Source organism: Roseovarius sp. MS2, from assembly GCF_051447875.1.
In the GTDB taxonomy this organism is placed as follows: domain Bacteria; phylum Pseudomonadota; class Alphaproteobacteria; order Rhodobacterales; family Rhodobacteraceae; genus Roseovarius; species Roseovarius mucosus_A.
In genome coordinates this window covers 1-57,671 of record NZ_JBKHVF010000003.1, presented here as the reverse complement: position 1 = coordinate 57,671, position 57,671 = coordinate 1, and the positions used below count along the sequence as shown (strand labels likewise).

The window sequence follows — 57,671 nt, the reverse complement described above, 5'->3', positions numbered from 1 at the left end:
GACAGCATTTCGCCCACGCTCCCATCATGCGCAATGCTTCCGTGCTTCAGAACGACAGCGCGAGATGCCAGAGACAGAATGTCTTTTTTGTGCGTCGAAATAATCGCCGTCCGCCCTTTGAGCCATTCGCTCATAAAGCGAATCACATGCTGCTCATTGATGCTGTCAAAAGCCGAGGTGGGTTCATCCAGAATGACGACAGAGGGGTCTTGCAGGATGACGCGGGCAAGGCCGATTGCCTGCTTTTGCCCGCCAGAAACATTTCCCGAACTGTGGATCACCAGATCAAGCCCACGCACATGCTTGCGTACAAAGGGCCCGAGTCCAACTGCATCCAATGCCGCAAACATATCATCGTCGCTGTGAAGCCCATGATCAAGACAAAGGTTGTCGCGCAGTGTACCTTGGAACAGGGCCACGCTTTGCGGTAGATAGCCAATCTGGCGGCGACGATCGATCGGGTCAATCTGATTGATCGAAAGATTGTCGATGCGCACAGACCCAGATTTACTCTCGAGAAGGCCCGCGAGCAGACGGAGAAGCGTGGATTTTCCCGCCCCGTTGCTCCCTAACAGCGCAACATGCTCGCCGGCGTCGATTTTGAGCGATGCTATGGACAGGGTGTCACCTTGTTCGCGGTCGTGGCTGAAACCCACGCCCTCCAGCTCATATTCGCCACGCAGGACATCAGCACGAATGTAATGTCGGTCGTCATCACGCTCGATTGGCATTTTCATGATCTCGTCGAGGTTTTCCATGGACGATTTCACGTATTGCCACCGCGCCAACAGACCGCTTATCTGTCCGACAGGCGACAGCGTGCGGCCGCTCAGAATGGAGCAGGCGATAAGGCCTCCAACGGTCAGATTGCCAGCGTTTATCAAATATACACCCGTAACGATCAAAGCAACATAGGTAATCTGCTGCATACTCGAGGCACCTTGGGTCAAAAGCGCCGTTACCTGTCGGGTCCGAGTCGCCGACCCTGCCATTGCAGCGTTCAACTGGCCATATGCCTTCTCAAGCCGGAGTTCGGCCCGTGCCGCCTTGACGCTCTCGAGGCTCGAAACCGCTTCGAGCAAAAGCCCGTTCAGTGCGGAACTCTCCCTTGTGTTCTGCCGGGACATACGAGCCAAGTACTTTTGCAAGGCTGCCCCCGGCAGCAAGATCGCAACCGTCCCCAAAACAACAACAATCGCAATAGGCCCGCCGATGAACCATAATACGCCAATGAAAATCAGAACGAATGGCAAGTCACAGATCGCCGCGACGGTATTTGCGGTGAAAAACTCGCGCACAGAGGAAAAATCGCGGATCTGGTTTGCAAAAACCCCAACCGATTTTGGTTGATGTGACAGGCGCAAGTTAACGACGCGGTGAAACAATTGTTTGGACAGGCGCAGGTCGAGGTCGCGACCAGAAATGTCGATCAACCGGGCACGCATCACCCTTAGCACAAACTCCATAATTATGGCCAAGCCGACACCGCTCGCCAGAACCCATAGCGTGTCGACGGCCTGATTGGGTACGACCCGATCATAGACCTGCATGACGAAAATCACCGTCGCAAGCGCCAGCAAATTTGCCGTGAGAGAAGCTACGAGTACATCTTTGTAGATCGGCCAGTTGTCGAGAAGGGGCTTGAGGATCCAGTGATGCTCCTTAGCGTTGAGCAGATTGCCAACCCGGTTACTCACAACGTCAAGGGGCTTTGCAATCACCGCATGACCTTGGTACATAACCTCGAGTTTTTTCCTAGCAATCTTTGAGCGCCCACCGCCTGATTCTGGCAGTATCACGGTCGCTTCTTCTGCATCCAGATTTTCGAGTATAAGCGTACTGTCCCCGTCGAGCACCAGAAGGGCCGGCAGCGCATGATCGGAAATGGCATTAAGCGCAATTCGCACAACCTTTCCAGCCATATTGGCCCGCCGCAGCGCCTTGGGCGCACTGTGCAGCAGAAACCTGCCTTCGTCGCTCAACTCGATTCCGTTCGTTATGCGACTGATCGAGACCTCCTTGCCATGGCAGCGGCACAGCTCTACCAGCCCGACAACGAGAGGATCATGTTCACGTTCTGACGGCATTGTCGTCACCTCTATCTCACTGTAGACGCCAAACGTCATGCCGGATTATACCCATCACTGTGACCTCTTACTCTCCAAAAGAACTGGTCCAAGCATACCAATGGAGTGGAACGCTGCATACTCTTCGCGCAAAAGTTGGTCTGATACATCAATAACGGATGTTTGTGCCTCAAATAAGTCACGTCCGGTTAGAAGCAAATCATTCAAATCGCGTTGTCCGGCAACAAACTGTTCTTCATATGCGTCCAATACGATCTGCGATTGGTCTGCCTGAGTTGCCAATGACTGCTGAAGCGACTCAAGGGATGCCAATCGCTCCACGTAAAACCGCACTTCGCGTTGCAGTTTTCGTTCCACTGACTGCAGGGTTTGTTCTGATGCACGCAAATTTTGCTCTGCAGCAACTATGGCCGTCCCTCGAAAGCTGCTGGAATTGAGATCAACACCGGCGGTGATCCCCGCCGCGCTTGATCTCCCCCGACCTCCGGACAATTCCTCGCGTACCGTCGCCTCTAGGCGGATTGTTGGCTTTCGCGCAGCGCGCGCAGCATCCACTTCGCTCCGGGCAATGTCACGATCCGCCTTTGCGGACAAATAGTCCGGCGCCTGGACGGCTGCCGTGATTACCTCACTGCTTGATTGAAACCGCGCGGCAAAGTTCAATCGCGGTGGCGTTGGCGTATCAGCCAACGCTTGTTGAATAAGGAATTCCAATTCTGCTTTGGCGATGCTAACATCAGCTTTGCGCTGGAATACTTCGTCTTCGGCGCGCGAAATCTCAAGATGCGCTCGCGCCACATCGGAGTTATTGGCCAACCCGGCCTCCGCCCGTTCTTTCGACAAGTCCGCGAGCCGTATCGCAAACTTCTGATACTCCATGGCCCTGTCAAGCTTTCGTTGGGCTGTATGAATATCGAAATAGAGTTCCGCCACATCAAGCGTAAAGTTCTCCACTTCCATCTTAAGTTGGGCCACAACCTTGACGCGCTCAGACTCCGCAGCGTTCAACCTGCTTTTTGTCAAACCCCAGTCCGTCAAAAGCTGCGAAACCGTCACATTCAATCCGAGACTGGCGGATTCATCCCCCCCTGTATCCCCCGAGACACTGACCTGCGGGCGCCGGGCGCTCTTTATAATCTCAATGTTGGAGGACTCTCGTGCCACTTTTTGTCGAAGAGCTGCAATACCCGGATCCCGTGCTGTCCCGAGGATAACCGCCTGACGAATATCCTGCGCAAAGACCAAAGCCGGTGTCACAATGACCAGCATCGCGATGAACGACGGTAAGAGTGCGGCTCCGCGTGAGGGTTTCATCTCACGAACCTGACGTTGCGGCGTTCTTTCCGCTTTCGGCTACATGAGTCTGACCGTCCGAGGCACTCCTGTAAGACTGTTTCGTAAGAAGAAGGTGGCACTGCGTTCTCGCGCGCATCTCAGGTGTGCCCCAGATGCGCGTGCCAGGTCGCATTCGTACCATGGCCAACATCAAACCAGATTTCCGCCGAATAGATCGTCATTATCAAGCAATGAGCTGAGCGGGTCACCGTCACCGACAAGCAAACCACTGACAGAGTCCGTCTCGCCCAAAAGTGAATCAAAGAGCCCACTAAACGTAGCTGCAGCCTCGTCAGTAGAAGCTTGAAGCAGATTGTTATCACTCAGGTTGCCCGCGACGCCCTCCGCGCCCGTCAGATCAGAGGTCGCGGTGTCATCGCCAATTAGATTGCCCAAAAGGTTGTCTCTTCCGAGCAACGATTCAATCGCCCCCGATAGCCCCCCGAGCAAACCATCTTCGTTGATAATAGGGGCAAGAATACCGGCTTGCTGAGCGTCGAGCCCCCCTGGGATCGTCGGATCGTTCGGGTTGTCCGGATTTGCCGACTCTACCGGGCCGCTCGAATTTGCCGACTCCACCGGGCCGCTCGGATTTGCCGACTCCACCGGGTCGCTTGGATCTGTGGACTCTACCGGGTCGCCGGCACCTGTTGGTTCTGCCTGATCGCCCTGTACTTCCGTGCGCGGTGGGGCCTGCGGGTTAAGCGGGGGCGCTTCACGATTATCGCCGGACCCGCTAACATTATCACTCATCAAGGCAAGGGTGCCAATCCCTGCGCTACCGACGAATATCTTGTCGAGCGTGCTGGGGGCAATCCGCACGCCCTGATCCGCATCATCATCCCCGGGAGGCGAAGCGCCCGGAGTGGCCGCGTTGGTTTCCCCAGTATCTGCGCTTACGACAGCCTGATCCGCTTCAGAGCTACGAGCCTCCGTGACGGGCATGTCCTCAGGAATGGCTTCCTCTGAAGCCTCTGTTTCTTCGAGGCGCGGAACGGCGGAAACCGGCTCCGGCGCTAGCAGCCCAGTCACTTCCTCTTCACCGTTGGCCTCTTTCAGCAACCGGCTGAAATTGCCGCTCGGTTCCACGATAAAGAATCGTTTGATGGTAACCTCGCGCCCATCCATAAGGGTCACAATCAGGTTAGTGCCTGACTTTTCGTAAAATGCGATCCCGGGGGTGATGGAACTGAAATAAACATCCGATGCTCCGGTAAGGACAACTTCCGTGCCCACAGTTCTGGAAGCACCTCCGTCTCCTTCCCGAGAGTTTGTGAAAATTTCAATCATGGTTATCCCCTTGGTACGCTGCCTTCTGTGTCTCTTTAAGAAACGTGTAATCCGTGCGAGTCACCCGTTCCCTATCTTTGTTCATTCGATTAGCAAATAATGATAGGTATGACCATTAGTTGTCGTCAGATTCACAATCAATTATATGAAGAAAGAGCTACAGGCGGCCAAAGCCATCCTTTTGTATAGGGTCTCGACGTTTTCGAAATCTTGCAGTTTGGCTAATCCCCCTAAAAGAGAGGACCGGGGATTTCTCCCCGGTCCTCATGTCGCGTTGCGCAAGCTTAGCCCAGAAGGCCGCCGCCGCCGAGCAGACCGTCCTCACCCGTCACCGGATCGAGCAGGCTGCCAAGCAGACCGCCGCCGTCGCCACCGAGCAGGCCGCCGACAAGGCCATCCTCGCCAGTGATCGGATCCAGCAGACCGCCGCCGTCGCCACCGAGCAGGCCGCCGACAAGGCCATCCTCCCCAGTGATCGGATCCAGCAGACCGCCGCCGTCGCCACCGAGCAGGCCGCCGACAAGGCCATCCTCGCCAGTGATCGGATCCAGCAGACCGCCGCCGTCGCCACCGAGCAGGCCGCCGACAAGCCCATCCTCCCCAATGATCGGATCCAGCAGACCGCCGCCGTCGCCACCGAGCAGGCCGCCGACGAGGCCATCCTCGCCAGTGATCGGATCCAGCAGACCGCCGCCGTCGCCACCGAGCAGGCCGCCGACAAGGCCATCCTCCCCAGTGATCGGATCCAGCAGACCGCCGCCGTCGCCACCGAGCAGGCCGCCGACAAGGCCATCCTCCCCAATGATCGGATCCAGCAGACCGCCGCCGTCGCCACCGAGCAGGCCGCCGACAAGGCCATCCTCCCCAATGATCGGATCCAGCAGACCGCCGCCGTCGCCCGGGGTGCCACCGTCGGCCGGATCCCCGATCAGACCTTCGCCAAGCAGGCTGCCCACGAGACCATCCTCGCCAGTGAGGCCTCCCAGCGTTCCGTCGTTGCCGATCAGATTGCCAACCAAGCCCTCAGAGCCGGTCAGCGCACCCAGGACACCGTTGTCGCCGGTGATCGGACCAAGCAGGCCATCATCGGCCAGGATCGGGTCAAGCAAACCGTCACCCAGTTCGCTCTCGGCGCCGGGGTCGCCAATCAGCCCCTCTCCGGTCAGATCGCCAACCAACCCGTCCGAGCCGGTAATGGCGCCAAGCAGCCCGTCATTGCCGATCAGATCGCCAAGCAGCCCGTCCGAGCCAGTCACGTCGCCGAGAAGGCCATCGTTACCGGTGACATCCCCGAGCAGTCCGCCGTCGCCAATAACCGGATCAAGAATGCCAGTTTGATCATCGGTCGGGTCCGTGGGATCGGTCGGGTCCGTAGGATCGGTCGGGTCCGTGGGATCGGTCGGGTCCGTGGGATCGGTCGGGTCCGTGGGATCGGTCGGGTCCGTGGATCGGTCGGGTCGGTGGGATCGGTCGGGTCCGTGGGATCGGTCGGGTCCGTGGGATCGGTCGGGTCCGTGGGATCGGTCGGGTCCGTGGATCGGTCGGGTCCGTGGGATCGGTCGGGTCCGTGGGATCGGTCGGGTCCGTGGGATCGGTCGGGTCCGTGGGATCGGTCGGGTCCGTGGGATCGGTCGGGTCCGTGGGATCGGTCGGGTCCGTGGGATCGGTCGGGTCCGTGGGATCGGTCGGGTCCGTGGGATCGGTCGGTTGTGAACCGCTGCTGCTGCCGCCAGAAACTGCTATCAGCAAGAGCCCGCCAAGAGCGGCGATGCCACCCGCGATCGCAGCATCCGTGCCAGGTATTAGCGTCTCCTCGCCTTGAGTGCTTAGAACTTCCTGAGGCTTTCCCTGGCTTGCCGGCAAGACTTCGAACGGGCCGTCCAGAAGCACTAGCTGGTTACTATTTCCGTCTGCGGTCTCTAGGAAATAATCCGTGATAACAACCTCTTCCCCGTCGATCAAAACGAGTATAAGATCGTTGCCCACTTTCGACATTGATTTTATGTCTTCACTACGGACATCCACGTGATGCATGTTTCCGCTTTCTGTAGCGATTTGTTCGTGTCTCATTGTTTCAACCCTCAAATTTCAACTAGGCATTCGCCACAACCATGCGATTGAATAGATCAACCCAAGGATGAAGCGAGACGGCAGGGCACCTAATGATTTCCATGTTCAAGCACGCACCCCGCAATTTGCGCATTCACACCCCCTTTGGGCGTTCGATACATTCTTTAGTACCTGCCGGAAACTTTTGATTATGTTTACATACTTTCGCAATACCTAGCTGACAGAAAGGAGTGAAATAGGAGCAACTGATTGCTTTTTAAGCATTATATTTTTCACTGTTGAGACTTGAAGTGATCAATTTTGTACAAAATCATCCCAAAAGTTGCTTAATGTTCGTGTTTTGGCAATAATCACACTGAGATTGGGCCCGGACTCAAAGAAACGGCACGGCTAAACCCAACTCGAACCGGCAAGGAGACCCCTTGGGTTAGCGACGTAGACGGTTCGAGATTGGCTGGTGGAGTTTGCCTTGCGCTGAGGTTTCATGCCTGCGACAGCTAGCTTGCATTTGATTCTGGCCTTAATTAAGCGTTTCGATGGTGCTCCCGTTGGGGGCGCCATCGATGACTGGGTGACTTCAAGGCGTGCACTTTAGTTGCAGCGCTGTAGTTTGGCGTTGCTGTAGTTTGGCGTGAATGTTTCACGCTGGCGTAGCACTTGGGAATTTCGCCGCCGCCGCTGTTTGGCTGGCGCAAGGCCCTTCGGAAGGAGCAGGATGCGGACAGCCTACTGTCGCCGGTGCGCGATGTCTGGAGAGAGGCGTTCAGCGGCGCCCTGTACATGTACCGTCCGAAGTGGGTGGACTAGGTCAAGAAAGTCGGGTGGCATGGCAACGTCGTCCTTGAGTTACGAATTAGTTGGGGAAATCCTCGTTTTTCTAACCACTGACCAGAGCTGTCTGGGTGCAACTCAATCAGGCCGAGCCGGCGGTACTGGCCGAGGGTCTTGTCTGGAAGTCGGTGCAGGTCGCCGTGGAATAAGTCACTGTATTTTTATAGTTTAACAATGCCAAACCAATTCACCCTGGTCGAGAAAGTTGATCAGCTGAGGCATGCACCAGCGGGAGTGAATCCACCTCTGCTGTTAGCTCAAGCTGACACACAATTTTTGTTCTTTTAGCTCAGCCACTTCTGAATTCCCATCAGATTGGCTTCGAAGACTTCCGCGGGTGTGTTGTAACCTAGACACTTGCGCGGCGTTGAATTGAGGCGCTGACAAATCGACCTCAAATATCGATTTGTCAGCGCCGTCGGCTCAGTGGATCTGGGCAGGTACTTTCGGAGTCTGTTGTTCGTGTTCTCAACCGTACCTTTCTGTTAGGGGGCCCGCGATGGCCGCCCGGTCTACGGCGACGGCGATAGAATTGCTCGTCGCGGCCATCTTTCGAATAGGCGAAGCGTTATATCGTATCGTGGGTCACCCGGATCGGATGACGTTCGAGCCGCATCCGGCCTGCGATCTGCTCGCGTGACCGACCAGCCTTGAGCCGCTCTTCCACCGCAGCTTTCAACTCAGGATGCATAATCATCTTGCGATGGATCGCACGGCGACATTTGTACATGTCCTGCGCATTTAACGCGTGATAGCCATTCAGCTCCGGCAATTCTTTGTCGCGATAGTAATTGCGCTTCAGTGCGCGATAGATCGTGGACGGAGCACGACCCAGCCGATCCGCCATCTCTGGAACCGGCATTTTGGCTTCACGCCACTCGGCAAGCTTCCGGCGCTCTTCCAAACTCCGGTGAGGGTAGCAGCGTCCCATTCGACATCCTCCATGCAACATTATGTTTTGATACAGAATTTGCACTTCGTTTGTGAATCCACCCCTGACGGCTCAAGGGTCGTTGCGACGTTTTCCGCTATCTCACAGTTTCACCATGGGGTCTGATGCCGGAGAGTGCAGAATCCTAGGCTAAGGCGATTTAATCACTTTTTTGACCACCTGTATTCGCCGGTGAGAAGGATGTGGGCCCATCCGAGTGGCGAGATGTGCGCTAGCAGATCTGGTGAACAATCCAGACAGTCGCGTTGGCGCGCCGTGACAGCTTGGCCAAGGTGCTTGGTGTTCCAGTAAATGATGATAGCGGCGAGCAGGTTCAGCCCGGCCATTCGGAAGTGCTGGCCTTGGGCTGTTCGGTCACGGATTTCACCTTGGCGACCAATGCGCAGGGCGTTTTTCAGCGCATGATGCGCTTCGCCCTTATTCAGGCCGATTTGGGCGCGGCGCTGCATGTCGGCATCCAGCAGCCAATCGATGATGAACAGCGTCCGTTCGATCCGGCCGATTTCGCGCAATGCTACCGCAAGTTCATGCTGTCGGGGATATGCAGAGAATTTTCGCAAGAGTTGGCTTGGCGGCATCGCGCCCGCAACCATGGTGGCCGCTGCGCGTAGCAGGTCGGGCCAGTTCGAGCTGATGACAGGCTCCCTGACCTTGCCGCCTATCAAGCCCGTCAGCTCTTTCGGGCAGGATGCCGGATTGAAGAGGTAGAGGCGCTTGGATGGCAGATCCCGGATGCGGGGGATGAACTGAAAGCCCAGAAGGGCGGTGACGGCGAAGACGTGGTCGGTGAAGCCGCCCGTGTCGGCATACTGTTCGCGGATTTTCTGGCCTGCGTCTGTCATCAACAGGCCGTCCAGGATGTAAGGGGCCTCGTTCACCGTGGCCGGGATGGTCTGGGTGGCGAAAGGGCCGAACTGGTCGGAGACATGGGTATAGGCTTTCAGACCGGGTTCATGGCCGTATTTGGCGTTGATCAGGTTCATCGCCTCGCCCTGGCGCGTGGTCGGGAAGAATTGTCCGTCACTCGAAGCGGTCTGCCCTGCGCCCCAGAACCGGGCCATCGGCAAGGCAGATTGACCTTCGATCACCATGGCCAGGGCGCGTGCCATCGCCTCGCTTTCCACATGCCAGCGCGACAGGCGCGAGAGCTGGAAATAATCATGGGTGTTCGTGGCCCCAGCCATTTTGCTGAGGCCAAGGTTCAGCCCTTCAGCCAGCAGCACGTTCAACATGCCGACCCTGTCTTTGCATGGAACGCCGGTGCGCAGATGGGTGAAGGCCTCGGTAAAGCCGATCTCGTCATCCACTTCGAGCAGGAGGTCTGTGATCCTGTTCTCCGGCAGGCGGTTGTAAAGATCGAGCACCATGGCATCGGCCTCATCGGGGACAGCCGCCGTCAGACGGTCGATCTTGAGCACGCCACCTTCGATAGAACCTCCCGGAATGGCAACCGCCCTGGCGGCGCGGGCCAGTCGTTCCAAGCCATCGGCCAGGCGAGATTTTCGATCCGCGAGCCAGAGCTCCGGTTCAAACGGCATGGCCAGTTTTGGCGTGGCCGTGGCAACTTCTGTCGGAACCAGCGCGTCCTTGAGATCGCCATATCGGCGGGAATGTGTGAGCCAGATGTCGCCGGCACGGAATGCGTCGCGCAGGTGGCACAGGACCGCCACCTCCCAAAGCCGGTTCCCATCGTCGTGATTCAAGTGTCGATGCCATTTCGAAGCTCGGCGCAGAAAGGTCAGTGGCCGGGTAGTCGTCGTTTCCGTACCCGCGACGATGTCGGCGGCGGCAAGCAACGGTTCGGCCACCGGCGCCGCCTGAATATCGAGCGCCCGCAGCATGCGCGGCGCATAGCGTCGGAAGCGATGATACCCGTGAACAACATGTGCCAGTGGATCAGCCGCCAATGTGTCGGTCAGTTGGGCGGCGGTGGAAACAAGCCCCCTCAGCGATGACCAGCCTCCGGCGTTTTGAATGGCCTCGATCAGGGAGGCCTGATCTTCATGTGCTTCCAGCAGAGCTGATCCAAAATTTGAGCAGCCCTGCAAGGTGTCTTTCAAAGCAGCCTTGGCGTCATCTGCCCGAGCATCGCATACGCGTTTCGCCTCGCGCCACGTCTTCCCCACAATCCGGTCATGGCTTTCGACCACGGCATCGGCAATGGCACTGCGCCATTCCAGAGCGCAGACCGCGAGGATGGCAAGGCGGCGGTCGCCGGAGATATCCCGCAGATCTCCAGCGAAGTAACGTTCACCTTGCCGTCGGAGGCGCGCGATACGGTGGGGCGGCACATCCGACAGGACGGTTCGGTCCACGGCCATGGTCTGCAAGAATTCCAACCGGCCGAGCAGCCGGTTCATGTCGGCCGAGTTCTGGCCCACCTCAAACTGGCGCAGCCAGACAAAGCGGGTGACAGAACCGTCCGCCATTTCCGTCAGCAACGCGTCAAGTCGGCTGCACATCTCATCGTCCAGCCGGTCGGCAATCCGAGCGTCGATCCGTCGCTCTGCAGCAACGAGTGCATCCGCGCAAAGGCGTTCGATAACCGTGATCCCCGGTAGAATGGTCTGGGTCACCCGGCATTGTTCCACGAAACGCCGCGCCAAGTCCTCGTTCGACCGGGCAGTTTCGGCGGTTCTCTCCAGCCAGGCCTTCAGGTCGCGCGATCCTCGGCCAGTGAACATCTTGTAGCTATAGAGTTCCCGCAGGGCCGCCAGATGTTCATGACGCGTTTCTTCGCGGCTTGCATATCCAGCCAGATCGTCTGACTTCAGCCCAAGCTGCCCAGCCAGGAAGCGCGTGATCTCCATTGGAATGACCTCGCCCGGGGTCAACAACCGACCGGGATAGCGCAATGCGCAAAGCTGGAGAGCAAACCCAAAACGATTGTGGGGGCGGCGGCGGGCGCGGATGATTTCCAGATCGTCGTCCGCAAGGGTGTAGTGGCGCAACATCGCCGTTTCATCGGTCGGAAGATCAAAAAGTACTGAGCGCTGACGCTCGGTGAGGATAGTACGATGCGCCATGTTCCTTTTGCTTTCTGCATATGGTTTGCGTATTGATGATTAAGATACTGAATAAGAAATTGTTCGGATGGCTGAAAGCGCGTCGTTTTCCAGGTCGTCTCAAACGAACGTTTGTGAAACATGCTGATCGGCTATGCCCGCGTCTCAAAAGCCGACGGCAGCCAGTCCCTAGACCTGCAGCGGGATGCCCTGATCGGTGCAGCTGTAGAAGAAGAACAGATTTACTCAGACCTGGCGTCCGGCAAGAAGGATGACCGATCCGGTTTGCAGGCCTGCCTCAAAGCATTGCGTGACGGCGATGTGCTGGTTGTGTGGAAGCTCGACCGCTTGGGGCGCAGCCTCCACCACCTTGTCAAAACCGTCAACATGCTGTCCGAGCGCGGCGTCGGCCTCAAGGTTCTCACTGGGCAAGGGGCGCAAATCGACACGACAACTGCCGCAGGACGGCTTTCATTCGGCATCTTTGCCGCTCTCGCCGAATTTGAAAGCGAGTTGATACGCGAACGCACAATGGCGGGGTTACGAGCCGCCCGCGCCCGCGGCCGGAAAGGTGGAAGGAAATTTGCTCTGACAAAAGCGCAGGTGCGAATGGCGCAGGCCGCTATGGCCAGCCGCGACACATCGGTTTCAGAACTTTGTAAGGAATTGGGGGTCAAACCGGTCACACTCTACCGATATGTCGACCCGAACGGCAATCTGCGCGATCACGGGAAACGGGTTCTCACCGCTTAGCGTAGGAATCTGCACTCTCCGGCATCAGACCCCTTACAGGCCAAAGCATCCGGGCAGCCGCCGCTATATGACAAGCGCGGCCACCCGGATGCTGGCGCTTATCTATACGGTGAGTGTTCCAACCCCAAAGTGGCAACATTTTGCACTGCCCTTTGGCCCACTTTTACTCTGCCATTGACAGCCAAGGTCGAAGGTGATCGACTTGCGGGCTGGCTGGGGCAGGGGTTCCATCACGTCCATCAGTATGTTGATGAAGTGGGTCGAGCTGCGATCGTTGTTGCGAAACAGGACAGCGAACCGGGTCTTGCGTTCGACAAGCGAAGCGACGTTCATGGTGCCCTGCGCGCGTTCAAAGATCATCAAATCGCCTTCCCATCCGCTGAAAGTTTCGCGGGTCTTCACATAGTCCGGAAGTCCATGGATGGACCGACCCGGCGGGAAAACCTGGCCTGTGGGCCCTCTGGCGTAGCGTGGTTGCCGCTTCTTTCGACGGCTGGGGAGATGGCGAGCAAGTTGTTCGGACTGTCCTTCGGGGCTGTAGACGTAAGCATAGATCGTCTCATGGCTGACACGCACGGGCTAGCCATCAAAGCCAAGGCGTCCAGCCGATCTTCAACTGAGCGATGACATGGGAACGCAGATCCTCCAGCCGGATCAATTTGCGCCGCCGTGCGCGTCGATCTGATGCGTACTTCTGAGCATTCATTCCGTAGTAGCTGTTCAGATACGGTGCTCATTATCTGTGAAAAAGTTCCGCTTGATTTCGCGATAGACCGTTGAGCGATGCCTGCCGATCGTTGCCGCGATCTTGCTCACCGGCACTTTTGCATTAAACATGTCCTTGATCATGCGTCTCTCACGCAAATCCAGCTCTGTATGCGCCATATCTGTTCTCCTTGCTTTTTCAGCAAGATAGAGGAGGTGTCGCAACCCATTCTAGAATGTGCCCCCCCGTACAAAGCGATGACGCGTAATATAGGTTATGTTAAATGCGCCGAACTAACAATTGATATAACGTGCGTTACAATATTATACTACCGTATATCTACTCGCTGTGCTTTCTGGAGTGTCCCGACCATGCATTTCCCGACCAAAAAACATGTCCTTCTTTTTGCGGCGGCTCTGGCTTTTGCAAATAGTTCGGTGCCTTCAAGCACAAGAGCTCAAACCTACCCAATCGACTGCGCGATCCTTCTGTGTTTGTCTGGTGGCTGGCCCGCGGCGATCCCATGTGCCAGGGCGCGCGCCGAATTCATACGGCGGATCACACCCTGGCCGGTTGAGCCGCCTTTACAGATCTGGCGCTGCCCGATGCATGTGGGGTTTGAAACTCCAGCACCAAGTGAGCGCCTGCACAGGCTAGCGGGCTTTAATACTAGGCCAGCAGTCACCATAGCTCGCGAGATAGAAGCGCTTCGTCTCGCGCAAGCTGTAGGGCATGGGGCTGATATCGATGTCAGCGGGTCCGCTTTTGCGTTCATCCGCTCCATTGATGTCTTTGATGCCTATTTGTCCCAAGGAGCTGTCGGTGAAGGCGAACATTGCCGTCGCACGGCCCAGATCCGGCATGGTTCATACGACAGCACAGGACAGTTTCGGTGGCGTCTCGCATCACCGGACGAGCTGCCTCCGGCTTTTGAGGGGAACGAGGGTTTTGGGACCGTCTGCCCGCGTATTGGGACTCGTGCCGTCTTTGTTGATTGGAAGGATTCCGAGGGCACCTACGGATTCGAACAGGTGAACTATTGAGCCATTGCAATGCCGTTGGCTCGAGGTACTCAACGCATCAATTGTGAGTGGTGATGTTCGTAAATCGTGGTGTTCCATTCCAGGCTTGTGATCGAGGATCTTGCATTGCTCCAAGATACGGTATAATTTGACGGTATTATTTAGGAGTGCACTGGAATGGTAGTTGCAACAAAACGCAAAACTTCCCTGACACTTGATGCCAAGGCGCTTGAAGGCGCAAAGGAGCTTGGGATCAACGTCTCTGCAGTTGCTGAGACGGCACTTATAAAGGCCGTTGCCGAAACTCGGCGCAACAAGTGGCTTGCTGAGAACGCAGATGCATTTACAGCCCAATCAGATTGGCACGAACGTCACGGACACCCGCTCGCTGACATCATCACCGCGCCCGGCGGATCGTCATGGATTTCCTGACCCGCTTTGATGTCGCGGAGTACAATGGTGTTTTCATGGTTGTTGTCGAAAGCGAGCTTCTGCCTCCTGACACTTCGATCGTCGTCATCCCGCTTCTCTCCGACTACCCTGCGGTGCGGCACCTAAATCCTGAACTCCAACATGACGGCCGACGTCTTGTGCTTGCGACACGGCTAATTGCGTCTGTGCGACGGTCGGCGTTGCACCGAACAGGGAGCGTTGCAGACCAGGGCGATCTGATCACTCGGGCCGTAGATGTGCTCATGGCAGGCGTATAGCTCGAAAAACCAAGCCACAACCAACGATCACGGTGCCTTTTAGACCTAATCCGGTCCATCACCTTCTTCTCAGATATTTGTCAAACCATCGAAGTCGATTTCGCGCTTTTCCGCATCAGTCAGCTCAGGTTCCACTACCACAACCCGTTGCGGGCCGTCACTCCATTTCACCGCGAGCCCGCCCGAATACCAACGATACACCAATCCGACGACACTGCGGCCATCCGTGCCGATTAGCGCTGCAATCGCAACGGCTTCATCTTTTTCTTTGTTCACTCGTTACTAACCTTCTTTAATTTGCCGCTTCAAATCGGAGCACAGTTTGCCGGATCACTCTTTGTCGGTAAGCGCTTTGAGTCCTCGGCAGGTGGCACTTGGAATTTGTCAACTCTAAGCTGTTTCCACAGGCAACCTCGGATATGCTCCCGTTTTCGATCAATTAAATGCTTAAATCCTGTGGTCGGGCTCCGTGGCGGCTTCGACGATCGCCAAAACCTCGAAGGGGTCAAAGCCGATGGCGCGCGCCAGAACGACCAGTTCGACGACGTCGATCCGGCGTTCGCCGCTCTCAATGCGCGCCACGAGAGATTGATGGCACTTGAGCCTGTCCGCCAAGTCGTCCTGGCCCAAGCCTGCGCTTTTGCGCGCGTCGACCAACGCCTGGCAGAGTGCCACCTGCCCTTTGCTTCTGATTGTTTTTGCCACGCGTCACATACCTTTTGTGACGTCGCTAGCGGATGAAATCTGTTATCTAAAAAGTAGATATTTGAGGGTGTTATCGGCGTCTGGTTTCCACGGGCTGCTAGTCTGATGCTCCCAAGGCTGCCCATCAATCCCCTACCAATTGCAGAAATCGGCCGTAGTCCTCGCTGACTTCCCGCGCTTCTTCGAACGCGCGGGCGCGTTCGCTGTCGAGGCAACGGAAATAGCTCTGGATATCCCGGATGTAATTTTCGAAATCGCTGCGGATGATAGCCGCATAGTCCCGCGCGGCCTGCGAATCACTTGGCAGGAAGGGACGGGGTGGAGCGAAGCAGGATTCCGCCAAAACCGGCCCGGGAACGCAGATCAGAAGGGCCAGAGCTTGCAATGGGAGCAGGCATATCAACCTCGGGTTTCTCAAACCTGTTATCTCCTTGATCGCGGACACTGGCCGAGACTAGTGTTTGCGTGACCAAACTACAGCCAAAGCATGATATTACATCTTGCGGTTGATAATATACTATCGTAACTCTGGGCTTCAAGTGGGAATGCCTAGGGTCGCGCCATTGGAGAAAGCGTGAGCCGGGCCATGAACTGGGACATCGAAGCACCAAATGTGGTTACGGAAGCACGTTTCCGCGAACTCGTGGAAAGCGGCTATAGCGCAGAAATCCTGTGCCAAGAATCGGCACACAAGAAAGGCCCCAGCTATTACGGGGTCTGGATCATGCGTGTGGTCTCCAACGAAGGCGTGGAAAAGCTCCTCGTCACCGCCCGCACTCGGACGACCTACAACGATATCAAGATCCGCGAGTTCAAGACGATCTCCGGCGTGGTGTCTTTCTTCATTGGCCTTGGATTTGCGCATGTCGACCTGCCGCTTGAAGCGGGGACAAGCCGTACGCATAAACTTGCCCCGCCAGACAAAGCGCCATCAGACAAGGGCGCTGGCAGCTAACCTCGTCTGTCTCTGGCTGGTCGCAGCACCTGCGTCAGCGCAAATGGTCCTGGTCATGGAGAGCGACGGCTCTCTGACCCCATCCCGGTCTCAGAACAGTTTTGCCCGGAACTACAATGACGGCATTGGTCAGGGTTCGGCCTACGATGGGATCGCTATCTTCGGCGAGTTAGAGGCCGAGCAAGAGGGCGTCCAAGTCGCGGCCCTTGCCCGCCCGACTCCCCTGCCCCACGCAGATGTCCTCTCCGGGATTCAGACCACGGCTTTGCGCTATGCCGGCCATCCCGGCCTGCGTCGCGCGGGGCTTTCCGTGACGGATTGGCTGGCTCTCTATCGGGCCAATATCGAGGTTGAGAGCGCCTACCGGCAGGATGCGATTTCAAGTGCAGGTGCCATTGGCCTTGGCCAGCTGATGCCCGCCACTGCCCATGATCTCGGCGTTGACCCACGCGACCCGCTGCAGAACCTCGACGGGGCCGCCCGCTACCTCGCGATGATGTTGGACACGTTCGGCGATCCACGCCTTGCCCTTGCAGCCTACAACGCCGGACCCGATGCGGTCCGCCAGTACGGCGGCATTCCCCCCTACCGAGAAACCCAGAACCACGTGGCCCGCGTCATGACTGTCGTGGCCCGATTGGAAGGATCAAATTCATGAAACAGATTTCAAACCTCTTCGTCGCCGCGCTGGCGATCTTCCTGCTCATTGCAGAACCGGCCCTGGCGCAAAGCATCGACCTCTCCCCAATCCAGAGCCTGCTGCAAGGTATCGTCGATGCGTTGACCGGCCCGCTTGGCGTCGTCATCGCCACACTCGCGGTCCTCGGCGTTTTCTTGAGCTGGTTCTTCAATATCATCGACCTGCGCCAAGCGCTTTGGGTGCTTGTCGGCATCGCTGGTGTCGCCGCCGCCCCCACCATCGTTGCGGCGGTCTTTGCCGGTGGCTGAGCGCTCGCCTCTCTTTCTCGGCCTCGTGCGCCCGCCCAAGCTCCTGGGCCTGCCCATCATGTATGCGATGGTCTGGCTCTTCGGCTCCGTGCTTCTCTTCGTCTGGGTCCAGCATATCGCGGTGCTGGCTGTCGCGGCCCTGCTCTACCCGGTGCTTTGGAAGGCCGCAGACTGGGATCCGCGCTTCATCGACGTGATGATGACTGCGCTGCAGGAAACCCCGCCCACGCGGAACCGCAGCATTCACGGCGGGGACAGCTATGCCCCGTGATGCTGCGCTCGATCCCCGCACGATGACACCGGAGTGGTATTCACGCGAGACCCGCCTCGCGCACATGCTGCCCTATGTGAGCTTAGTTGATGACCAGACCGTGCGGACGCGGGTCAACGAGATTTTCCAGTGCATCCGGCTCGACGGGGTCAATAGCTACACGACCGATGACGCCTATCTCGACAAGGTGACCGCGCTCTTTGCTCGGATCATTGCGCAATTGGGGCCGGAGTTCAGCTATTACGTCCATAAGGTCTCGAAGGCGATCACGCTGGACCTCGAGCCGCTGCGCGAGGACAGTTTCGCGGGAGACGTCGACCGTCTCTGGCGCGAGAAACTCGAGACCAGCGGGTTGCGCGACAAGACCCTGACCCTCACGGTGATCCATCGCCCGCCTCCGAAAAGCGTCCTGCCGTTCCTGAACCGCAGCGCGCCGGATCGCCTCAAGGAAGCGACCGAAAAGCGCCTTCGCCGATTAGCCGAGGCCGTGAACGTGTTCCTGTCTGGCCTGACGGAGCTGAACCCACGTGTGCTTTCGGCCAAGTCCGGCGAGTTGATCGGCTTTCTGGGGGCCCTCAACACTGGCCAGGAACTGCCGCTCTATCCGGCGAACACCTATGGCTTCCTGTCCTGCAACGTCGCCAACACGCGAGTGACGTTTCAAGGCGATCACTTCGAGCTCTCCGAAGGCGTCGTGGGACACCGCTACGGCAAGAGTTTCACCATCGGGGAATACTCGGAAGGCACCTCCTGCACCATGTTCGACATGCTGAACCTGCCGGTCGACATGATCGTCACCCATTCCTTCACGCCGATCAATTCGAACCTCATGGCGGGCCGCATCAAGCGGCAAAAGCGTCAGATGCAGGCCAGCCAAGATGCGGCACTCTCGCTGATGGAAGCACTCGACATCGCCGCAGATGATCTCGAGGCCAAGCGCCAGAGCTTTGGCGAGCACCACATGGTCGTGACGATCTTCTGCGATACGATCGATGAGCTGCAGACGCTCAGCGCCGAAATTGTCAACGCCGCCGCCGCCGAAGGCGTGAAGATGATTGGCGAGCGGGTCGCGGCCAAGGCGCATTACCTCAGCCAGCATCCCGGCAACCAGCCAAAGCGCGTCCGCGCCAGCGCCGTCACCAATCGCAACTTCGCGGATTTCGCAGCCTTCCACCGGACACAGCTCGGCAAACCTGCAGCACTTACCCCCTGGGGCCGGGTCGTCACCTATTTGCCCACGCCGGAGCAGAGCGCCTACCGGTTTTCCTATCACGAGCAGGGATCGCCCGACAAAGAACCGACCAGCGGGCACACCCTGATCATGGGGCGGCCCGGGTCGGGCAAATCGGTGCTCTCGGCCTTCCTGATGACCCAAGCCCGTCGAGCAGGGGCGCGGATCTTCGTCTTCGATTACCGTCTTGGTATGGAGATGGCGGTCCGCGCCAATGGCGGGCGCTACGCCTCCCTGAACGCCGGCCAGCCCACGGGCCTCAACCCGCTCTGGACAGAGACCGATGCCCGCGGCACCGCCTGGCTCTCGGACTGGCTTGCCACCCTGCTCTACCGCGCCGACAAGCCGCTGACCCCGGCGCAGACCAACCGCATCCAGGAGGTCGTGCGCCAGAATGCCCAGGCCTCCAATCCGGCCCTGCGGAACTGGCGGGATTTCGCGTCGCTTTTTGTGTCCACCGATGATGGCGGCGATCTGCACCAGCGACTGCTCGAATGGTCTGAGGACGGCCGCTATGGCTGGATCTTCGGGCAGAGCCTCGAGGACACGTTCTCGCTCAAAGGCGATGTGGTGGGTTTCGATCTGACCGGCATTCTCGACAGCGAGGCCGACAAGGAACGGATGGCGGTTCTCTCCTATCTTTTCCGCCGGGTCGAGCGCGAGATCGAGGATCGCCGCCCCACCATCATCGTGATCGACGAGGCCTGGAAGGCGCTCGACAACGCGTATTTCGCCGAGCGGCTGTCGAACTGGCTGGTGACCGCGCGCAAGCAGAACACGGTCGCGGTGATGATGACGCAATATGCTAGCCAGCTTGAGCGCACCCGGACCGGCAAGACTATCATCGAGGCCGTGCCGACGCAGATCCTGCTGCCCAATATCCGCGCGCAGCCTGCGGATTACGCCATGTTGAACCTCACAGAGAAGGAGCTCGACTTCCTTCTCACCACGGGCAGCAACAGCCGCTTGGCGCTGATCCGCGACGACCAGGGCTCAATCGTCGTCGATGCCGATCTGAGCGCCCTCGGGCCCAATCTCACGATCCTTGGCGGCATGGAAAAGGGCGAAGCGCTCGTCGGCCCCGATTACCGCGACCGCCCAGACTTCTGGAGGCTTTCATGATCCGTATTCTTATCGCTTTGGCTGCGCTCGGCGCGCTGGCCTCCTGCACCCAGTATCGGGAGCCGCAGGCCAATTGCTTTTCCTTTCTCGCCTCGACGGCAGCGACAGCCCAGGATTGCCACTTCGCACCGCTCGGCGCGCCGGAGGGCGACATTGAAGTCTAGCCTGCCTCATATCCTCGCGTTTTGCCTGCTGCCCGGTCTCGTCTTGTCTCAAGGCGTGCCGACCAATGACAGTGGGCTGACCGCGCGTGACATCGTCGAGACCGGCGATCGCGAAGCAGACTTGGCCGTTCAGGCGGACAAGCTTGCCGTGCGCGAACTCATCGCCGAGATCGAACGGGAGCAGCTGGAAACCCTCCGACGCATCCTCGATGCCCAGACCAGCTTCGGCGGTCAGGGCCTGCCCGCCATGGTCTCGGGGCTGGAAAGCGGCAGCGGGGATCCCGACCGCTCGGTGGCGGCGGTCTATGGCACGGGCCAGATAGATCCCAATCCCGGCGGTGCGCAGATGTTCGGGGATGCGTCTGAGACCATCGAGCAGCTCATCATCCGCGTGGCTCAGGAGACCAGCGGCTTTGCGGGTGTTGGCCGCGCAGGGCTCTCCCCCGTCCAATGGCGCGCGCTGCTGCAAGCGCTGATCTGGCAGGAAAGCCGTTTCACCATCGGTGCACGCTCTCCCGTCGGCGCCTATGGCCTCACCCAGATCATGCCGGGCACGGCCAGCGATCTGGGCATAAACCCGGAATACTATGACAGCCCTTACCTGCAGGTGCATGGCGGCGCGCGCTATCTCGCGACCCAGCTCAACACATTCGATGGCAACATCATCAATGCGCTCGCGGCCTATAACGCGGGACCCGGCCGGGTGTTCGAATATGGTGGCGTGCCGCCCTTTGCCGAAACCCAGCATTACGTTCAGGTCATTCCCGAACGCTACAATCTCTACCTGAGCCGTATCGGCGGGATCGAAGCGCTCGGCACGATTGATCCGGCACTTCTCGCCAATGCGAACCTCTCAATCACCGGGCACGGCGCGGCCTTCTATGGCAACAATTCCCCTGCGGCGATTAGGCAGGCCGCCTTCCGTATTGCGGACATCGTCGAGCGGATTTCCGAAACGGAAGATGTTCAGGAAAGCATCGCGCTCAACACCTATGCCCGCGCCGAACTCGTACGCCTCGTCGCCGCCCGCATCCGGCTTCAGGCCGCGCGCACCCGCGTCCTTTCCGCCGAAGAGCTGGCTCAGGCCAGTGCGCGTATGGCCGAAGGCACGTTCATGGAATTCACGATCAGGGAGATAGACTGATGAGAGATTTGCTCGTGAGGACGGCATTGGCCACGACGCTTGGGATCGGTCTGCATCTCGGCACCCTGTCCGCTGCCGTGGCGCAAGGTGTGCCGGTCGTCGACACCCAGAATATCGCGCAAAACATCCAGCAGCTCCGGCAGATGATCGAAGACGAGATTCTGCAAAACGAGCAGCTGACGCAGCTCCGCGAACAGCTTGCCACACTCACGGATCAACTCGCGGAGCTGCAAAGAACTTATGAAGCACTCACCCGCCTTGCCGAGCTTCCCGAGATCATCCGCACGGAAATGGAAGACGAGTTGAACGGCCTGCTCGACCAAGAGTTCGGCGACATCCTCGCCACGATTGAGGCGATCAAGACTGGGGATTTCTCGGGCCTCTCGGGCTCCGGCGCAGGCGAGATCGAAACCCAGATGGACCGCGTTCTGGCCGACCTCGGCTTTGACGAGGACACCCTCTCGGAAATGGCCACGAGCGGCAATCCCGGGGCCAACCGCGTGGCGACGCAGGCCACGACCGGTGCGCTCGTCTCGGCGGCGGCCCAGAACAGCTATGAAGACGCAGGGCAATCGCTGGAGCGCGTCGACCGGCTCGTCGGACTCATCGACGACATGGACGAACTCAAGGAAAGCATCGATCTCAACACGCGCGTCACGGCGGAGCTCGCCATTGCGCTCGTCGCCATGTGGCAACTCGAAGCCGTGCAGACCGTGGGCGATGGCACCGGCGGCGTGATCGATGCCGCCACCATCGCCGAAGAACAGCGCTTCATGGATTTCACCTTGCCGGACCTCCGGGCTGATTAGGGCGTTTCGAAATTGATCCACAATATCAAATATCGGTTTTCGCGTTCGAGCGCAGCGAGAGGCAGCGAAGAACCGATTCAACTCATTTCGAAACGCCGAGCGGGGGCATGAATGGTGGCGACTGAACAAGAAATCATCGAGGAAGAACTGGTCTACGGTGCCCTGCGCCGCGAACGGCTCTGGCAACGCCTTGGTCTGGCAGGTCTTGTCTTCGGCATCATCGGCTGTCTGAGTGCCGCGGCTGTCTCGATCCTCGATGTCGATCCGCCCCCCGTCGTTGTCCCCTATGATCCCGCCACCGGCTTTGCACTCCCCGAGGCCTCGGTGGGCGCTTCCTCGGTGACCGCCAACCAGGCGATCATCGAGGCGGAGGTCTTCCGCTATGTGACCGACCGGGAGATCTACAATCAGCTCGATAACGATCTGCGCATCCGCAGCGTCCTGCGCCGCTCGGACGGGGCCGCCGAGAGCGGGCTGCGCCAGATCTGGAACAGCGCCAACGAGAATTACCCGCCGACGGTCTATGGCCCCAATGCTCGGCTCGACGTGGAAATCCTCAGCATCAACCGGATCGGAACCAACCGCGCGACGGTCCGCCTGCGCAAGCGCCTGACGTCCATTAACGGCACCCAGACCGGCCTCTTCACTGCGACGCTTCTCTTCGAGTTCCGCCCGGAGACCCGCCGCTCCATCGACGAGGTCTGGACCAATCCATTCGGCTTCACCGTCCTCGAATATTCCATCCGCTCCGACAGATTGGAGAACTAGTTTGATCAATAGGTTCTTTGTTGCTGCCATATTTGTTTTGCTGCCCGGCCTTGCCTTTGCCGAAGCGATCCCGCGCGGTGGTCCAAATGACAGTCGTGTGCGGCTGGCCACCTACCAGGAAAGCCAGGTCTACCGCCTCAGCGTGTCGCTCACCCATGTGACCACCATCGAGTTCGGCGAGGGCGAAAGCATCCGCTCGATCATCGCGGGCGACACCGAGGGCTTCGAGATCGATGGCGTGCCGGGCGGTCAGGCATTTGCCATCAAGCCCGTCGCGCGCGGGGTGCATACCAATGTGACAGTTTATACGAACCGCCGGAGCTACTACTTCAACGTCGAGGAGGTCCGCAGCCCGACCTTCTACGTGGTGCAGTTCCGCTATCCGGACGACGCTGCGCGCCCGACCCGGGCCATCGCCGCCCAAGCGCCAAACTACAATTACGGTGCCAGCGCGCGGACCGAGTTTACGCCAACCCGCATCTGGGATGACGGGACGTTCACGTATTTCGCGTTTCCGAGAAACGCACCTGTGCCAGCGATCTTCCGCTACGCGGGCGGCCGTGAACGCACGGTCAACACGCAAGCCACCGAGGACGGAGTGATCCGTGTCTCCGGGGTGAACAGGCAATGGGTGCTGCGGATCGGGGAAGAGGTGGTCTGTATCGAGGCCACAATGCCTGCGGGGGTAGGCTCATGAGCGACACAGGAAGCGCAGACCTCGAGAAGCGTCTTGCCGCCCTCGAGCAGGGTAAAGGTGCAGGTTCGCCTCCTGCCCCGCGACGCTCACCTCTTCTCGCATTGGTCGTCGTCCTCGTGATCGGCGCCGGTGGTGCATTGCTCTATCTCATGTCCCAACCCGAGGAGGAGGAAGCCCTGCCCACGGCCACGCCGGACGTGTTCCAGAACGAGGGCGACGGCTTCGGCGCCATCGAAACCCTACCTCCACCCGAGCCCGAAGTGGTTCTGGTCGCGCCCGAGCCCGTCGAGCCCAATGCCGAGCTTCTGGCGCAGCTCGCCGCCCTACAGGCCCAGATCGAGGAGTTGCGCAACGCCCCTGAACCAGTTGTCGAGGAAGACACCGCCGCCGCAGAGGCAATTGACGCGCTGACTGCTCAGATCGCGGCGCTGCAAGCGGCATCGGAAACGGCGCAACAACAGTTCCGGGATGAGCTCACGGCCCGTGATCGGGAATTGGAACAACTCCGCATGGACCTCGAACTTGCGCAGCTTGAGGCCAACCGGCCCCTTCCGGCACCCATCGGCCCCACTGAGGACGAATTGCGCGCGCGGGAAGAAGAGCGGCTGCGCCGCGAGGAAGAGGCACGGCGGCTGGCGGAACTCGAACGCCGCGCGGCTGAGGAACGTGCGTTTCAAGAACGGCGCATCACCTCGCCCACCATCGCCTTTGGCGGCACCTCCGGTGCGAATGAAACGGCTCTGACTGAACGCACTTTTGGCGAGGTGACGGATTTCGTGCTGAACGGTGCGCTGCCCTCCACCGTGACGCAGGCCGAGGTGATTGCCAATCCGTCGAACACGATTGTGCAGGGAACAATGATCCAGGCCGTCATGGAAACCGCCCTCGACAGCTCCCTGCCCGGCCAGACCCGTGCCGTGGTGTCCGAGGATGTCTACAGCTTCGACGGATCACGCCTCCTGATCCCGCGTGGCTCCCGTCTCATCGGGCGCTACCGCGCTGGCGTCGATATCGCGCAGCGCCGCGTCACGATCGCCTGGGATCGGATTATCCTGCCCGCGGGCCAGACCGTCCAGATCAGCTCCTTCGGGGGTGACGAGCTGGGCCGTTCCGGCGTGACCGGCTTTGTCGACACCCGCTTTGATGAGCGCTTCGGCTCGGCGGCGCTGATTTCTCTGATCTCCGCAGCCCCAAGTGCTGCTGCTGCAAACGTTCAGGATGAGACCGCGTCGGACGTGCTCGAAGACGTTGGCGATGATCTGGCAGATGCGACGGACAGCGTCATTGGCGATTACCTCTCCATCGGCCCCGTCATCTATGTCGACCAAGGCGCACGCGTCACGGTCATGGTCGACCGCGATCTGGAGATATTCTGAGCCCATGTCGCTGAGCTATCTCGAAACCTCGCTCGACCGGATCGAAGCCGCCGCCCGCGACGACGTCATCGAGATCTGCATCAATCCCGACGGGACCTGTTGGGGCGAATTCCAGGGCGATCACTTCATGCGCGCGCTGGACCAGAGGCTTACGGGCGTTCAGGTCAGGGACCTCGGCAACCAGATCGCCTCCTCGGCCAATACCACGATGAGCAAGGACCGCCCCATCGTCTCGGTCTCGATAACCTATAAGGGTCGCCCGATCCGCGCACAGGTCATCACCCCGCCCGCGGTGCTCTCGGCAATGTCGATCAGCCTGCGGTTCTTCTCAAGCCTGCCACTCGAGGGTATTGCGCTCGATTTTCTCTACGGAAAAGAGCGCAAGCTCGAGGACCTGCGCGTGGAAAAGAAGCGTGCCTTGCGCGCCGTGGTGGCCGCGGGTTTGATCGATGATGCGCTTGCCTTCTGCGTCGAGAACAAACTCAACATGATCGTCTCGGGTGGCACCTCCACCGGCAAGACCGTGGCCGCGCGCAAGATCCTCTCTCACGTACCATCTGAAGAACGCATCGTCACCATCGAAGAAGCCGCCGAGCTTCTGCCGACCCAGCCAAATGCCGTGACCCTCATCGCCAATCGCGACGCAGAATTCCAAACCGCCGATGTGCTTCTCACCGCCACGCTGCGCATGCGCCCCGACCGGATCATCCTGGGCGAGGTACGCGGCAAGGAGGCCATGACCTTTCTGGAAGCCATCAACACCGGTCATGGCGGCTCGATGACCACGCTCCATGCCGAAACCCCGCAATTGGCGGTGCAGCGCCTCGCGATCGCAGCACTCAAGACCGAAATCCCGATGACCTATACTGACATGATCCAGTACATCGAAAATTCCATCGATGTGATCATCCAGGCCGGTCGCCATGACGGCAAACGCGGCATCACGGAATTCTACCTCCCCGGCGCAACCGAGATTGGAACTTCCCCATGAAGACCTTTGAATACAATATCCTGTCCTTTCCCATGACCCGCAAGACCAGCCTCTCCGACATGCAGGCCAGCCTGAACGAGAAGGGGGCAGACGGGTGGGAGGTGGTGTCGATCAGCACTTCGGAATTCGCCAATGTCGGGCACACCGTTTTCCTGAAACGCGAAACCACACCCGCTGGAGCCACGGCATGAGGCAGGCGCAGCACCTCGCCTTGGCCGCGCTGGCCCTAAGCCTGACGCCTACCTTCGCCGTTGCCGAGCGCAACCTAGTGCCAACCCTCGATCGCAGCTTTGACGTCTGTCCGAACCGGCCCGCTGAACCCGTCTGGATGCAGGATATCTCCCTGCGCCAAGCCTATCAGCGCGTGTTGGTACAGGACATCTACCGCGCCCAGAACCTCGAGCGCATCGTCGAGACCGGCAGCTGCGACTGCGCGACCCGGTTCCCGTCCTGGGACGCTGCCGAGGCTGTGTTTCGGGAAAAATACGCGAGCAACGAACGGTGGGAAATGCTCGAAGCCTCGGATGGCTACAACCGCCGCGCCAACGCCGCCCGAACTGCCGCCAAGGCCATCTGCGACGCCGCAGGCAATTGGTAAGGCAGCCCCGCGATGAGTGTCGTCACCTACTTCGTTGAAACCTCCCAAGCCTATCTCGACACCGCCGCTGAGACCCAGTTTGGTGCGGTTGCGGCAACGGTCGGCACGCTGCTGGTTTTGGGGACAACGCTGGTGGTGATCCTCGTCGGCATCAACATGATCTATCAATATCGGGCCATGGATGGGCACACAGCCTTCTGGCTCGCGGTCAAGATCGGGCTCATCGGGATATTCGCGACCAATTGGATGCAGTTCAACGCGTTCTCGTCAGCCATTCTCTATGGGATCGACAGTATCGCGGGTGCGCTGGTAGCCTCCGTCGGCGGCGGCAGTCCGGGGCCCTCTGGAACTTTCGCCGAAGAATTCGACCGGCTGATCGCGGAACTGGGCAACTATTTGAACGCTGCCGGGTCCGAACTGAACTGGATGGCCGGCGCCATGCTCGACATCGTCGGTGTTCTTCTGCTCTCAATCCTCGGCGGAATGGCCGCCTTCATCCTCGTGGCCTCCCGCCTGATGATCGCGCTCCTGATCGGGATCGCCCCGGTGATGATTTTCCTGACCCTCTTCGAGGTCACCAAGGATTATTTCGCGCGCTGGCTGTCCGCGCTGATCTCCTTTGCGCTATACCCCATCGTCGTCGCAGGCGTGTTCGCAACGATCACAGGCGTTTCCTCCGCGCTCATCGGTGAACTAGGCGATCCCGAAGGGGCCTCAAACATCGGCGCGCTCATCCCCTTCTTCATGATGGTGCTCATGGCCAAGGGCTTCATTATCGCCACGCCCTTCATCGTCCGCGCGATCTCCGGCAACATCATGATGCCCGCCCTCTCCGGTGGCCTCGGCGGCGGCTACAGCTTTGCCCGCGCCGCCATGGGAAGCCAGCAGGCCTACAATCGCTACCTCATCGGCGGGGCCAGTGGCGCAGAATACGCAGCCCTCAGGGCGCGGCAGTTCTTTGGCGTGCAGCAAATGCCAGTGCGGCAAGGCATGGGACAGACGGGTTCCGGAGGCGGCACAGGATCCGCAGACTCGGGATCAAAAATGCTGGCGCAGCTGGCGAGACTGGGACGGCTTGGGCGACGGTGACGGCCCTCTGCGGACATTCAGCGCCCCACAATTAGGCCCCCGGAAGCTGAAATTGGTGCAACTCGCAGCAATACTCTCTATCGAACGATTGGGATGAACCAACTTAGCCTACTGACGCAACATCAAAGGAACTCTGGCACTGGACCTTTCTCATACTGATGCCCTTTCTCAAGAATGGCTTTTCGCTCTGAGACCTTCTCGTAAAAATTTCTCAAAGCATGAAAGTCTGCATCGATGTCGACTTTAGTTGGCAGGTCTTGCGGCAAGTCTGCAGCCCTATCGTGCCCGGAGTAATGCGAGCATCGCTTCATTCCCTCGAATATCGCCGGGTAATCATCTGAAGGATGATAGCAGGCATGTTTAAGACTTTGGGTCATTACACCTGGCTGGAAACGCTGGATGGTACCGTTGAATAGGATTTCTTCAACAATCCGCTCCCAAGTCTCGCGCATCAGAGTATAGACGGCTACGAGTGAATCGCGAAATTCCTGAACCACCGGATCATAACCGTCCTTGTACAATTTGGTTTTAGCTTCGTTGAGTTCGCCGATACGCTGCTTTGCCTTCTTGGTATGGTTCGGCTTACCCGAGTCATCAATAATCCCGAACTTGGTTCCACCTAGACTCGACATCCATTCGGTATGGCAGGGAATATTGGCACGTCGCGCCTCATTCTCGATCATGTAATGAAACATGATATTGTGCGTAAAGATGATGACCTGGCGCCCAGCCATGGCCTCAGCCACAAGCCGCTTTGCCACAGCTTCCATTCGGGAGTGATCCAGAGAGGAAACCGGATCATCGACTATAATGCCGTGTTCGGCACCAACCTCGATCAGTTCGGCTAGGAAACATGACAACGCGAGCGCTCTCTGCTCACCCTCGCTGAGCACATCGCTGTTGTTCGCCACACGCTGATGAGCAGTCAGGCCAACTTCAATAACACTGTCTGGGCCCGCACTGCGGTCTGAAAGATCGATGGGAATATGCGAGAGCTTGAGAGTATCCAGTTCTTTTGTGAGCTGCGTTTTCAGGCTCTTGGTCAAAATGACACGGCGACGGGCCGTGAGCTGGCGCGCAATGGGGCCTGACAAACACAGCTTGCGCGCCTCCTTGATCTTGAGTCGCTCCACGAGCTGCTTGAGCCGGGCTACCATAGTTTCGATGTCCTCACTCAACTTCTTTTCATCTTTGAGCTCCGCCTCTTGGGATGCGAGCGTTTTCATACGCTCTTCATCGGCATCTGCATTTTTCAGAGCATCGATCTCCGTCTGCAGTTCTTCCAGCGCTGCATCGATCTTTTGGGTGAGATCGGCTTGGACAGCTTCTAGAGTATCCGCCCCATCAAAAGTGCCCGCTTCGATCATCGCCTTCACCGCCTCAAGACGCTTAGCAAGAACACTGTAGCCAAGCGCAATCTCATCGACAAAAGCCTGATGGTCATCGCTCAACCCGCCATAAACGCCCAGAAGCGCTTTGGTTTGTTCCGCTGTGCCAAAGCGGAGGGCATTGATGGAAGCAACAAGCACCTCGTAGTCGTTTGTGGCTTTCTGACTGTCGTTGGCAGTGCGTCCAGAAATATACTCATCGAACTTGGCCATCCGTGATGCCGCGTCATCCTCCAAGGGTTGCTGGCAGAGGACGCAGGCTTCGCCAGTGGCCAGCTTGGGGTCATCGCGCACAGGGAAAGCTTCACCGGCAAAGTCGCGGGCATAGATCAGCATCTTTCGCCAGGATTCCGAACCGATTTCCGGGATCGGCATCCCTTCTCCCAGACCTTGGGCTGCTGCCTTGGCCGCCTCGGCCTTTGTCGTCATATCGGTGTGGGCATCTTTGATCTTAGCGATGCCATCATCGGCAAGAAGTCCAAGGTGACCGGAAAGCTCGGTCTTTATATTCTCTAGCTCCTGCTTCGCCGATCTGTGAGACCGCAGCCGCACCTTAGGATCATCGCGAATTTCATCGCTGACGCTCTGGAGAGCGGCCTCCTTTTCATCATTCCATACGGTGAGCGCGCGCAGGTCCGCTTCATCGGGAAGATAGGCTAGCTCTGTTTCAGGGACGAGTTTTGCAAGAGCCTGCGAGACAGCGGTGCCATCCGTATAACCAGCAGGCAGTGGCGCACGGATCGCCACATCTATCCCGTTTTCTCGAACCTCAAAATCACCGTCCAGCGCCTTTGCTGCCAGAGCGAGCTTGTTCAAAAGATCGAGCTCATATGGTAAGAATTCAACCTTGCGGTCCTTGTCTACGTAAACGCGCGCTGTCGCCGTATCGAATACGGATATCCTTGCTAATTCTGCCGGAGGCGGATCGCCGTGTCGCCAGGTTGTCTCTTGGCGCGCGGGTTCGTCGCCTTCCATGCCGAACACAAGGTCAACTTCTGGAGGGTCGGCTGCGGCGGCCTCATAAACATTTCCTTTGAGGTCCTGAGGACTGAGAGACCTGCAAAGCTGTTTGGCTATTCGACAGTAGCCGCTCTTACCTGATGCATTGGCACCGTAAACAAGTGTGATTCCATTTTTCGCGAATTTGATCGGAGGCTGGTCGCTTGCTAATCGGTCTACCCGACGGACAGGTCCAATCGCACCAAGAATTGTGCGTGGGGCGTCGGCTGCCGGATCAGATAGGTGCTCTGCAGCTAGGGGAGTAACCGCAGCGACTTCGTCGTCGATCAGTTCGGTTGCCTTCTCAATAAGCCTCCGTAGGTCCGACAAGTCTTCCTTGCTCAACTCGCCTGTTGTCGCCAGTCGCCGAAGCGCATCCTTTTGCCAATCGGGCCGTACTTCTTGATTTGACCAAGTAATGAGCTCCTCAAACGCCATTTAACTATTGTCCTTATGAATGCCGAACAGCGATGCGCCGCTGTAGGTTCGCCACAAGCTAAGCCAAGTGGCCGTTACAAGAAAACGCAGAATCGTCGGAGCAAGAGAATTATTTAGAAAAAGTCGAAAACAAGCTTACGAGGTCTTTGTCGGAAAACTCTGCGTCGGGGTTACTATTTTGCCCGCGAGAACTCGGTTGGTATTCATCATAATCAGGCACCTCAATTTCACTGATTTTTTCTTGCACCACCCTTTTCGCAGTTTCAGCACTGCGACCAGTGTGCTGCGCAATGAACTCCAGTATCTCTAGGTGCTCATTCAGCTCACTTTCGGAAGAAAGGTCAGAGATTCTTTCTGAAATCTCATCAAACTCATAGTCAATCGCGGAGTTGATCGCGTCCTCGATGGGTCTGAGATCAATAGCGTCACCAAAGTACTCGGCTATGGCGTCATTCACGGCGACCAACTCGTCCATCGGAACGCCGGTTTCGATTGCCGTCATCAGAACGGCTTTAACTGCTGTTAGCAGTTCTTCTTTGCCGTCAACATCATCATCGACAAAGCTTGAAATCCTCCAATGAAGCTCTGGCAATTCTCTGGAATCTCGTGACGCATCTACCTCAAGGATATCGCTCTTCAAAACTGAGATTGCGGCATCGAGAAAATCACGGTGGCCAGAGTGCTCAAACAGATCGAGCAGAAGAGATCCGCGATCTGCTATAGCGAGGTCATCGAGTTCGCGGTACCAATAATTGTACTGCTCCGACTTCACCTTTGCGAAGTTGGGAATTTGGTCCAGTTTGTTCGCGAACTCGCAGAATTTTTGCGCCAGTGTTTTCAGTTTATCGGGTTCGGTCTGGAACGCATGCTTCATGTGGCTCCACAGATTCTGAGCCCATTCAGCTCGAACACAAAGAGTTGGGAGCAGGCCCAGAAAGTCTCCATCAGTTAAATGCTCTTTTAGAAAGTCGCGGACTGATGGGTTCACAAACCGTACCCGGTTCCCGGATATAGCAACAAAACCAGACTCGAGTGATTTAAGAGCTTCTTCGAAGTCCTCTGGCTTTGACGGCTGTGAATAGTGTTCGCAAATCTTATTATGTATCGCGTTGAAGTTTTCCCGCAGAACCTTGATGGGTTGGCGATACTGATTGCCAAAGTAGAGAGCCACAAGCAGATTCTGGCAGCGCATACTGAGACTGCGGTATGCCTTGGCCCAGAGCAGCGATGGATTCTCTAGGATCTTAAAGGCAAACTTTGGATAGGCGGATGGTTCCAAGTCCTCAGGACACTCCGCAGCAACATGCGCAATAAGGCGCGGATTGTAGTTTGGGTGGTCGACGATCTTCTTGAGCCAATCATCCTGAAGCAGAGCTTTTATATGGTCACCATTCAAATCTGACGCTGCAAGATGGTTGAATAAGATACGCGCCTTGATTGAGCGATTATATTGGCCAACATCCAGCAAAAATTTTGAAAGCTGGAAGCGGCCCTCATCCATATGATCTGAAAGCCGTCGTGCTTCCTCAAAAATGTGGGCCCGCGTCGTAAGAATGAAACGAGAGTTTTTCGAAGCTCTAACCCGTTTCACAAATCTCGCCAGTTGCCCATCCCGTTGAACAAGCGCTTGGCGATCGAGCTCAATCTGACCGAGAAAATCGTCAAAGAAGAAGATGGTTCGCTTTTCCTCATCGAGTTTGGCAAAGCCATCGTCGAGAGATCTTATCGCGCAAAATTGCCAATCGTCATTGAGATAGTGATAGGTGAGCATTTTGGCCAGCGTGGTCTTCCCCACCCCTGGCGGGCCAGACACAACGAGGACGCGATGTCGTTCGAGCTTTTCAAACGCGGCGTCAAAACTTGGGTTACGAACATAGACTCGCAACTCGCCCAAAATTTCAGCTTTGGTCGCTGCCGTGTGGGCCTCAAGACCTGACTGCAGCACTTTCTCCAAAACTGCCGTACTGGTCATCCAGAGTTTCAGATGTGCCTTTTCAATGTCGGGGTGACGCTTCAGCGCGGCCTCAATGTCTTCCGCTCCCCAAATGTCTTCCGGACTTTTTAGGCGATCACCTAACACATCTGCCAGTTCGTCGCTAAGTGCAGGTGTCAAAGATTGAGACGTCAAGAAAATGTAACGACTTGGTTTCAGAAGATCGATCTTCGGCACTTCCATTTTCAAAGCCGACTTCAACTGAGAAAACGTTGAATTCAGATAATGCTTGCACTGAAGAATGGTCGACTTAGGACCCTTGGAATGCCTGCCATCGACACCGCCATCAGCGCCCGCGCCAAACGCAGAAAAGCGCTGACCGGTTTCAGCTTGCAGGATATCACGACACAGATCCTCAAAATCCGGAGGTGACAGATTTCCAAGCCTTTTCATGTCACAACCCCACCAACTATTTTGTTAATAAGTCTACACTACCAGACCTGCAATTGGATGAGAAAGTCAGCCTAGTCCACAATAAGGAGGGGCCACTGCCGATGCACATCCTATCCTCCTGAGAATGTCTGCTTAACTAACAAATCAAGTGAAACGATACCAGTGCAGCGAATGGCTTCTTCCCGTCCTCCCCGACAAACAGGCGATGTCCGCCACCCTATCGCGCAACCAGCCTTTCACCATCCTCCTCTCGCAGCATCGCTTCCATTTCGTCCAAGCCATCGACTGCAGAGCGCATCTGCGCCTCATCAGCTACGCTCGCAGCTTCAGAATCCGCGACGCCGCTGCCAAAATCCATCTCCATCTGGCGCTGTTCCTCGGCGATGACGGCTTGAACGACAGGCGCGGTCTTCTTTGGAGCGGCGTCGGCTTGGCCTGACGGTTGACCATCGCCAGCCTGGCTCGCCCTCTCCACATCGGCTTCTGTTCCCCCTGGCCCATCCGACGGCGGCGTCATCGGCATGGCGCGCACACTCAGCGGCAGCGTGCCTTGCGATCCCCCTCCCCCCGGCTCTGGAAACGGCAATTCACCCGTCTGCGCCGCGTGGACCGCCTTGAACAGCCAGTCGTCAAAATACTGAATCCGCTTTGCACGGACCGGCATCTGCGCATCGATCACCATGACGATCTCATCGAGCGGCAGGCGGCGCGCCTCGTCTTCAGGGAGCAAGGAGCTTTCTTCGGTCCGGGTCGACTGGCTGCGCCCTTCAAAGGGGTTCTTGCCGATAGACTGGGAGCGCGTGATGACGGTCTTCGTGGTCTTGCCGACCGCCTTGCTCAGCTCCTCGACGGTTTTTTCATCGGAGGGCGTCAGGTAGAGCTTCACGCCCGCATTCCCCTGCAAGGCGCGGCGGGTGTTTTCGCCGTAGATTTCATCGAGGGCGGGAATGGTTTGGGTGACCACGGCCAGGTGACCACGATAGGTGCGCAGTGTCTCGATGCTTTCGACCACGATGGGCATTTTGCCGAGGCGATTGAACTCGTCGAGCATGATCATCACGGGCCATGGCTCATCCGGCCCGGGGTCCTTTTCCTGCATGGCGGAGAGGAGATCGGAGAAGAAGAGCCGGATCAGCGGCGCGAGTGGCTTTACCATCAGCGGCTGGACGACGAGATAGACCGAAAAGGGCTTCTTGCGGATCGTCCGGAAGTCAAAGTCCGACACCGCCGTCGCCTCATCGATGGCGGGGTTTTGCCACTGGTCGAGCCCCGAGGTCATCAGGAGCGAGACGTAAGAGGTCAGCGTGTCGTTGTTGGTCGAAGCGAGCCTTGTGAAAATCAGCTTGGCGGCCCTGTTGTCGACCTCGTGGCCGCGCGCGAAGTATTCCTTCTGCTTGTTCCCGCCCGAGGCCGCGATGCGATAGATCTCGCCCAAGGTGGGGCGCTTGCGCTGGAAGGCCAGCAGGCCTGCTGCCACGAAGAGATCGATCCCGCCCTTGAGGAGACCCTGCACCCGGTCATTGTCGCTCTGCAGGAAGAGCGTCGCCAGGAGCTGCAATTCCATCTGCTGTCGCGCGGGATCTTTCAGCTCAAAGATGCGCAGGAGCGGGTTGTAGCGATGCGTGCGCTTGCCCTCCCAATCGGTGGGGGCAAAGCGATAGACCTTGTCACCTTGGGCTGCGCGATGCCGGGCCGTGGCCTCAAAGCACTCGCCCTTCACATCGAGCGTCACGGCGGAGCCTTGCCAAGTCAGCAGGTTCGGAATGACGAAGCCCGTGGTCTTGCCGCGGCCCGTGGGCGCCACGATCAGCGCATGGGGGAAGACCTTGGAGCAGATGTAGTTGGCGCGGGAGCCCGGCGGCCCCAGCTTGCCGAGGATGAACCCGGTCCCTGGCGCCCCGAAGAACCCATTGGCCTTCATCTCGCGCGCGGTCTGCCAATGGGTCTGGCCAAACCGTGTCAGGGCGGACCCCGAGAGGGCGAGGCTTAGCATCAGGCCGGCGGCGGCGAAGCTGCCGATGATCAGGTGAATAAGTTGCGCGTCCTCCGGGCGGCGATCGAGGATCGCCAGATAGTTCTGCGCGATATAGGCAAAATCGATCTCGGCCCCGAAGCCGAGATCCTGGTAGGTCAGCACCGCCGAGGCGATGGTATAGCCCATCGCCCCGGTCACCAGCGTCACCAGCAAGACGCCGGTTGCGATCCGCGCTTTTCCCATGGAGGCGCTCAATGGACCTGACCCCGCTCGGTCTCGCCATCCACGTCTGTCGCGCGGTGTTTTTCATATTCGGTGTCGGCAAGATCATCGACCACCTGGCGCAAGGCCTCCGTGTTGGCCGTCGCTGCATCCGATTGCAGGTAAACCTTGGCGACATAGAGCCGGTCGAGACGGTCCTCGAGAACCTTTTCCAGCGCATCGGCATCGCCGGATGTGAGCCGGTCTAGTTGGCGAATGTCCAGCACCCGCGCGATCTCGCCGCGGAAGGCGTCCCGCTCCGCCTCGGTCTCGAAGGGCGCGGACAACTCCCCCGCCCGCTCATGGTCCAGAACACGCGCAATCTCGTCTGCAAGGCGGTCGGCACGGTCAAACTGCGGCGCAGTTTCATCGCGGGCTGCGAAGATGTCGTCGTGCCTGCCAGACCCGAGCCCATCGCGCATCTCGGTTTCGCGGCGGACCTGATTGATTGCCTCCGTGTCGCGTATCTCGACGACGGCCGCATAGGTCGCGCCGAGCCCGCGGGCGAGGTGGGACGGCATGTCCGGATAGCGCGCTCGTAAGTCATCCGTGACTGCATCTGCAACGGGCCTGCGGAGGTCGCGTCCCGCCATGATCCGATCAACCTCGCGGGTGATCGCGCTGGCACGGGCCGCATCGGTGATGGTCTCCCTGTAGGGTTCAGACCGGTCGATCACATCGCCAGGACGTGCGAGCAGGTCCGGGTGTGCTTCGAGATACGCGCGCTGCTCCGTCTCGATCCGACGCTCCGCTCGCGATACAACCTCCCAGTCCCGGTCCTCGATCTGCTGCGCTGTCAGGCCGTCTGCGCGCATCTCCTGACGGATTGTTCCTTCCATCGCCCGGACCGCGTCCCGGTGATAATGGAACCGCTCGCTGACCGGTTCCGTTTCCATGACGCCATCCCGGCGCAGCACGTTCTCCCGTTCCAAAAGCGTACCAAGCTCGACATGCACATCGTTGAGAATGTCGCGCGCCTGTTCCAGATCGGCGCGGCGTTCGAGGTTCAGATCGCGCGCCTCAGCCACTTTGGAGAGATCATTGGCGATCCATTGATGCTCGAGCGCTGCATTTGAGGCGCCCGTCTCGATCCGGGCCACCACTTCCGATGTGCTGATGCCCGTGCCCCGTAGTGCTACGTCAATGCGCGATCTCAGGTCGGGCTCGGCCAGTCGCTCGCGCTGGCTGGCGTCGATATTGGCCTCGGAATAAATCCCGCCCTCCGAGGGGGCCTCTGACAGCGTGGATGATCGCAATCCGAGAGGCTGCATGTGCTGGACCTGCGCCTGGATCTCGATCAGGCGTTTTTCCAGCACGGGACGTTCCGCGTCAGACTTCTCGGCGATCATGCCCTGCACCCGCGCGAGCTTTTCCGCATAGAGGCTTCGCAGATCCTCGAAGCTTTGATCCTCGGCCATATACACATCTCCTGTTCGGTCCACCTGCCCGCCATGCGCCAACACCTCGCCCGCGCGGAAGAGTGCTGCGGCGATGTCTTCCCGGGCCTCCCGGGAGGCCTCTACGGCAAGCGAATGATAGACGGTTCTGGTGTTGGCGATCTCTGCCAGCGTCCGGGTCAGGTCGGCTCCCACACGTTCCCGCTCGCGGGGCGCGCGACCCTCTTCTTTCGCCGCATAAACCTCGCTGGTGCGGGCTGGGTAATGCACGACACCCCGATCAACGCGGCGCGTGGCTTCGAGGCGCACGCTGTACTTTTCCGCCTCCTCGACCATGGCGAGGCGGAAGTCGTCATAGTTGAAGCGATGATTGCGGCCCAGAAAGAAGAACTCGCCTTCCTGCGAGCGGCGGTTCAACACCAGATGCGCATGGGGGTGATCGCGGTCCTCATGCACCGCGATGATGTAGTCGAAATGCCCGGCGTCGGTCTGGAAGAACCGCTCGGCCACATCCGTCGCGATGTCGCGCACATCCTCCCCACGCGTGCCCACGGGGAAGGACATGAGCATGTGGGTGGTCTGTCCGAGCTTGGGCTTGAAGCCCGCATCCCACCGCTTGGCAAAGCGCTCGGTGAGGTCCTTGATGTCACCCGCCTCGAGCTTCGTCTTGCCATCCAGAAACCCGCTCGAGTCGACGATATGGGTGGACTTGGTCGTTAGGTAATCGAGCTGGTTTGCGAGCTGCGATTTGGTATGCGTGCCCCCGCCCCGGATCGCCTTGAAGACCGCTGGCCGATGCCCTGCTGCCGCGCGCGCAAGCTGGGTCTGCTTGGCCACGTGCAGCCCCTGCATCGAGCCCCGGACGCGGCTCCAGCCATCCCGAAAGACCTCGCCCGTGACAGCATGGACGGCATCATTCAGCCGCATGGGCAAACTCCCTTAGCGCGGCCGTGGCCTGCAGCTGCATCGCGTCTCGACGGCGGCGCAGAAGCAGATCGATCTCGTCAGCGGAATCCAGAATGAACCGCGCCAGCCCGCGCATCTGCGCAAGACGCAGTTCGGTGAACTCGGCACTCGTGCCCCCCACGGCCCCCTGCCCCTGCCGGTTGGCCCGCGTCATCTGCTTGGCGATTTGCCCGACCCCATTCCCGACCTCGTGCAGCGAGGCGCGGTAACGCGCCATCTCTGCCGCCAACTGCGCGTCTGGAACGAACACCCCGCCTGCCGCCTGAATGAGCCGCCGCAACCCCTCGGCCCGGCTCTCGATCCCCGCCTTCGCCAGCACCTCGTCGAGCGCCGCCAACTCCGCAGCCGTGACCTTCACACTGACCGCTGAGACCGGAATTGCGGCATCCGTCTGGCGCTCGGCATCTGCTTTGAGCGTGTACTGAATCGCCCGCACCGACACGCCAAACCGTTCCGCCAGCACTGAAGTGGAAACGCCTTCCGCAGCCTCGCGAACGATCTCCATGCGCTCCGCATCGATGAGGCGTTTTGAGCGAGACATGCGAAGAAAGACCCCCTATTTCCTGCCACCTTCCACCAAGGCTGCCCCTACCTTACGATAATATACCAACCTGTCAATTATATACTTACGTCGCATTCAGGCTCAGGCAGCCTTGGTGTCCGCTTCCCCCGCGGCCCGCAGGGACGCGGCTCTGCCGCCCTCACCACCAGCACAGCCTCCAGCCTCAAAGGCCCCTTCTCCAGCCCCGCCCGAGGGTCTGGCCGAACACGCATGTGTTCGGACGGAACCGCGGGCGGGCGCAAACCCCACCGACAGGGCGGACTGTCAGGGTCAAGGAGGGCCAGATTTGGCTTGCCAAATCTCTGCCGCAAAAACCGGGAGGCCCTGGCCGATAGGTTTTTGTGGATGGCCCCCTTGAGGCTGACTGGCCGGTCTGTCGCGGCCTGGTCATTCCGGGCGGAGTGCGTCCGTTGAACGCGCAGGGACCTGCATCCCTGGAACAGGGATCGGGCCGCCCCAAGATCGTGCTGGGGCGGCCCATCCTCGTCAGAGGATTTAGTCCTGGGGATCTTTCGCGCTCGGCGGGAACATCACCAGCTCCGAGACCGCGACCGGGAAGTCGAGCTTGAGGCTGAAGAACTCCGAGCCGTCCCCGTTGCGAGTGTTGCGGAACATCGCGCCGACGCGTTGGAAGCGGGTGCGCTCCTGGCCATCGGTATCGGTGAACTTGACGGGGACGGTGGCGACGTAGTGGTTGGTCATTTGGGTTACTCCTTGTTGCGATGGGGATCACCCGGCACGGGGGCAAGAGGCCCGGTCGCAAGCGCAAATGCGGAGGGTCCGCGGCCAGCCGTGGAAGCCGCATTTGTGCTTGCCGGAGCGAAGCGCAGGGCACGATTGGGCCGACCCCGTGCGATCCACATCTATGAGCAAAAAGGAGAGAGCCGGATGATCCTTGCCATCACGCCGACGCCACCATCCGCGTCCTCGTCCCGCCGAGCCTGGCCGGGGTGCTGACGAAGCCCGCTCGCGTGAGTGCCATGTTCCGAAACACCACCCGAGGGACGCGCAAGTCTTCAGCCTCAAGTGCGACGTTTCGAGCCTTCGTGTCTTGCGATGCTGACGATGTGCGTGAGGTGCGCACCATCCCCAACCCGTACCGATGCGGATGGGCCGCACTCTGACGGACTTGGTAGAGGGATAACGGTGCTGGCCGCCGCAGACTGCCGATCACGCGTGACCGATCGCACGCGCCATGAGACATGACGAAAGGGCCGCGCCAAGCGCGACCCCCTCTCTTCAATCCTGCGCAGTCTTCTTCGCCGGGTCAGCAACCCGCATGACCGTCAGGCCCTTCGCTTCCGCCTTCTGCCCGAGGTTCAGCGCGACCCCGTTGCCTCCGAAGAGAACAACCCCCGTCGCCGCGAACTTGTCGTCCAGCATTTCGTCGTTGCACTTGAACGGTGCCGCCCGCCCATGCGCGGACCAGCGAGGATCAAAGCGCGCCTGCGCGACACCCCGTGCCCGGGCCCAGCGAGCCGCAATCATCTCCGCTCCGTGCTTGCCACCCTTGTGGCAGAGGAAGATCTCCTGGTTGCGGTTCTGCTTGATCCGTTCGCGAACCTTGTCGAGCGTGTTGAAGATCACATCGACATCGGTCCAGTCGGTGGCGCCTGAGACGATCAGGGGCACCCCCTCGACTTTCGACTTCTCGGCGGTTTCGCGATCGTGCTGCTCCAGGAGCTGCCGCGCCTCGAAGACCGCCCCGGTCTCTTTCGCCTGGACGCTTGCGCGCGACCCGGCTGCCGGGATGAAGGCGTGGCCCGTCTCGATCTCGTAGCATTCCGCCGCTGCCTCGCTCATTACCTCGATGGCGCTGACAATCTCGCGCAGCTGCACAAAGCGCGCCTGCGCCTCCTCAATCGCGGTCTCGGCGATCTCCGATCCGTCGTGGGATTTTGCCAGCGCACCGATCTTGTCGGCGGTGCGGTCGACCTCCTTACCGAGCGCCACCTTGCGGCGCTGCAGGATGGTGGCGAGCCCATGGGCCAGCGGTTCGATCTCTGCTTCAAGCCCGGTCCCGCGCAGCTGACCGAGCAAAGCCTCAAAGCTCTCGCGGATGATGCGGTCGGTCAGGATGTGATCTTCCGGGATCGGCAGCTGCGCGTCCTTCTCGGTCAGTCCGAAAAGCTCGATGGTCTCGTAGGTGTTTGCGGTGTCGTAAGCCATGTCTGGTCTCCAGTGTTCGGTTCCTAGGCCACCACGTGAGTGTGGGGGCATGGCCGAATGCCTGGTTTCCGAATCTGCCCGGGTCAGGGACGGCGCAGCCGCCGGCTTGCCGGGCGCAAAAGTTTTCCGTGCGCAACAACCGACACACGCGCACCCTCACGCACGGGACCGCCTCGCGCCAAAGGCTCCGCCCTCGCCGAAAAGTTTTGCGATCCTTGACGCGGGCTGATTTGGGGGCCATCCGGAGGATATGCTTCCGCGCTCATGTGTGTGTGTTTTGACGGTAGGTTTGCCCGACCCGAGCAGGCAAACGGACCAACTGGACGCGGGAGACGGATGGAGCGGCGGGATCGTTTTGGCCTCGGGCCAAAACAGACCAGAGCGCAATCCGGCGGAGCGGCCGGGGAGGGACGTGCTCGCGAGGCGGGCAAACCGGGATGCCAGGCGCGACGCCGCGGTGAGGCCGCATGGCCGAATGCGCGACGGACCGAAGGGCCGTTCTCCCCTGCGACACGCGAAGCCGAGCTGGGGAGGCCGCAAGGCTTAGCCCAAGGTTGATGCGCTGGCGACGCCGCTGCAGACTACACGGATTACTTGTCCAAGCATTCGACGTGATGGGCGGGAATCGGACCTGCGGTTTTTCCGTCGCAGCACTTTGTCATATCCGATGTTCATCTTAAAAAACGTGAGTGTCGTGATCTTTTCAATCTTGCTGCGCCAAATATCTCTACAGCTACTGTGTTTGCCGTATCCTCAAGCGGTTCTCGATTTCTGTGTGGATGTCGTAACGGGTATCAATCGCGAGTTGCAGCGTAACAGCTATCGCGAAGCGGATGTCTTCGTCTGGGCTCAGGCCGCCACCCGAAGAGTCGCTGCATTGTACTCGGATTGGTATGATCGCATCTCCGCCAAATGAGGGGGTCAAGACGCGCGCGTGGGATAGCCGACGGGACCAAACGGTTCCTTTGGCAATAGCATTTGACGTCGGAACGTCACCCTTCATCTTAAGTCGCCATTCGTTATCTGGTTCGTCCCCTTCATCAGCAGCAACGGCCTCAAGGCGTGCGAGCCTGTACCTTGCACGCGCGACATCTATAGGAGAAAACCAAGCAAGTGTGACGAGGAGCGATCTATGCACCCGGTCATTTGACAATGACTGTGGCAACGGCATTTCAAAGACTCGTGCACCATCTTTGCGGACTGTGCCGAGGCCGACCAACGTCGCTCCCTTCGGCGGCCCTTCGCTCATAAGGTCCTCGTTCACAAGGCCATAACCGTATCCAGACAGGACCTCAGCACCGGCATGTTCATGATTCTTGCCTGACGCCATTTGGGAGCTGCGAAGGTCTGCTGCACTTTCTGGCCAACGAGCCCCGTGGACGGTCAGGGTTCGCGTCAGAAGCGCCATGTCGCGTCGAGGGAGTTCTTGTCCTTCATAGGCGCCGTCTGGCCCTGTCAATGCAGCGGCTGCTTGCAAGATGGATCTGGTAGTGAGCGCAGCTGCACAACTTGTGCCACATGCCCATGCTCGTCGGCCAGATACTGCGGACGAATGCGGTGGCGCAGCGACTAGGAGACCGGACGCAGGAAGGGCATTTGCTACCCGAAGGTTTAGATTTCCGCTTATGGAAGAAGCGCGGACGTCATGACGGCCGCCGACTGCTATTACATCGGGTTTGATGGCGCGATATGCTCCAGGACCAGCCGCCGACGAAACCGCTGGAACCACCGATGCTGCGTCATGAACAGCAAGTACGCCAGCTGGCAGAATGCCAGAACCCTTGGCGGCGCTGCTTGTCGAAGCGGCACCAACCGTAAGCACGTTCATGGCTTCTGCTGGAGATAGCAGAGTTCGCCTATGCCGTTGCGCTCGCCGTGCTTCATCCACCATCGCTTGACGAGCCTCGATGGCCGCATCCTCAAATGCGGTGGCGTTGATCCCGGAGACTGTTAAAGCATCGCCAACATTTCCAGCCGATACGACAAAAAGAACGCCGGCTCGATATGCCCACCAGTCAAGCAACCGGGCCAAGGCGCTTAAGCGGCCAGTGAAATGCCCATTCATCACGCCGATGGAGAGATTCACGACGAAAGCATCGGGAGCAATTGGGTTTTGGCCCTCTAACGCCGCAACAAGCGCTGTATGGATCACGTCGACGAATAGGCGACTTTCGGGAGAAACCGCAGTATTGTCATTGTCAACAAGCACGGGAATCGAAATAAGTCTGCTGTCGGAAACTGGTACACCATCAGCGTTCAAATCGCCTCGAAGAATCAACGATGACATTGAGGTAGCATGACGACGCTGCCGAACCTGAGACAGGCGCACAAGATCGTGTACATCCTCGATGTATACGCCATCGTTCAGATCAGGATGTGCCGCAATGGGAGTGCCATCCAGCAGCAGTGCGCGAGCTGGGAGTTCGGGGTCAAATTGAGCGTCACGCCGACTTGCAGGATCATCCCCCGGCCCAGCGTCCCCCGCTTCATCTTCAACCGGTATCGTTTGGGCTATGGTTTGAGGTAAAATAAATTGCAGGCCGTCCAACGTCGCCAGCCCTTCCGGCGCCGCTGGATTGTTCAGCATCTCTCGGACCGCACCAGCGGGCATCGATGCCAGTAGAGCGTCGTAAACAAAATCGATTTCGGAGATTATGCTACGTGCAATTATGTTGCCCCCGAAAGCTTCAACCCGCGCTTGAGCCTCTCGTCGCCACTGATTTCGGCGCTCATCACTGCGCGTTGGCCAAATCTCGAGCTCGAGGTTCACGGCAACTTCGTCGTCGAAGGGCAAGCGATCACGAATGATCTCTCGTGCCTCAAGTGTCAAACGATCTGCTGGTCCCCAAGGACGGAGTTCAGCCAAAAGGTCGAAGAGATTACGCCAAGGAGTTTGACCGTCCGGAAGATCTTCACCTCGCCTGTAAGTTCGCCAAAGCCGACGTAAGGTCTGCAATGAGCCTTCAGTGGGCATCGTTGCATATAGAGTTGGATTTGCGAACTCGATTCCATCGATTGGCATCCTGCCAGGGAGTGCGTAATCGTCTTCGAGGTCGACCTCCGTAAGCACTTCGATACCTGCATCGCGCGCAACCCGAATAAGATTTGCGATTGGAACGGCAGAGACAAACACCATCGCGCGCTCGGGCGCTATTCCGGCAGGATCCGCCCGAAGCGAGACAGCGGCATCCTCGCCTTGAAAAGCTTGATCTAGGCGTGAGAATTCTCGTCCAAAGCGCTCAGCCTGAACCGTGTGACCACCTGCGGCACCCCGCGGACGGGGCATTTTGGGTGGAGAACCTTTGATACGCTGTGTCGGCCGCTCTCTAATCGGAAGGGGGAGGATCGGTCGCTCGGTCATGGGAATCACTTTCTGGTGCTCGGCCGGAATGGTTGTGCCAGGCACGTATTCGATCGTTGATCAATGTTCTCAATGTTATGCGTCCCTGCGCAAGAGCCCAGCGACGATGTAAATCATGGAAAAAGGTCTCGGCTTCCGAAAAGCTGAGCGGCGCTACCGCCTCTCTGAGACGCTTCGGCGTATATCCGGCCGGACCATCGAATTCCCGAAGCCGCTCAGCAAAATAGGTCGTCATGTGCTCATCATCTGGGCGATCAAGCGTCAGACGGATTTCGAACCTGCGCCAAGTCGCGCGATCCAGTAGCTCGGGATGGTTGGTGGCTCCAACCAGAACGCAGTAGGATGGGAGATCGTCAAGCTGCAGCAACAGCGAAGTGACCAGTCTCTTTATTTCACCGGTTTCGTGCAAGTCGCCTCGTTCTTTGCCGATCGCGTCAAACTCGTCAAAGAATAGGACGCAGGGTTCGGTTCGGACATAGTCGAAAAGCCTCCGGAGTCTTTGAGCGGTTTCACCGAGGTAGCTGGTGATGACCGCGTCATATCGAACGACGAACAATGGCAAGGCAAGCTCAGAAGCTATGGCCTCCGCCAACGACGTTTTGCCGTTGCCGGGCGGACCAACAAGCAGCAGCCGATGCCGGGGTTCAAATCCATGTGCCCTTAGTACATCAGCGCGCGCCTGCTCTTCGATCAGTTCAAGGCACGCATTTCGGTTTGCTTGGGTCAGATAGAGCTGAGACAACGCTCGCTCTGGATGGCGGCGATCAATTCCGCCCGAGCCATCTCGAACTCTTGGGCTGCCGTTGGCCGGGCGTCCAGGAATGTTGGAGACAGGCGCAGCAGAAACCGCTTTGGCAATACGATCAGCGACGCCAGTGTGTTTCTTCGCGCGCTCCTCAGCCGCAATGGCTTCGGCGGTAACCCGGACGGCATCCTGGTTACCGGAAACTCCGGCCTTTACAAGTTCGACGATCAGCTCGCTGCGCACAAATTTCTCCAGTCCGGCCCTCGACCGATTTCGTACTTTTATGACGGATTCAAGAGATTGTCACCCGATTACGCATTTTTCTTTCCGCAAGGCTCTTGCCTACGCGAGGCATCCTTCTTGGGCAATGCCGCGTCCACATCATCGTTGAGAGTATGAACGACCGTTTCGCCGGAGCCTCACCGTAGCGCGCCGGTAGTTCATTAGTGGCCGCTCAATGCCTAGCGTACGGCTTCAGTCCAGATCGACGTCGCCCAGACGCGGCGCATGGACATGCGTTCGGACAAGAAATGCAGCGGCCGCGCCGGCCAAAGCGCCGAACAGATGAGCCTCCCACGAGACGCCAGGCTGACCCGGAAGAACGCCCCAGAGAATGGAGCCGTAGAGCAAACCGACCACCAGTGCCGCGCCCAGCGTGATCAGTGAGCGATCCACGAGGCCGCGCGCGACGAGGAAGCCAAACCAGCCGAAGACGAGCCCTGACGCGCCGATATGGATGGCCGAGCTTCCGAACAGCCAGACAAGACCGCCGCCGAGGCCGATCACCACGGCGTTCACCGGCAGCAAGGCTCGCGTGGTCGTTGCCACCAGCAGCCCACCCATCACCAATAGCGGCGGCGTATTGGCCATAAGGTGCGCGAAGCTTCCATGCAGGAGGGGCATGGTGATGACACCATCCAATCCGCTTACGTGCCGGGGGATCAGGCCGAAGGCCGGGTTCAAGCCGTAACCGATGATCCAATTGAGGAGGTGAACCGCCCAGAGCAGTGCGACAAAGGCGACAAGCGCCGCGGCGCGCCGCAAGAAAGCGCGCATGTGATCCCGTTTCATCATGTTGGCGACAGTAGACGTCCCCACAGCGCCTTCAACAGCTTTCGCGCGCTGCACAGGGTGCCCCTTCCGGGAAAGGGGGGTTTGAGGCGGCCAACCTCGGTACGGCTCAAGCCAGGAGAATCGCTTCGATCTTACACCGTGTTCCCCGGTCGCAGCGGCATGATTTCACGCTCGGGGCGCTTCAGGGCTTCGGCGTATTTGCGGGCATTGTCATCGATCGTGCTGTGCCACAGCTTCGAGACAAACGCCCGAGCGTCTTGGACCGTCATATCGTTCAGCGATGAGGACAACGCCATGAAGAGCTCATCCTCGCTGATCGCGGCGGCGCTATGCATGGCGTCCGCGTAGAATTCGGGATCGTTCAGAACTTGCTCGCTTAGCGGCATCCGCGCGAGGTTTTCCTCCGGGATCGCCATGAAGATCGTGTCCTGCAGGTCGGTCAGATACGCACGCCGCGAGGTGGATACCGACTTTCCTGCTGCCTTGGCCTCTAGATATGCCTGCCGGTTCTTATCGAGCTTCGCCGTCGCATGGGACATGATGACGGCGCGCTGTTGGGCGGGTAGCGCAAATCCGGTGCAGCGCTCGATATGAGTGAGGAGATCTTCAACCTCTACCTCAACATCAAAGCTCTCGAACCATGAAACCGTCCCCGATCTAACCGCCACGCGCCCGCCCTCGATATTACGTTAATATATTATTGTATCACATTTGCACCTGATCGCAAGCGGGTGGCGTCCTTCACGCAAACGGACATGGAAAAAGGGGAACCGTGATCCCACGGCTCCCCTTTCGGTTCAGATCGTCTCCCCCCACGCGCCGATTAGGCGACTAAGGAGAGCCCCGCGCCTGCGTCCTGCGGCTGCTCACCGCTGTCGATGAACGGGATGATCGAGAAGGTCTGCCCGCCGCGCTGTTCTTCGTTCTGCACGGCGTTGACGCGCAGATCGCCATCGGGCGTGTTGATCAGCAGCGACAGGTAGTCATTGCCCGTGCGGCTGCTTTTCGCCATCCACGCCGAGCCGACGCGGATCGGTGTGCCCCGGGGCGAGCTGACCTCGATCCGGTAATCCGGGTGGGTCTCCTCGGATTTGTAGCTGTTCTCGATCAGCATGAACTCCAGATCGAACATCATGTTGGCGATGTAGCCGGTGAAGGCGTTGTCGGCGTCCATGGCGGTGAGCTCGCCCGAGATCGAGCCGGATTTCATCAGGCCGTTCGAGACCAGCGGGATGATCTCGAACGCGCCGCTTTGGGCCGCACGCGCCTCTTTCGTCTGCACTGCGTTGACCCGGAACGGGCCGAGGCCGACATCGATCTGCATCGAGATGTAGGGGTTGCCGCTGGTATTGCCGGTCTCGTTCCAGGCCGTGCCGATACGCACCTTGCGGCCTGATTTGTTGACTGCCGTCACGTCAAAATCCGGGCTGCGTTCAGACATCTTGGCCCGTGCCTCGAGCTGGATGGCGATGTCAAAGCGCGTCGAGTGGATCATGCCGGTGTACTCGGCGGCTGCGGTCTCGACATTGCGGGTGAGGGTTCCTGCGAACATAGGATGGTTCCTTTTGGATTGGCCGGTGCCTGACGTCCTTGCCAGCGCATCCGGGATTGCTTTCTCGACCCCTTGAGGGATCACAAATCAGAAAGCCTGCTTTCCTTTCAGCTCCGCCCACGGGTCAGAGCTGCCGTCCGAGTGGGAATGCCCCCGCGCCTCCGGGTGCTGCGCCCCTCCCCTGCCCGTCTGGTCTTGATTGGCTGCCCGGATTTTCCGCGCTGTCCTCCGATCGCGCGATGAAGAACTCCGCCTCTTTTCCGTTCAACCGGTGCCCGCTCCGGTCGGTCAGGCCGATGCAGCTACCGTTCGGCTGATAGGTGATCAGGTACTGACCGAGCCTGTCCTTGTGGACAATGTAGCCGGTATTGGCCCAATGCACGGTCTGGCCGGCATCGACGGCCGCCTTGATGTCATCGAGTGTCATGGCGTCCTCCTTACGAAGAATGGTGGGGAAACGACGCAAGAAGCCCGGTCGTCCAACCGGGCTTCCATGCAGCATTCGTTTGGCAAACGACCGAGATCTGTCAGGCACCTTGCGCGGCTTGCGTCGCGCGTGCCGCCATCCAATCCTTCAGGCCAAGAACCGTTCGTCCGGCGGCGACCTCGGAGGCCCAGGCAACCCTTGGGTCGCCGCAGGGCTCATCGCCAGAATGCCGGTCGATATGGCCATTGGCCATCCATGGCTCAGGCTGGATCCGTCGCAGCCAGTCCGCCATGCTCGGAATGCGGCCCTGACAGTCTTCGCGGACATGCTGCTCGCCGATCCAGCGCACGGGGATTTCTCGACCAGCGCTATTGGTCAGGGTCAGGCCGAAGACACGTTCGGCCTCGAACAGGCCTTGAGCGTGGTGGCGCATGGCTCGGTGCGTGAAGAGCGCGAGATGCTCTTTCGAGGCATCGAACCAATCGTGCACAGCCTGATAGTCAGACGGCACCCCGCCGAATTTCCGGGCAGAGCTTTCGGCATGATGAAGCGGATGGGCCATCTCAAAGACCCTCGACATAGCTGTGCGAGCATTCGACATAGCGGTCGGCATGATCCAAGGTGATACTGTCGGCGGTGATGTCCCAGGACAGCGTGCCGTAGCCGCCCTCGTTGTTTTCGAACCCCGGGTGATGATGATAGGCGAGCGACCAGGCGAAGTCGCCAACCTCTGTGGCAAGCGGCTCAGGCAGTTGGACCTCTGCAGGCTGCACCGTCACATCCTCGACATTGCCGGAGTCGCCATAGCCTTCGTATTCGGCAGTGACCTCGCTGATGCCAAGCGCACGTAGTTGCGCGAGCAGCTCCGTTCGGGATGCCTTCAAGGTGGTTTCGCGCTCCGCGCGCCACTGAGCCGCCATTGCGGCATAATCGATCTGGGGATTGGTCATGGGTCTGTCCTCTCGTCTGAATTTGGGGGGACCGGGCGTGGCATTGGTCTGCGCGCGCCCGGAACGCGCAGACCGGTGAAATCCAGATCCGCGACGCCCGGCCCACAGCCCGCTTTGACTTTTCAGGCGGCTTGTTCTGCAGCTCTAGCGGCTCCCTGCCCAACGATCCGGGCCAGAATTCCCCTCGTGTCGATCCCATCCCCATGCGGCAGGAACACCCGTAGCTGGAAGGCGATGATCTCGGTGAAGCAGCCGAGGGCCTTGAGGCCATCAATCATGCCCCTGTCCACGCCACACAACTCAAGGCGCATCTCGCCTGCGACCCGGCGACGGGTCAGGGTCAGACCCCGGCCCAGATCGACAGGTGCGGTGGTGCCGAGGGCGGCGGTCAACATCTCCTGCGGCGTTTGCGGATTGGAGACGAGGAAGCGGACGCACAACGCTGCCGCCCCTTCCTCGCTCAGCGTGCGCCCGATCATCGCCGTCGCCCCGTCAGGCGTGACCCGGTAGATGCGTTCATTGGTGGTCGGAATGTCCTTCCAGATCGGCAACAAGAGCCCAGTCAGCAGGTAGAGCTTGGTCGTGGTGGTTTTTGGCAGGGACGCAGCCTCGGCATCCCAAAGCCTTGCGAACTCAGGCCTTCCGATATCTTCCCAGGCCGAGGACTCGAACCGCGTCTCCTCCAGATAGCTCGACCCGTTTGGCCTCACCGCCTTGCGCATCATTGTGACAATGTCCTCGTCATACATTTGCATGGGACGCGCCGAGATCAGCGCCGCCCGACCGGAGGCGCGATTGACCATGGGTAGCTTGTCCGGATTGCGCGACATGACCTCTTCGGCGCCCAGCACATACACTGGGTCGGTCACCTTGAGCCCAATGATTCGCGTCACGGCGCCGGATTTCGGGCAGGTCCAGAGATCCTCTGTGGAGACCTGTTCGATCTTTTCGCCACGCAGGGTTTCCACGCCGAGATCGAGCGTGCCCGCCGCGCGCGCGCGTTCGGTCTGATCAGCGATCCGGCGCATGAACTCGGCAAAGAGTGCGTTCTGCATGTGGATGGGAAGGGCAAGCACCCGGTTGAGAAACCGCTGGATCGGGGGAAGCTCCTCGAGAAGCACCCCGTCCTTGTCGATCAGCCGCAGGGCGGTCCAATCGGTGAAGCTCTCGTAGCTCATCGCCTCAGCGCGCCCGGCGGCAAGATCGGCGAAATACCCACGCAGCGCCGCCCGCGCGATCGGGCTTTCGAGATTGTCCTCCTCCCGGAACATGCCCTGCGAGCCGGTCTCGCGCTGACCCTTGGTCAAGGCCCCCAGCTGGTCGAGGCGTTTGGCTATAGTCGAGGTGAAACGTTTTTCGCCATGCACATCCGAGGTGCAGACCCGGAAGAAGGGCGCGCTGACCTGAGCCGAGCGATGCGTGCGCCCGAGCCCCTGGATGGCCGCATCCGCGCGCCAGCCGGGCTCCAGAAGATAGTGCCGCCGCCGTTTCTGGTTCTTCGCCGTTTGCGCCGCGTGATAGGACCGGCCCGTACCGCCTGCATCGGAGAAGATAAGGATATCCTTCTCGCCGTCCATGAAGGCTTGGGTTTCGGATGAATTGCTGCTGGCGGCGCGCTTTTCGATGAAGAGATGACCATCCTCGGCCTTGAGGGGCCGGATGGACCGCCCCGTGACTTCTGCGACGGCCTCGTCGCCAAAAGCCCAGAGGATCTGATCGAGCGCCGAGGGGATCGGGGCCAGCGTCATCAACTCCATCATGGCCGCATCGCGCAGGGCGAGCGCCTCGCGCGAGACGACCAGCGCGCCAGTTTCATCGCGGAGCGGCTCGGCCACCATATTGCCATCGATCTCCACGAGCTTTTGCGCATGGATCGGGAAGGCCTGTTCGAGGTAGCCCAGTACGTAATCGCGCGGCGTTAGCGCGCCCTCGACGAGTTCATCCTCCGGGTCCATCGCCTCAAGTCGGCGTTTGAGAAGGCTCTCACCTGTCGAAACAACCTGGATGACGCAAGCCTTGCCCGCCGCCAGATCGTCCTTGATGGCGTGGATAATGCTTGGAGCCTTCATGCCCATCAGGAGATGGTTGAAGAAGCGCTGTTTCGTGCTCTCGAAGCGGGACTTGGCCGAGGCGCGTGCGGCCGAGGCATTGGTCTCACCAGAGGCGTCGTTGACGCCGGTCGCAGTCAACGCGGCTTCGAGATTGTGGTGGATCGTCCGAAACGCACCCGCGTAGGCGTCATAGACCTCGATCTGGGCCGGAGTGAGCGCGTGTTCGAGCACGTCATACTCCACGCCATCAAAACTGAGGGCACGCGCTGTGTAAAGCCCGAGCGTCTTGAGATCGCGCGCGACCACCTCCATGGCGGCAACGCCGCCGGCTTCCATCGCCGACACAAAGCTCTCGCGGCTCGGGAAGGGATATTCGGGGCCCTGCCCCAGAGCCCCAGCCGCGCGCATAGGCCAAGTTGTGCACGCTCGTGGCGCCCGTGGCCGAGATGTAAAAGACGCGGGCGCGCGGGGCCGCGAGTTGCAGCCGCAGGCCCGCAAGGCCCTGCTGCGAGGGTTTGACCCCCCTGCCCTGCTCGGACCCGGCGGCGTTCTGCATGGCATGGCCTCGTCGAAAGCCAGCACGCCATCGAAGTCTTCGCCCATCCACTCGAGGATCTGGCTCAGTCGCGTGGTACCGCATTTGCCCGCGGACCGCAGCGTGGCGTAGGTGACGAAGAGAATACCGTCACCCATAGGGACGGGCTGGTCCGGTTTCCATTTGGAGAGCGGCTGAATGTCGGCGGGCGAGCCGCCGAGATCGGTCCAGTCGCGGATCGCGTCCTCGATGAGCGTCGCGGATTTGGAAACCCAGATCGCCTTCCTGCGCCCGGCCAGCCAGTTCACCAGAATGAGCCCGGCGCATTCGCGCCCCTTGCCGCAGCCGGTTCCGTCCCCGAGGAAATACCCGAGGCGATAGGCACGTGCGTCCGGGTCATCATCGACGCGCGTCAGCTTGGTTTGGTCCTCGTCGATGGTGAAGCGACCGGGCAGGTCGCGCCCATGGGCATCATGCGCCATGATGATGGTCTCGAGCTGTGCCTCGGAAAGATCTCCCTCCTCGATCAACCGTGCGGGCAGGCGCAAGTCATCACTGCCCGTGTTTGAGGGCATGGGCGGGGCAACCGAGGCCATGGCGATGCTTTCGACAAGCGGCGTGGGATGTTCCTGCGCACCCGCGATCTCGATCCGCTGCGGGCGGTAGCGCGCATAGATGTCCGAGACGGGCGTGTTGTCGCGCGGGGTCTGAAAGCTTGTGAAGCTGAGCGGGCGGACGGCATTCGCCGGGGTTTGGTGACGGCGAAAGGCGCACCGGCGGTCTTCCGCGGGGCAGATGAGGGAACAGTCGGCCGCCCGCAAGGGATCGCTGCCGCCTGTTGTACGGGGCGCGCCTCGGCCGGGTTGCGGCCACGGCGTCGACAAAAGGAAGGGCTTCATCCAGGTGCTGAACCGTGGCGCGGATCATCTCGCCGTCTTTCTGCACCTTGTCGAAGACCATGAGCTGGGTTTCGACCGAGGTGCCGAGCTTGCGGTAGACCTGCCCCGGCATCGTCAACGCCAATCGCGGCGTCATGAGACCGCAGGCGCGTGACCAATTTGCAGCATCGCGTTCGGGCGCGAACCCCGGCGGCATGATCGCCACCAGCCGCCCGCCATGCGCGAGACGCTTTGCAGCCGCAATGAGATGTTTGGCGGCGATGTGCTTGTCGCGGGAGCGATCGACCGAGGAGGCGAAAGGCGGGTTTATCACCACGATGTCGGGTAGAACCGGCGTCTGCAGCAGATCGTCGATATGCTCGCCGTCATGGCCTGTGACCTCGCCGCCGAAAACCGCGCGCAATAGGCTTTGGCGAAAGGGGTCGATCTCGTTGAGCAAAAGCGTGGCACCGGCCCGGGCGGCGAAAGCTGCCAGGGCACCGGTGCCAGCCGAGGGCTCCAGCACGGTCTCGCCTTGCGAACGGCTGCCGCCCGCAAGGCCAGCGCCGCAAATGGCAGCGGCGTGGAAAACTGCTGTAGCCGGATCTGCTGCTCTGACCGGCGGGTTTCCGTAAGGAGACGTGAGGCGAGGAGTTTTGCGTTGGCGATGTCTGCTGTGGCACCGGCCCCACGCAGAAGCACCTGGATGGCCGCTGCCTGCATCATGTCATAGGCCATGCGCCAGTCCCAGGCGCCACCGGCATCGCTGCCATGAAACGTCTCGCGCATGATACGCGCGAGCGCTGAACTGCGCAGGGGCTGGTCATCGACCTCCGTGCCGATTTGCGCGAGGGCAGAGGTGAGGTTAGCGTCGGATTCAACAGGATTGGGGAGCGTTGAGCGGGGCTTGGACATGGGGATTTCCTTTGGATCAGGGTCTGAGTTCCAAAGGACAAAAGCCCGCTCTACACTTTGAAGGCGTAGAGCGGGCAATTTCTTAGCGGGGGGCCTGCACCCCGATCATGGCCACTGCTGCGCAGCATGAAGAACGCGCAAAATGGTCACCATCTCAGGGCCTTCAACATAAACCACGATGTAGTTTGGCCGAACAACATCTCCCGGGTCCCATCGACACGGCCGCACGATACATTTGAGGCGTTCTGGAAGAAGGACGTCTGTGTTCAATCTCATCTTTGAGAACTGGGCGGCATCCGGGTTGTCGTCGGAAATGTAGTCAATGATTGCCAGCAAGTCGGCGATGGCCGTGGCTTTCCATTCAAGATTTGGCAAGGCGCTTCCCGTCAATCAACGCCTGGGCGTCTTGCATCGCCTTGGCATGGGCGTTGTGGGCCTAGGATCGTCCAGCGCTTCCTGTACCTTCGCCCGGAACCAGGCTCATAGGCATCCGGATCAGAAGTCAATCCGGCAGGCAAGCCGCCTTCTGCGGCCACGCGGGTCAGAAGAATACGCACCGCGTCGGAGAGCGTCAGACCGACGCCCGCAAGTGCGTCCGAAGCCTGTGCTTTCAGCTGATCGTCACACGGACATGAAGCATGGTGTTTGGGCAGGCATGGATGTCCTCCAGTTGATGGGAGTGATGTATCTCATTGAGATACGAATTCAAGTCGGCAGTATGCGCGCGCGTGGTCCCGTGTGTGTCTCAGCGGAAACTCAGCCACCTGCCCGCCAGGTACTCCGCCAGCACAGGACTGGCCTCGCCTTTTGCGGAGCTGAGCAGCTCCGAGCCCGCAAGCGAGGCCTTCGACAGGCGTACGAGCCCGCCGGTTTCCTCGATGGGTAGCAGCGGCGTTTCTGCCGGCCCCGCTGTAGTGCGTCGCGGTGACGATCTGGCAGGTGCTGCCATCGGTGAGCGTCACGGGCGCGGCGAGCCTGATCTTGTCGCCTTCCTGGTAGTCCGGGATCGCAGCCCAATCCCGGCAGCGCTGGCGCCAGTCATGGGCGTAGCTGTCGAGATCTTTTCAGGTCGGAGAGGAGCTCGATCAGCCCAAGGGAGCACGCGACTCGTTCGGGCCAGCGCTTTCCTCCATGTCCTTGTAGCCCCAGCAGCCGTCATCGTATCGGGTGAGGAAGACAGCTCCGAAAGTGATGGAGCCATCCGCATCGGTGACATAGGTCGCGTCCTCGACAGGGGTGCCGTCGCGATTGGTGACCCTAGCCGCTGCATACCAGGTGGAGCCGACCTTACAGGCCTTGACCAGTTCGGTTTTGCGCGTGTCGCCCTCAAAGGTGCAGAGCCGGGCAATCTCCGCTTTCTCGTCCGCGTAGGTCTGGACGCGGCGATCGGTGTAGAAGAGCCATCCCATTATGCCGCCCTCCGGTCATCGATTTCCATCAATGCATCGAGCGGCACGCGGTAGGGCTGCATGGCGTCGAAATCCTCGCAATTGCCGCAGTTCTGCACGACGCGAGGTATCGCAGGCATCCTTGAGGATGACCCGGAAGGTGCCGCCGAGGCCCGAGGCACCTCGTAGTTCCGCCGATGAGATAGTCCGAGGCCCGGCGCACGAAGACGCGGATGCTTTGGCCATCGGTGGCGAGCCGGATGGCCCCTGCCCCCGGTCGATGAGCACCTGCACACGTCCAGGATGTCCGTGTAGAACTGCCAGTCAGATCACGAAACGCCATGCGGCGCTGCGCCATCCAGTCAGTGTCGCGAAACGGTTCATGCCGTCGGCGAAGGCGAAGGAGGGATCTGCCTGCTCGGTCGTGACGATGCGGGTTGTCGTGCCATCGATGCCGTTTGAGCGCAGATGCACACCATTGCCGACGATGAGGATCAGGCGGCCTGTCCACGGGCCCGTTCCAGTTGGGCAGGAAGGTTTGCAGGCGCGCGCATGGGCGATCTGCGCCGCAACAGCGGAGGCAGAGAACTTGAGAATAGCCATGGGGATGTCTTTCTGTTCGGTGTTGGAAGATGGACCCGCGCGGGCATTGCGCCTCGCGCGGGTCGCGTGAGGACTCAGGCCGCTTGCGCGATCTCGCTGTCAGGCTCCGGGGTTTCCGCAGTGGGCTCCGCGTCATCAAAAGCGACACGGCGGTCTGCATCATCGGCGGGCACCAGGCGGCCACGGCAGCGCGCTGCGCGTCCGTGAGCGTGGCGAAGGGCTCGGCGAAGAGCTTGTCGCAGAAGGCGACGATCTCCTCTTGCTCGACGAGGCCAGCGTCACCGCCTCCTGGGCCAGGCCAATCCTCGCGAGGATCTTCAGGAGCCAGGCCTTCTTGAAGCGTTGAAGAGCGCCGCATTCGGCGTCCAATGGCGGGATGTCGGGCATGATCTCGATCTCGAAGTCATGCATCAGGCTGTCGCGCTGGCGGTCCCGTGCGAAGCAGGACTGCGTCGTGCTGGCGGTCGCATAGGCGACGAGCTTGGCCTTCTCGCCTGCCTCCAGCGCGCGGAACGCCGCGAACTGATCGGCAGGGGACCGGGTGTCATCGAGCCAGGAGAGGTCCAGCGCATCATGCGCCGCCGCCACCTGCTCGAGCGAGGTCTCGTCGATCTCGTCCATTTTGGCATGGCTGCGGTATTCCTTGCGGGCCTCGATCTTGATCGCCTGCGTGACACTCATGCCGCTGGCCAGAACGTCACTGACCAGCTTGAAGAGCGTCAGATCGAGCGTGGCCTCCGGATGCAGCGCCATCGCGGCGCCGAGGGCCATGGCCCGCTCGGTCTTGAGGTCCTCGGCCAGTGAGGCAGGATAAGTGATTTCGCCGGCGTCCGTGCCTCCTCCCCCGTCGGGTTGACCGACGAGCCGCGCGCGCCTTCCACTTTCACGGTGTCCTCGGGCGGACGAGGCCAACATGGAGCGTGACCTGCCCACCCTGCCACGACGCGATCACCCCGGACCGCGCGAGGTCCTCGGCGCTGTAGGCCTCCTGCAGATCGCGCACTTCTTCTTCCAAGGCGTCCACGCGCTCGTAAAGGGCATTGTAGGCACCGTCCTCGAGCCCTTCATCCTCCATCTCGAGCTGCAGCTTCTCGAGTTCTGCGGTGATCTCATCGATGCGCTTCTGGGCCGCTTCATCCGGCTCAATCGGGCTGGGATAGACGCGGCCATAGTCCGCCATGGTCGCGTAATCATAGCGGACCATCGCATCGGCCCAGGCAAAGCCCAGCCTCATACGGGCCTCTTCGGCGGCGGCACCGAGCTTCTCGAGCAGGATGGTCTCGACCAGTGCTGCATCCTCAAGCACGGAATGCTCTTCCAGAAGGTCAGCCGCGACAGCACCGCCCCGCGCCTCGTAGTCCGCGCGCACAAAGGCCCCAATATCATCGCTGACCTGCACGCCGCGGGATTTGAGGGCCTGACGGACGGTGTAGGCCTGCAGATAGCCGCCGTCTTTCGTGAGCGCCTCGAAGACCTCGCGCTGCGCCTCCTGGCTCGGGTGCTCGGCGAAGGCCTTCATCGTGTCGAGCGTGATCACCTTGCCCCGGGCTGCGGCGCGGATGTCGGGGTGGATCAGGCCATAGCGCAACCGGCCTTTCACGGCGGCCACCGTGGTGCCGAAGGTCTTTGCGATGGTCTCGGGCGTCTGGCCGTCGACCTCCATCATCCGCGCGAAAGCCTCGAACTCGTCAATGGCGTTCATCGGCGCCTGGGTAATGTTCTCGCGAGCGACAGCGCCGTGGTGACGTCGCAGTCGTCTGGGACAAGGCGACAGTCGACCTTGGTTTTCGCAGTGAACCCTTGGTGGCCTTGTCGGCGGATCAGCTCCTTCAGCGCGCATGGCGCGGCCACCGGCAAGGACAGCGTATTTGCCGTCAAGCTTCTGGACCAAGAGCGGCTGGAGCAGGCCCAGCACAGCGATGCTGGCCTTCAGATACGCGATGTTCTCGGGGTCATAAGTTTCCGGCGCGTTGCTGCGCACGTTGGCTGGATGCGGGACCAGATCGCCGATGGCGACGGTGAGAGGGCAAAGCTTGTGGTCATGGGATATCCTTCCAGGTGGGTGAGATGCGGCCCGCGCGCTTGCGCGTGACCAATCCCGGCTTCAGGGATCACCAAGACAAAAGGCCCACTTTCCCTTTGAGGGGTCAGTGGGCCTTGAGTTTTCAGATCGGCACTTTGGGAAGCCCTCCTACCCTACCAGTCACGCGCCAGCATGATGGTCAGCACGCGCATGGTTGTGGCAGGATTGTCCGGGTCTCGGCCCCGTAGCGGAAATCCGAATCTGCCTCATAGAGATCGATTTTCCAGAACACGGTCTCGCCCGGATCTCGACCGCGCCAAAATCGTGCCATCCCTCGGGATCATTCTCAGGCTCGAATGTACCGAACGCACCGGTTGCCTTCACCGCCTCGGCCATGAAGCCGTCACCGGCCTCCATAAGCGAGCGGGCGACATGCATTCGGCCCTGGGTGGGCTGCGCGGGCGCCACCCCAAGGCACGCGAGCTTGCGAAACGCGTCGTTCTGTGTCGCGATCACGGTCGGATCTGGACGGTCTGGCTGGGTTTGGACGGTCATGGACATGTGGATCTCCTTTGAGAAGTTGAAACACCCTTCTCAAAGCCCGCTTTTTCTTTTCCGCCCGGCGGAGGAACCCGGTCCAAACCTGCCCGAACCAAACAGTTCCAATAGTCCGCTCTGCGGACCTTGCAGCCACTGGACCTCATGCTTTCGATGGCGGCTTTTTGCACGGATACTTGTTATGGTAGGAGGCGTAGATGGAACATTCAGTTATTCTTCGCGGCTATCGCTACAGTGTTTACAACCGCATTGCGCGCGTCGTGCTGCACGAAAAGGGCGTCGCGTACGAAACTGACGAGATTGATCCTTTCGCACCGGATGTCTCGGAAGACTATCTCAAGCGCCATCCTTTTGGTCGGGTGCCTGTTCTGAGCCATGGTGAGTTTGATGTATTCGAAACTTCCGCAATCTCTCGGTACGTAAATGCGGCCTTCGGGGGAC

48 protein-coding genes and 7 pseudogenes (1 of these 55 running past the window's edge) are annotated in these 57,671 nt (G+C 59.6%); 21 read left to right on the top strand and 34 right to left on the bottom strand.

Translation table 11 applies throughout. From position 1 onward, the window contains the following. The 7 genes and pseudogenes from ACLGGT_RS20935 to ACLGGT_RS20905 all read right to left on the bottom strand — a co-directional run. A protein-coding gene (locus ACLGGT_RS20935; protein ID WP_437197551.1) for a type I secretion system permease/ATPase crosses the window boundary here: on the bottom strand, nt 1-2,126 show its 5' portion. The gene continues 55 nt to the left of window position 1, outside the view; only the first 2,126 of its 2,181 coding nucleotides appear in the window; its start codon is at nt 2,124-2,126; its stop codon lies beyond the left edge, outside the window. 15 nt (nt 2,127-2,141) lie between these two features. Next, nucleotides 2,142-3,401 carry a TolC family protein gene (locus ACLGGT_RS20930; RefSeq protein ID WP_437197550.1) on the bottom strand — a complete coding sequence of 420 codons (1,260 nt, stop codon included), beginning with the start codon at nt 3,399-3,401 and terminating at the stop codon, nt 2,142-2,144. Nucleotides 3,402-3,572: 171 nt separating this feature from the next. After that, nucleotides 3,573-4,712, bottom strand: coding sequence for a hypothetical protein (locus ACLGGT_RS20925; protein WP_437197549.1), 1,140 nt, complete (start codon nt 4,710-4,712; stop codon nt 3,573-3,575). Nucleotides 4,713-4,996: 284 nt separating this feature from the next. Further along, entirely contained in the window at nt 4,997-5,968 is a 972-nt protein-coding gene (locus tag ACLGGT_RS20920; RefSeq protein WP_437197548.1) for a hypothetical protein, read from the bottom strand. Between the two features lie 82 nt (nt 5,969-6,050). Then, on the bottom strand, nt 6,051-6,746 hold the full coding sequence (locus tag ACLGGT_RS20915; protein ID WP_437197609.1) for a BapA/Bap/LapF family prefix-like domain-containing protein: 696 nt from the start codon (nt 6,744-6,746) through the stop codon (nt 6,051-6,053). A 1,151-nt stretch (nt 6,747-7,897) separates the two neighbouring features. Continuing rightward, nucleotides 7,898-8,544, bottom strand: a pseudogene (locus ACLGGT_RS20910) (transposase). 164 nt (nt 8,545-8,708) lie between these two features. Further along, entirely contained in the window at nt 8,709-11,591 is a 2,883-nt protein-coding gene (locus ACLGGT_RS20905; RefSeq protein ID WP_437197547.1) for a Tn3 family transposase, read from the bottom strand. A gap of 120 nt (nt 11,592-11,711) precedes the next feature. Between ACLGGT_RS20905 and ACLGGT_RS20900 the strand changes: the two genes are divergently transcribed. Beyond that, the gene (locus ACLGGT_RS20900; RefSeq protein ID WP_437197546.1) at nt 11,712-12,323 is read left to right on the top strand and encodes a recombinase family protein; all 612 of its coding nucleotides are present in this window, start codon (nt 11,712-11,714) and stop codon (nt 12,321-12,323) included. Between the two features lie 168 nt (nt 12,324-12,491). Here the strand turns inward: ACLGGT_RS20900 and ACLGGT_RS20895 are convergent. Further along, nucleotides 12,492-13,208 (bottom strand): annotated as a pseudogene (locus ACLGGT_RS20895) (IS30 family transposase); the annotation flags it as partial. Nucleotides 13,209-13,400: 192 nt separating this feature from the next. Here ACLGGT_RS20895 and ACLGGT_RS20890 point away from each other — a divergent pair. From ACLGGT_RS20890 to ACLGGT_RS20880, 3 genes are all read left to right on the top strand, one after another. Beyond that, a complete protein-coding gene (locus ACLGGT_RS20890; RefSeq protein WP_437197545.1) occupies nt 13,401-14,072 on the top strand; it encodes a hypothetical protein in 672 nt (223 codons plus the stop codon). Nucleotides 14,073-14,228: 156 nt separating this feature from the next. Next, a complete protein-coding gene (locus ACLGGT_RS20885) occupies nt 14,229-14,483 on the top strand; it encodes a type II toxin-antitoxin system CcdA family antitoxin (RefSeq protein ID WP_437197544.1) in 255 nt (84 codons plus the stop codon). Continuing rightward, nucleotides 14,471-14,761, top strand: coding sequence for a CcdB family protein (locus tag ACLGGT_RS20880; RefSeq protein WP_437197543.1), 291 nt, complete (start codon nt 14,471-14,473; stop codon nt 14,759-14,761). The genes ACLGGT_RS20885 and ACLGGT_RS20880 overlap by 13 nt, the downstream gene beginning before the upstream one ends. Before the next feature lie 69 nt (nt 14,762-14,830). On the opposite strand, the gene ACLGGT_RS20875 is transcribed toward ACLGGT_RS20880, so the two are convergent. The 3 genes from ACLGGT_RS20875 to ACLGGT_RS20865 all read right to left on the bottom strand — a co-directional run bounded on the left by ACLGGT_RS20875 (nt 14,831) and on the right by ACLGGT_RS20865 (nt 15,842). Continuing rightward, nucleotides 14,831-15,037, bottom strand: a complete 207-nt coding sequence (locus ACLGGT_RS20875) for a hypothetical protein (RefSeq protein ID WP_437197541.1) — start codon at nt 15,035-15,037, stop codon at nt 14,831-14,833. A gap of 171 nt (nt 15,038-15,208) precedes the next feature. Then, a complete protein-coding gene (locus tag ACLGGT_RS20870; RefSeq protein WP_159965062.1) occupies nt 15,209-15,466 on the bottom strand; it encodes a helix-turn-helix domain-containing protein in 258 nt (85 codons plus the stop codon). A 124-nt stretch (nt 15,467-15,590) separates the two neighbouring features. Next, the gene (locus tag ACLGGT_RS20865) at nt 15,591-15,842 is read right to left on the bottom strand and encodes a hypothetical protein (RefSeq protein WP_411236435.1); all 252 of its coding nucleotides are present in this window, start codon (nt 15,840-15,842) and stop codon (nt 15,591-15,593) included. A 210-nt stretch (nt 15,843-16,052) separates the two neighbouring features. On the opposite strand from ACLGGT_RS20865, the gene ACLGGT_RS20860 reads away from it, so the two are divergent. From ACLGGT_RS20860 to ACLGGT_RS20790, 15 genes are all read left to right on the top strand, one after another. Then, nucleotides 16,053-16,421: a hypothetical protein gene (locus tag ACLGGT_RS20860; RefSeq protein ID WP_437197540.1), complete on the top strand. Its 369-nt coding sequence runs from the start codon at nt 16,053-16,055 to the stop codon at nt 16,419-16,421. A gap of 43 nt (nt 16,422-16,464) precedes the next feature. Beyond that, nucleotides 16,465-17,079 (top strand): lytic transglycosylase domain-containing protein, encoded by a 615-nt coding sequence (locus ACLGGT_RS20855; RefSeq protein WP_437197539.1) that lies wholly within the window; start codon nt 16,465-16,467, stop codon nt 17,077-17,079. Next, entirely contained in the window at nt 17,076-17,369 is a 294-nt protein-coding gene (locus ACLGGT_RS20850; RefSeq protein ID WP_110281104.1) for a TrbC/VirB2 family protein, read from the top strand. The genes ACLGGT_RS20855 and ACLGGT_RS20850 overlap by 4 nt, the downstream gene beginning before the upstream one ends. Further along, nucleotides 17,362-17,640: a type IV secretion system protein VirB3 gene (locus tag ACLGGT_RS20845; RefSeq protein WP_009808059.1), complete on the top strand. Its 279-nt coding sequence runs from the start codon at nt 17,362-17,364 to the stop codon at nt 17,638-17,640. Before ACLGGT_RS20850 ends, ACLGGT_RS20845 begins: the two co-directional genes overlap by 8 nt. Further along, nucleotides 17,630-19,993, top strand: a complete 2,364-nt coding sequence (locus tag ACLGGT_RS20840; RefSeq protein ID WP_437197537.1) for a type IV secretion system protein B4 — start codon at nt 17,630-17,632, stop codon at nt 19,991-19,993. The genes ACLGGT_RS20845 and ACLGGT_RS20840 overlap by 11 nt, the downstream gene beginning before the upstream one ends. Next, nucleotides 19,990-20,157 (top strand): hypothetical protein, encoded by a 168-nt coding sequence (locus tag ACLGGT_RS20835; protein WP_169737470.1) that lies wholly within the window; start codon nt 19,990-19,992, stop codon nt 20,155-20,157. Before ACLGGT_RS20840 ends, ACLGGT_RS20835 begins: the two co-directional genes overlap by 4 nt. After that, nucleotides 20,147-21,301: a lytic transglycosylase domain-containing protein gene (locus tag ACLGGT_RS20830; RefSeq protein ID WP_437197535.1), complete on the top strand. Its 1,155-nt coding sequence runs from the start codon at nt 20,147-20,149 to the stop codon at nt 21,299-21,301. Before ACLGGT_RS20835 ends, ACLGGT_RS20830 begins: the two co-directional genes overlap by 11 nt. Beyond that, on the top strand, nt 21,301-22,110 hold the full coding sequence (locus ACLGGT_RS20825) for a type IV secretion system protein (protein ID WP_437197534.1): 810 nt from the start codon (nt 21,301-21,303) through the stop codon (nt 22,108-22,110). Before ACLGGT_RS20830 ends, ACLGGT_RS20825 begins: the two co-directional genes overlap by 1 nt. A gap of 111 nt (nt 22,111-22,221) precedes the next feature. Then, nucleotides 22,222-22,878, top strand: coding sequence for a virB8 family protein (locus ACLGGT_RS20820; protein WP_437197533.1), 657 nt, complete (start codon nt 22,222-22,224; stop codon nt 22,876-22,878). Between the two features lies 1 nt (nt 22,879). Further along, the gene (locus ACLGGT_RS20815; RefSeq protein ID WP_437197532.1) at nt 22,880-23,575 is read left to right on the top strand and encodes a TrbG/VirB9 family P-type conjugative transfer protein; all 696 of its coding nucleotides are present in this window, start codon (nt 22,880-22,882) and stop codon (nt 23,573-23,575) included. Next, nucleotides 23,572-24,951 (top strand): TrbI/VirB10 family protein, encoded by a 1,380-nt coding sequence (locus ACLGGT_RS20810; protein WP_437197531.1) that lies wholly within the window; start codon nt 23,572-23,574, stop codon nt 24,949-24,951. Before ACLGGT_RS20815 ends, ACLGGT_RS20810 begins: the two co-directional genes overlap by 4 nt. A 4-nt stretch (nt 24,952-24,955) precedes the next feature. Then, nucleotides 24,956-25,942, top strand: coding sequence for an ATPase, T2SS/T4P/T4SS family (locus tag ACLGGT_RS20805; RefSeq protein WP_037275532.1), 987 nt, complete (start codon nt 24,956-24,958; stop codon nt 25,940-25,942). Continuing rightward, nucleotides 25,939-26,133, top strand: a complete 195-nt coding sequence (locus tag ACLGGT_RS20800; protein ID WP_008282953.1) for a DUF4177 domain-containing protein — start codon at nt 25,939-25,941, stop codon at nt 26,131-26,133. Before ACLGGT_RS20805 ends, ACLGGT_RS20800 begins: the two co-directional genes overlap by 4 nt. After that, complete coding sequence (locus ACLGGT_RS20795; RefSeq protein WP_437197530.1) at nt 26,130-26,540, top strand: hypothetical protein; 411 nt, start codon at nt 26,130-26,132, stop codon at nt 26,538-26,540. Before ACLGGT_RS20800 ends, ACLGGT_RS20795 begins: the two co-directional genes overlap by 4 nt. Nucleotides 26,541-26,552: 12 nt before the next feature. After that, nucleotides 26,553-27,629 (top strand): type IV secretion system protein, encoded by a 1,077-nt coding sequence (locus ACLGGT_RS20790; RefSeq protein WP_437197529.1) that lies wholly within the window; start codon nt 26,553-26,555, stop codon nt 27,627-27,629. Nucleotides 27,630-27,751: 122 nt separating this feature from the next. Here the strand turns inward: ACLGGT_RS20790 and ACLGGT_RS20785 are convergent, their stop codons facing one another. From ACLGGT_RS20785 to ACLGGT_RS20710, 16 genes are all read right to left on the bottom strand, one after another. Further along, entirely contained in the window at nt 27,752-30,454 is a 2,703-nt protein-coding gene (locus tag ACLGGT_RS20785; RefSeq protein ID WP_437197528.1) for an AAA family ATPase, read from the bottom strand. Between the two features lie 109 nt (nt 30,455-30,563). Beyond that, nucleotides 30,564-32,840 carry a restriction endonuclease gene (locus ACLGGT_RS20780; protein ID WP_437197527.1) on the bottom strand — a complete coding sequence of 759 codons (2,277 nt, stop codon included), beginning with the start codon at nt 32,838-32,840 and terminating at the stop codon, nt 30,564-30,566. Nucleotides 32,841-33,057: 217 nt separating this feature from the next. Beyond that, nucleotides 33,058-35,058, bottom strand: a complete 2,001-nt coding sequence (locus tag ACLGGT_RS20775; protein ID WP_437197526.1) for a type IV secretory system conjugative DNA transfer family protein — start codon at nt 35,056-35,058, stop codon at nt 33,058-33,060. 8 nt (nt 35,059-35,066) lie between these two features. Then, nucleotides 35,067-37,400 carry a relaxase/mobilization nuclease domain-containing protein gene (locus tag ACLGGT_RS20770; protein WP_437197524.1) on the bottom strand — a complete coding sequence of 778 codons (2,334 nt, stop codon included), beginning with the start codon at nt 37,398-37,400 and terminating at the stop codon, nt 35,067-35,069. Next, the gene (locus ACLGGT_RS20765) at nt 37,387-37,980 is read right to left on the bottom strand and encodes a helix-turn-helix domain-containing protein (RefSeq protein WP_437197523.1); all 594 of its coding nucleotides are present in this window, start codon (nt 37,978-37,980) and stop codon (nt 37,387-37,389) included. Before ACLGGT_RS20765 ends, ACLGGT_RS20770 begins: the two co-directional genes overlap by 14 nt. A 516-nt stretch (nt 37,981-38,496) precedes the next feature. Continuing rightward, entirely contained in the window at nt 38,497-38,703 is a 207-nt protein-coding gene (locus ACLGGT_RS20760) for a hypothetical protein (RefSeq protein WP_007120662.1), read from the bottom strand. Nucleotides 38,704-39,240: 537 nt separating this feature from the next. After that, nucleotides 39,241-40,170, bottom strand: coding sequence for a DUF2493 domain-containing protein (locus tag ACLGGT_RS20755; protein WP_437197520.1), 930 nt, complete (start codon nt 40,168-40,170; stop codon nt 39,241-39,243). A gap of 733 nt (nt 40,171-40,903) precedes the next feature. Next, entirely contained in the window at nt 40,904-43,531 is a 2,628-nt protein-coding gene (locus tag ACLGGT_RS20750; protein ID WP_437197518.1) for a S8 family serine peptidase, read from the bottom strand. Beyond that, the gene (locus tag ACLGGT_RS20745) at nt 43,497-44,519 is read right to left on the bottom strand and encodes an AAA family ATPase (protein ID WP_074647065.1); all 1,023 of its coding nucleotides are present in this window, start codon (nt 44,517-44,519) and stop codon (nt 43,497-43,499) included. Before ACLGGT_RS20745 ends, ACLGGT_RS20750 begins: the two co-directional genes overlap by 35 nt. Before the next feature lie 231 nt (nt 44,520-44,750). Further along, a complete protein-coding gene (locus ACLGGT_RS20740) occupies nt 44,751-45,332 on the bottom strand; it encodes a rhomboid family intramembrane serine protease (protein ID WP_437197607.1) in 582 nt (193 codons plus the stop codon). A gap of 149 nt (nt 45,333-45,481) precedes the next feature. Next, complete coding sequence (locus tag ACLGGT_RS20735) at nt 45,482-46,018, bottom strand: hypothetical protein (RefSeq protein WP_437197517.1); 537 nt, start codon at nt 46,016-46,018, stop codon at nt 45,482-45,484. 155 nt (nt 46,019-46,173) lie between these two features. After that, nucleotides 46,174-46,902, bottom strand: coding sequence for a DUF736 family protein (locus ACLGGT_RS20730; RefSeq protein ID WP_437197516.1), 729 nt, complete (start codon nt 46,900-46,902; stop codon nt 46,174-46,176). Between the two features lie 124 nt (nt 46,903-47,026). Continuing rightward, nucleotides 47,027-47,329 (bottom strand): hypothetical protein, encoded by a 303-nt coding sequence (locus ACLGGT_RS20725; protein ID WP_437197515.1) that lies wholly within the window; start codon nt 47,327-47,329, stop codon nt 47,027-47,029. Nucleotides 47,330-47,429: 100 nt separating this feature from the next. Beyond that, nucleotides 47,430-47,891, bottom strand: coding sequence for a DUF6915 family protein (locus ACLGGT_RS20720; protein ID WP_084615404.1), 462 nt, complete (start codon nt 47,889-47,891; stop codon nt 47,430-47,432). 1 nt (nt 47,892) lies between these two features. After that, nucleotides 47,893-48,279 carry a DUF6878 family protein gene (locus tag ACLGGT_RS20715; RefSeq protein ID WP_437197514.1) on the bottom strand — a complete coding sequence of 129 codons (387 nt, stop codon included), beginning with the start codon at nt 48,277-48,279 and terminating at the stop codon, nt 47,893-47,895. Nucleotides 48,280-48,401: 122 nt separating this feature from the next. Beyond that, nucleotides 48,402-51,686: a strawberry notch family protein gene (locus ACLGGT_RS20710; protein ID WP_437197512.1), complete on the bottom strand. Its 3,285-nt coding sequence runs from the start codon at nt 51,684-51,686 to the stop codon at nt 48,402-48,404. A gap of 82 nt (nt 51,687-51,768) precedes the next feature. On the opposite strand from ACLGGT_RS20710, the gene ACLGGT_RS20705 reads away from it, so the two are divergent. Then, nucleotides 51,769-51,918: a hypothetical protein gene (locus ACLGGT_RS20705; protein ID WP_437197511.1), complete on the top strand. Its 150-nt coding sequence runs from the start codon at nt 51,769-51,771 to the stop codon at nt 51,916-51,918. Between the two features lie 155 nt (nt 51,919-52,073). Here the strand turns inward: ACLGGT_RS20705 and ACLGGT_RS20700 are convergent, their stop codons facing one another. The 7 genes and pseudogenes from ACLGGT_RS20700 to ACLGGT_RS20670 all read right to left on the bottom strand — a co-directional run bounded on the left by ACLGGT_RS20700 (nt 52,074) and on the right by ACLGGT_RS20670 (nt 57,233). Beyond that, on the bottom strand, nt 52,074-52,658 hold the full coding sequence (locus ACLGGT_RS20700; RefSeq protein WP_437197510.1) for a hypothetical protein: 585 nt from the start codon (nt 52,656-52,658) through the stop codon (nt 52,074-52,076). A gap of 105 nt (nt 52,659-52,763) precedes the next feature. Then, a complete protein-coding gene (locus tag ACLGGT_RS20695; RefSeq protein ID WP_437197508.1) occupies nt 52,764-53,033 on the bottom strand; it encodes a type II toxin-antitoxin system RelE/ParE family toxin in 270 nt (89 codons plus the stop codon). Nucleotides 53,034-53,048: 15 nt separating this feature from the next. Continuing rightward, nucleotides 53,049-53,114 (bottom strand): annotated as a pseudogene (locus ACLGGT_RS20690) (hypothetical protein); the annotation flags it as partial. A 289-nt stretch (nt 53,115-53,403) separates the two neighbouring features. Beyond that, a pseudogene (locus ACLGGT_RS20685) lies at nt 53,404-54,067 on the bottom strand (DUF6927 domain-containing protein). Next, a pseudogene (locus ACLGGT_RS20680) lies at nt 54,067-54,649 on the bottom strand (regulator). The pseudogenes ACLGGT_RS20685 and ACLGGT_RS20680 overlap by 1 nt, the downstream one beginning before the upstream one ends. Nucleotides 54,650-54,723: 74 nt before the next feature. Then, nucleotides 54,724-56,692, bottom strand: a pseudogene (locus ACLGGT_RS20675) (ParB/RepB/Spo0J family partition protein). 153 nt (nt 56,693-56,845) lie between these two features. Further along, a pseudogene (locus ACLGGT_RS20670) lies at nt 56,846-57,233 on the bottom strand (DUF3768 domain-containing protein). 194 nt (nt 57,234-57,427) lie between these two features. On the opposite strand from ACLGGT_RS20670, the gene ACLGGT_RS20665 reads away from it, so the two are divergent. Continuing rightward, nucleotides 57,428-57,671: glutathione S-transferase N-terminal domain-containing protein (locus ACLGGT_RS20665; RefSeq protein ID WP_437197506.1), on the top strand; the 244-nt coding region annotated here is incomplete at its 3' end.

Coding starts and splice junctions, on each gene's coding strand:
- ACLGGT_RS20930 (WP_437197550.1), bottom strand. CDS start 3,401: ATGAAACCCTCACGCGGAGCCGCACTCTTACCGTCGTTCATCGCGATG.
- ACLGGT_RS20925 (WP_437197549.1), bottom strand. CDS start 4,712: ATGATTGAAATTTTCACAAACTCTCGGGAAGGAGACGGAGGTGCTTCC.
- ACLGGT_RS20915 (WP_437197609.1), bottom strand. CDS start 6,746: ATGCATCACGTGGATGTCCGTAGTGAAGACATAAAATCAATGTCGAAA.
- ACLGGT_RS20905 (WP_437197547.1), bottom strand. CDS start 11,591: ATGGCGCATCGTACTATCCTCACCGAGCGTCAGCGCTCAGTACTTTTT.
- ACLGGT_RS20900 (WP_437197546.1), top strand. CDS start 11,712: ATGCTGATCGGCTATGCCCGCGTCTCAAAAGCCGACGGCAGCCAGTCC.
- ACLGGT_RS20890 (WP_437197545.1), top strand. CDS start 13,401: ATGCATTTCCCGACCAAAAAACATGTCCTTCTTTTTGCGGCGGCTCTG.
- ACLGGT_RS20885 (WP_437197544.1), top strand. CDS start 14,229: ATGGTAGTTGCAACAAAACGCAAAACTTCCCTGACACTTGATGCCAAG.
- ACLGGT_RS20880 (WP_437197543.1), top strand. CDS start 14,471: ATGGATTTCCTGACCCGCTTTGATGTCGCGGAGTACAATGGTGTTTTC.
- ACLGGT_RS20860 (WP_437197540.1), top strand. CDS start 16,053: ATGAACTGGGACATCGAAGCACCAAATGTGGTTACGGAAGCACGTTTC.
- ACLGGT_RS20855 (WP_437197539.1), top strand. CDS start 16,465: ATGGTCCTGGTCATGGAGAGCGACGGCTCTCTGACCCCATCCCGGTCT.
- ACLGGT_RS20850 (WP_110281104.1), top strand. CDS start 17,076: ATGAAACAGATTTCAAACCTCTTCGTCGCCGCGCTGGCGATCTTCCTG.
- ACLGGT_RS20840 (WP_437197537.1), top strand. CDS start 17,630: ATGCCCCGTGATGCTGCGCTCGATCCCCGCACGATGACACCGGAGTGG.
- ACLGGT_RS20835 (WP_169737470.1), top strand. CDS start 19,990: ATGATCCGTATTCTTATCGCTTTGGCTGCGCTCGGCGCGCTGGCCTCC.
- ACLGGT_RS20825 (WP_437197534.1), top strand. CDS start 21,301: ATGAGAGATTTGCTCGTGAGGACGGCATTGGCCACGACGCTTGGGATC.
- ACLGGT_RS20820 (WP_437197533.1), top strand. CDS start 22,222: ATGGTGGCGACTGAACAAGAAATCATCGAGGAAGAACTGGTCTACGGT.
- ACLGGT_RS20810 (WP_437197531.1), top strand. CDS start 23,572: ATGAGCGACACAGGAAGCGCAGACCTCGAGAAGCGTCTTGCCGCCCTC.
- ACLGGT_RS20805 (WP_037275532.1), top strand. CDS start 24,956: ATGTCGCTGAGCTATCTCGAAACCTCGCTCGACCGGATCGAAGCCGCC.
- ACLGGT_RS20800 (WP_008282953.1), top strand. CDS start 25,939: ATGAAGACCTTTGAATACAATATCCTGTCCTTTCCCATGACCCGCAAG.
- ACLGGT_RS20795 (WP_437197530.1), top strand. CDS start 26,130: ATGAGGCAGGCGCAGCACCTCGCCTTGGCCGCGCTGGCCCTAAGCCTG.
- ACLGGT_RS20790 (WP_437197529.1), top strand. CDS start 26,553: ATGAGTGTCGTCACCTACTTCGTTGAAACCTCCCAAGCCTATCTCGAC.
- ACLGGT_RS20785 (WP_437197528.1), bottom strand. CDS start 30,454: ATGGCGTTTGAGGAGCTCATTACTTGGTCAAATCAAGAAGTACGGCCC.
- ACLGGT_RS20780 (WP_437197527.1), bottom strand. CDS start 32,840: ATGAAAAGGCTTGGAAATCTGTCACCTCCGGATTTTGAGGATCTGTGT.
- ACLGGT_RS20775 (WP_437197526.1), bottom strand. CDS start 35,058: ATGGGAAAAGCGCGGATCGCAACCGGCGTCTTGCTGGTGACGCTGGTG.
- ACLGGT_RS20770 (WP_437197524.1), bottom strand. CDS start 37,400: ATGCGGCTGAATGATGCCGTCCATGCTGTCACGGGCGAGGTCTTTCGG.
- ACLGGT_RS20765 (WP_437197523.1), bottom strand. CDS start 37,980: ATGTCTCGCTCAAAACGCCTCATCGATGCGGAGCGCATGGAGATCGTT.
- ACLGGT_RS20760 (WP_007120662.1), bottom strand. CDS start 38,703: ATGACCAACCACTACGTCGCCACCGTCCCCGTCAAGTTCACCGATACC.
- ACLGGT_RS20755 (WP_437197520.1), bottom strand. CDS start 40,170: ATGGCTTACGACACCGCAAACACCTACGAGACCATCGAGCTTTTCGGA.
- ACLGGT_RS20750 (WP_437197518.1), bottom strand. CDS start 43,531: ATGACCGAGCGACCGATCCTCCCCCTTCCGATTAGAGAGCGGCCGACA.
- ACLGGT_RS20740 (WP_437197607.1), bottom strand. CDS start 45,332: ATGCGCGCTTTCTTGCGGCGCGCCGCGGCGCTTGTCGCCTTTGTCGCA.
- ACLGGT_RS20730 (WP_437197516.1), bottom strand. CDS start 46,902: ATGTTCGCAGGAACCCTCACCCGCAATGTCGAGACCGCAGCCGCCGAG.
- ACLGGT_RS20725 (WP_437197515.1), bottom strand. CDS start 47,329: ATGACACTCGATGACATCAAGGCGGCCGTCGATGCCGGCCAGACCGTG.
- ACLGGT_RS20720 (WP_084615404.1), bottom strand. CDS start 47,891: ATGGCCCATCCGCTTCATCATGCCGAAAGCTCTGCCCGGAAATTCGGC.
- ACLGGT_RS20715 (WP_437197514.1), bottom strand. CDS start 48,279: ATGACCAATCCCCAGATCGATTATGCCGCAATGGCGGCTCAGTGGCGC.
- ACLGGT_RS20700 (WP_437197510.1), bottom strand. CDS start 52,658: ATGTCCAAGCCCCGCTCAACGCTCCCCAATCCTGTTGAATCCGACGCT.